Here is a 55316-nt window from a genome sequence, read left to right on the forward strand (position 1 = left end):
ACCCGGCGGCCGGGGAACCGGCCGTGGCGGAATGGGCACCGGCGGATGGTCGGCGTAGTCGGCGAGCTCGGGTTCCCGGCGGCGCCAGGCGCGCTCGGCGGCACGTTCTTCGCCGGCACGCATCGCCTCCATCGACAGGTCCACCGCCAGCGCGGTGGGTGCCTGGTTGAGCGTGTGCACGCCCGCGCCGGCCATCGACAACAAGGCGTCGGTCGCCTGCTTGCCGATGTTGTCCTCGAGCAGTCGCCGCAGCCGCGGCTGGTAATCGACGACGACGACGCCGGCCTCCAAGCCCAGCGGCAGCACCGGCAACCGCAACAGCCGGCCGACCGTCGCCATGCCCAGGCCGGCGACGTGGGCGCCGAGGCTGAGAGCGCGCAGCGCCTGCGTCATGCCATCGCCGGGCAGGGTGGCCGGTGGGCGCCCGCGGTGGGCCGGCCGCCGGTGCTGGGCCTCGGTGTCGCTGACCACGCGGCACAGCTCACGCAACGAGACGACGTCGCCGCCGGCGTCGGAGTCGAGTCCGACCACCAGCCGGGACAGCGGGTGATTCAGGCGGACCGAGGTGACCCCGGGCAACGCTCGGGCCGTGGCCTGCACGGCAGTAGCCAGCTCGTCCCCGGCCGGCCCATCGAGCCCGCGCACCTCGACCCAGGCCCGGCCCTCGCCGCGGAAACACCGCCGGGACAACACCCAGCCGTCATCGCTACTCGGAAGGACAGCGCCCGCGATGCCGGTCGCGGTCTGTACAGATGCGTCGACCAATGCGGAGGTGAGCTGGACACCGAAGTTTGCTGCGCGCAGCGGAAGAGAGTGCCTGACGGCACGGCCTAAATCCACGCGGGCCCGTTCAGTGGCGCGCGCGAGCGCTGCTGCTGCCGCTACGGGCCGATCGCGCTGCCGACTTCTTCGGCTGCGAGCTGCGCCGCGTGGTCGACGAACCCGACGGCTTCGTCGACTTGGCCGATTTCACCGACTTCAACGGCCGGGCCGTCGCGGTCGAAGCGGCCGGCGCCTTCGCCGACGACTTCGCCGAAGGCTGCGCCGGCGGCGCGCCGTTATCGGAGCGGTTCAGCTGCTTGAGCACCAGGGCGGTGCCGCCCACCGCCACCAGCAGTGGCCACTCGACCAATCCGGTGACGCCGAGGGCGCCCAGGGTCAGCGCGGCCGCGGGGGTCGAGTGGCTGCCGGTGCTCAGGCCGCGCTGGGCACCGCTCGCCGCCCCCTTCAAGCCACCGATTACCCCGTTGAGTGCGGCCCCGCCGACTGCGCCGGCCGCCTCAGTTGTCATGGTCGCCGCGCGAGTCGCCGCTCCGGCTACCTTCCGTACCGTCCCTGCGACGGCGTTCATGGGTATTCCCTGCCCTTCAAACGAGGCAATTTGGTTAACCCGGTCCATCCTATGCGAATTTCGGGTGAACCCGCGGAATCCACAACGAATTCATATAACCCGAGCTTTCGGAGCCGGCTGGATATCCACCAGCACCGGCGCGTGATCGCTGGGCGACTTGCCCTTGCGTTCCTCCCGGACGATCTCGGCGTGCGAGACGCGGGTGGCCAGCGCGGGCGAGCCCAGGATGAAGTCGATTCGCATGCCCTGCTTCTTGGGGAACCGTAGTTGGGTGTAGTCCCAATAGGTGTAGACACCGGGGCCCGGCGTGAACGGTCGCACCACGTCGAGGTACTGCGCCTCGGTCAGCGCGTGAAACGCCCGGCGCTCGGGCTCCGAGACGTGGGTCGCGCCGTCGAAGAACTCCATGCTCCACACGTCGTCGTCCTGCGGGGCGATATTCCAGTCGCCCGTCAACGCGATCGGTGCCGAGGGATCGTCACGCAGCCAGCCTTCGGCGGTATCGCGCAACGCGGCAAGCCATTCCAGCTTGTAGGTGTAGTGCGGGTCATCCAGGGCGCGTCCGTTGGGCACATACAGACTCCACACCCGGACCCCGCCACAGCTGGCGCCCAGCGCGCGAGCCTCGACCGTCGGGTCGGCGTCCGCCTTGGCCCAGGTGGGTTGCCCGGGAAAGCCGATCTCGACGGCGTCCAGACCGACCCGGGAGGCGATCGCCACCCCGTTCCACTGGTTGTGGCCGACATGTGCCACCTCGTAGCCGAGTTCGTGAAACGGCAGGGTGGGGAACTGCGCGTCGGTGCACTTGGTCTCCTGCATCGCCAGCACGTCGACGTCGGCGCGGGCCAGCCAGTCGGTAACCCGGCCCACCCGAGTGCGGATGGAGTTGACGTTCCAGGTGGCCAGTCGCAGCGCAGTCACGCAGTCACCTTAGTTGGGCAGCAACAGCCGGGCGTCCAGGTAGCGGGTGCGGTGCTGACCGGCGAATCCGAGCGCCTCGCAGAACTCGAACGCGCCCGCGTCATCGCTGCGTACCTGCGCGTAACCGCGGGCGGCCCCCCGCTCGGCGCCCCAGGCATGCAGTGCGGTGCAGATCGCCCGCCCGTGGCCCTGCCGGCGGCGGTCCCCGGCCACCCACAGGGCGGTCACCCCCAGCCAGCGGGCGCCGTCCGGGGCCTGGGTCACCGCGCCGCGCCCGATCGCCACCCCGGCTATCGAGGCGAACACCAACTCACCGTCGACCACCGCGGTCAGCGGCCCCACCGGGTCGTCGGCGGGCCAGTCCGGGCCGGGCCGGTCGGTCAGCGTCACCTGCTCGGGCGTTGACCCGGCGGTCAACTCGGCCACCAGGGTGCGCGTCTCCAACCGTGCGGGGATGTCTTCCGGCAGTCGCAGCAGCCGCTCCGGGACCGCCAGGGTCGGGGCCAGATCCCGTCGGGCGTACCAGTCGATGATCGTCGGGATGGTGCTGGTGTGCGCGAACATGTCTAGGGGCACAGCCGAACTCGTCGCCAACTCAGTACCGGGCCCGGCCCGCAACAGCCACCCGTCGAGCCACTGGTGTTCGCTGCCAGGCCAGGCCAGCGCGGCAGCGTGCTCCACGGCGCGGATCGCTGAGTTCTTCACCGGCCGGTCGGTGAGCCGGCGCACGTACAGCACATCGGCGTGCCGGCAATCGTGGACCGCCCCGTCCGACGAGCGGACCCGCACCACCGTCCCGGCCGCCTCCAGGTGCCCCACCACGTCGCCCATCGGCGGCTCCGAACCGGGCGGCCGCAGGTAGCGCAGGCTCACCCGGGTGCCGACGGGGGGCAGCTCGACAGGTGGCCGGTTCATCACCGGACCCTCAGTGACCGAACGGATCGGGCACGTCGCCCGGCATCCAGGACAGGCCCGGCACGCCCCAGCCGTTGGACTTCACCGTCCGCTTCGCCGCTCGGGCGTGACGGCCCACCAGCATGTCCAGATACAGCAGGCCGTCCAGATGCCCGGTCTCGTGCTGCAGCATCCTCGCGAACAACCCGGTGCCCTCCAACGTGACCGGGTTGCCGTCGGCGTCCAGGCCGGTGACGCGGGCCCATTCCGCGCGGCCGGTCGGGAACGACTCACCGGGCACCGACAGGCAGCCCTCGTCGTCGTTATCGGGGTCGGGCATGGTCTCTGGCCGTTCGGAGGTCTCCAGCACCGGGTTGACCACCACGCCGCGGCGCCGCGTGGTCGAGCGGCGGTCGTCGGCGCAGTCATAGACGAAGACACGCAGGCCCAAACCGATCTGATTGGCGGCCAAGCCGACCCCGTTGGCGGCGTCCATCGTGTCGTACATCGTGGTGATCAACTCGGGCAGGTCGGCCGGCAGCGAGCCGTCATCGGCGACGGGCACCGGGCTGGTCGGGGTGTGCAGGACGGGATCGCCGACAATGCGGATGGGTACGACGGCCATGACCGAAAATCTTATGTGCCCGCCGCCGGCACAGTGCAGCGGCCACGGCGACTCGCGGGGCCGGCTCCCGGTTCAACACCGCGTGCCGTGATTGAATATTCGCTCAGGACAGGACGCCGAAAAACGCAACGAACGTTCGACCAAAGAACTTTCCGGAAGGGTCCAGGAAACGATATGGACGGCGCCATGGCGCAAGCGAATCGATCAGGGGACGATTCGGAACCCACTGACGGCCTGAGCCGTCGCGAACACGACATCCTGTCCTTTGAGCGGGACTGGTGGAAGTACGCCGGCGCCAAGGAAGAGGCCATCAAGGAGCGGTTCTCGCTGTCGGCAACCCGTTACTACCAGGTGCTCAACGCTCTCGTCGACCGGCCCGAAGCGCTGGCCGCCGACCCGATGCTGGTCAAACGGCTGCGCAGACTGCGATCCAGTCGGCAGAAGGCGCGCGCCGCGCGGCGTCTCGGGTTCGATATCACTTGAGCCACCCGGAACCCCTGATTGATGGGGGTTTAGAGGTGATGGCCTGCTCGTCGATACAGTGGGCGCAATGAGCGACCACGTTCCCGACTCCTCCAGACTCCCGCTGCGGGCCATGGTGATGGTGCTGCTGTTTTTGGGCACCATCTTCTTGCTGGTCGGGTTTCAGGCGCTCGGATCGTCCGGCGACGACGACGACACCGGCCGCTCGCCGGCGTCGAAACCCGTGACCACCACCTCCGCGGCGGCCACCACCGACCGCCCCGCTCACCGGTCCGAGGTGCGCGTCTACAACATCTCCGAGCAGGCGGGCCTGGCCGGGCACACCGCGGAAGTGCTGCGGGAAGCCGGTTGGAATGTGACCGACGTCGGCAACCTCGAGCTGCCCGAGGTCACCGAGACCACCGTCTACTTCGGTGACGGCCCGGGTGAGCACGACTCGGCCAATGCCGTGGCCGAGGTGCTGCACGCTGCCGCACAGCCACGCATCCCCGACGTGGCCGAGCAGCCACCGGGCGTCATCGTGGTGGTCGCGGGTTAAGCTCCTCGCATGGTCAAAGGTCACCGCAGAGTTGTTGCCGCCGCTGTCTTCGCCGCCCCGGTTGTGCTGTTGGCGGCGTGCAGCCCCAACGAGCCGCCCTCCGACGTGCCGGGCACCACGCCGGCCATCTGGACCGGGTCCCCGGCGCCGTCCGGCGCGGCGAGCGAGCCGGGCGAGTCGGGCGGCTCCGACAGCCTGGTGGCGCGCCTGACGACCGTCGACGGCGGCCAGGTCGCCACCGCGAAGTTCGAGTTCAGCAAGGCCGGCGGGAAAGAATTCGCCACGATCACCGTGGAGACCACCAGCACCGGCGTGCTGACGCCGGGCTTCCACGGCATGCACATCCACAGCGTAGGTAAGTGCGAAGCCGACTCGGTCGCTCCCGGCGGCGGCGCGCCCGGCGCCTTCCTGTCGGCCGGTGGACACTTCCAGGCGCCCGGCCACAACGAGCACCCGCAGAGTGGCGACCTGACCTCGCTGGAGGTCCGTGCCGACGGCAGCGCGCTGCTGGTCACCACCACCGACGCGTTCACCCGGCAGGAATTGCTGGACGGCGAGGGGACGGCGTTGATCATCCACGCCGACGCGGACAATTTCGCCAACATCCCGGCGGACCGCTACACCCAGGTCAACGGCACGCCAGGCCCGGACCAGATCACACTGACCACCGGAGACGCCGGCAAACGAGTTGCGTGTGGTGTCATCGGCGCCGGATAGCCTGCCGAACAACAGGGCTTCATCCAACGCCCGAATCGAGTTCGCCCACTGTGCCCGACCCACCCTCGGTGTGGAGTGGGAGTTCGCACTGGTCGACGCGGCGACCCGCGACCTGAGCAACGAAGCCAGCGCGGTGCTGGCAGAACTCGGCGAAAACCCGCGCGTGCACAACGAATTGCTGCGCAACACCGTCGAACTCGTCACCGGCATCTGTGACAGCACCGGCGAGGCGATCGAAGATCTGCGCCAAACGCTGGCGGCTACCCGGCCCATCGTGCACGAGCGGGGCATGGAACTGTTCGGCGCCGGCACTCATCCGTTCGCGCAGTGGTCGGCGCAGAAACTGACCGACGCGCCGCGCTACGCCGAGCTGATCAAGCGCACCCAGTGGTGGGGCCGGCAGATGATGATCTGGGGAGTGCACGTCCACGTCGGAATCTCCTCGGCCTACAAGGTCATGCCAATCATCTCGTCGCTGCTGCTGTATTACCCGCACCTGCTGGCGTTGTCGGCGTCGTCGCCGTGGTGGGCCGGCGAGGACACCGGCTACGCCAGCAACCGGGCGATGATGTTTCAGCAGCTGCCCACCGCCGGATTGCCGTTCCAGTTCCAGACCTGGTCGGAGTTCGAGGGCTTCGTCTACGACCAGAAGAAGACCGGGATCATCGACCACATCAACGAGATACGCTGGGACATCAGGCCATCCCCGCACCTGGGCACCATCGAGGTACGAGTCTGCGACGGGGTGTCCAACCTGCGCGAGCTGGGCTCGCTGGTCGCGCTGACCCACTGCCTGATCGTCGACCTGGACCGGCGGCTGGACGCCGACCAATCGCTGCCCACCATGCCGCCGTGGCACGTGCAGGAGAACAAGTGGCGCGCGGCGCGCTACGGGCTGGACGCCGAGATCATCCTCGACGCCGACAGCAACGAGCGCCTGGTCACCGAGGACCTCGACGAGCTGCTCAACCGGCTGGAGCCGATCGCGGCGCGACTGCACTGTGCCGACGAACTGGCGGGCGTCGCCGACATTTATCGAACCGGCGCCTCCTACCAGCGCCAGCGCCGCGTCGCCGAGGAGCACGACGGCGATCTGCGCGCTGTCGTCGACGCGCTGGTCGCCGAACTGGACATCGAGTGATGGAACTGCCGATGTTCCCGCTGGAATGGGTGCTGCTGCCCGGCGAGGAACTGTCGCTGCGGATCTTCGAGAGGCGCTACACCGTGCTGGTCGGGGACCTGATGCACAGCGGCGATCCGCGGTTCGGGGTGGTGCTCATCGCCCGCGGCCGCGAAGTGGGCGGTGGCGAGCAGCGCAACGACATCGGCGCAATGGCGGCCATCACCGACTGCACCGAACTCGGCGGCGGCCGCTATGCGCTGCGATGCCTGACCGGCGAGCGGATCCGGGTCAGCCAGTGGCTCCCCGACGACCCCTATCCGCGGGCAGACATCGAGGTATGGCCCGACGAGCCGGGGGAACCGGTGAGCGACAAGCAGTTCGGGGAATTGGAAGAACGCATCGTCGCGCTGCACAAGCGGATGGCGGTGGCCCGCCGGCGGTGGGTGACGGCCGGGCGCGACACGATGCTGGGTGGCCGCCGGTTGCGCTCGCTGGACCCGGTGCAACGGCTGTACTCACTGGCCTGCCGGGTCCCGATGGGCGAGGCCGACCGCTACGCGGTGCTGGCGGCGCCGTCGTTGTCCGACCGGTTGGCGGCGCTGTACGAGGCGATCGAGACCGTGTTGGCGCGAGTCGAATTCGATATTCCACGTTGATCCTCCCCGCTCGCGGGCGAGCGTGTTTGCACACGACACGCCGCTTCCTGACGTGCAACTGCGCACGCTCGCGACCAGAGGGCCGGCGCTATTTCAGGCAGCTGCCCGCATCGACGGTGAGCGGAAGCCCGGTGACATAACGGGATTCGTCTGAGGCCAGGAACAACACCGCGTTGCTGATATCGACCGGGTCCACCCAGCCGATCGGCAGCACGTGCATGAGCTGCGCCACCACGGCCATGTCGTCGGGGCCGGGGCTCTGCAGGTCGGGGCGGAACAGCTTCATGGTGCCCTCGTTCATGAACAGCGGGGTGTTCACATTGGTGGGGTGCACCGAGTTGACCCGGATGAAGTGCTGGCCGAGTTCGACGGCGAAGGTGCGCATCAAGCCGACCACGCCGTGCTTGGCCGCGATGTAATGACCGGTGTGCGGGTAGGCCTTGAGGCCGCCCACCGAGCTGGTCAAGATGATGGACCCGCCGTTTCCATCGGCGATCAGATGCGGCACACCGGCTTTGACGGTCTTCCAGACACCGGACAGGTTGACGTCGATCATGTCCTGCCAGTCAGCCTCGCTGGTCTTGTCCAAGGTGTCGCCGCCGTTGCCGATTCCGGCGTTGGCCGCGATGATGTCCAGTCGGCCCAACTGCTCGACACCACTGTCGACCGCGGCCTTGAGCGCGTCGAAGTCCCGCACATCGACCTGTGCCGTCACGATACGGCGGTCCAGTCCCTTGACCAGGTCGGCGGTCTCGGCGAGGTCGTCGGGTGTGGCTGCGGGGATCTCCTTGCTGCTGCTGATCCGGGCGCACACGTCGACGGCGATGATGTCGGCACCTTCCTGCGCGAGTCGCACCGCGTGACTGCGGCCCTGGCCGCGGGCTGCGCCGGTGATGAGCGCGACCTTTCCTTCGACTCGTCCACCCATGTCTGCACCTCCGTCTGTTATTAGTCGATCGATCAGCAAGGCTGGCACCAAGCCGCGACGTTGTCAACAGTGGGTTCAGTCGGTGGGCGCCGGTGGCTCGGTGGACAGAGCCAGCCGGCTCAGCTGTCGCTCGACGAGGGCGCGCAGCTCGTCGTGGCCGTAGGTGACGTCGACGGCCTCCTCGTTGCACAGGCTGCGTGCGGTCTGCGCGATCAGCATGGCGATCGCCACCGGCGGAAACTCGTCGAGGTCGACACCGTTGGCGCGCAGTGCCACCGTGACCGCGGCGGTCTCGATATCGCGGACCCGCTCGGCGTAGGCCTTGAGTTCGGTCCGGATCGCCTTGCGATGGTTGGCCAACGCCATGAACTCGGTATTCAGGCTGGTCACGCGGGCATCGCTATTGATGGCCCACAGCGTCTGGAGCGGATCGTCGTCGGTGAGCGCGGCGCGCATCCGATCGAGTGCGACGTCGGCGCCGGCGCGCAGCACCTCGACGAAAAGGTCATCCATGGTGGGGAAGTAGTAGTAGACCAGGGCCTGCTTCACCCCGGCCTCGGCGGCCACCCGCCGGGACGTCGCAGCGGCATAACCTTCGTTTCGCATGATGCGGGCGGTCGCTTCGATCAGCCGTCGCCGGGTGGCGCCATCGGTGGATTTCGCCTTGCGGGGGGCCGCCATTCACCGCGTCCCGAAGTGGCGATCGCTTGACCGCCCGTCGTCGTACATGGTAGGCATGAGGCATTCTAGCAATTTGGTCGATCGATCAGTGCGACGAGGTCGTGATACGAGCGAAAGGGCGCATCGCGTGATGACGGATCTCGCGGCGGTGGACTACTTCTCCGACGAAGGCGTGACTCAAGATCCCTATCCCTATTACGAATACCTCCGATCGAACGGGCCCGTCTTCGCCGAGCCGCACCACGGCGTCGTCGCCGTCACCGGCTACGAGGAGGTCCACGCCGCATTCAAGGACCACGACTCCTTCTCGGCCGTCAACGCGATCGGCGGGCCGTTCCCGCCGCTGCCGTTCGAACCCGAGGGCGATGACATCACCGAGCAGATCGAGGCGCACCGGCATCTGTTCCCGATCTTCGAGCACGTCGTCGTCCAGGATCCGCCGGCGCACGAGCGGACCCGCGCGCTGTTGGGCCGGATCCTGACCCCGGTCCGGCTCAAAGAGAACGAGGACTTCATCTGGCGGCTGGCCGACCTGCAGCTCGATGAGTTCATCGACACCGGCCGCTGTGAGTTCCTGATGGACTACGCCAAACCCTTTGCGACGCTGGCGATCGCCGACCTACTCGGGGTCCCCGATGACGACCGCGCCGAGTTCCGCCGGGCTCTCGGAGCCGGTGAGCGGCCGGGTGCCCGAGTCGGCGCCCTGGATGGCGAGCCGGTCGGCCTGAACCCGTTGGACTACCTCGACGAGAAATTCAACGGCTACATCTCCGATCGGCGGCGCAATCCGCGGGCCGACGTGCTGACGATGCTCGCCGAGGCCACCTACCCCGACGGTGCGATACCGGAGGTGATGGAGGTGGTGCGTCCGGCGACCTTCCTGTTCGGCGCCGGGCAGGAGACCGTCACCAAACTGCTCGGGACGATGGTGCAGGTGCTCGGCGAGCAGCCCGAGCTGCAGCAGCGGCTGCGCGAGAACCGGGATCTGATCCCGCGGTTCATCGAGGAATCACTGCGCATCCAGAGCCCGACCAAGATCGACTTCCGGCTGGCGCGCAAGACCACGACGCTGGCCGGCGTGCCCATCAAGGCGGGCACCGTGCTGATGCTGTGCCTGGGTGCGGCCAACCGGGACCCGCGCAAGTTCGAGAACCCGGACGAATTCAACTTGGACCGCAAGAACGTTCGCGAGCACATCGCCTTCGGACGCGGCATTCACACCTGTCCCGGCGCGCCACTGGTCCGGGTCGAGGGGCGGATCACCGCCAACCGGATGCTGGACCGGATGCGCGACATCAGGATCAGCGAGGAGCACCACGGCCCGGCCGGCGACCGGCACTACCGCTACGAGCCCACGTTCCTGCTGCGCGGCCTGGCGGCGCTGCACATCGAGTTCGACCCCGTCGGGTGACCCGCTAAGCACCTTCCGCGGCCCACTCGGCGGTGACGCGCTGCTTCTGCTCCTCGATCACGTCGATCAGTCGCGACGCCTTGGGCCAGCCGTAGTAGGCACCGAACTGCAAGGCGGCCTCATCGATTTCGTCGAAGGACACGTCGCGGCTCTTCAGGGCGGCGTAGACGTGACTGAGGATAGGGTAGGGGGCATCCTGAAACGCCACGCAAGCCACGGTCACCAGCCGCCGCTGCTTCATGCCCAGCCCGGGCCGCAGCCACATCTCGCCGAAGACAAAGTTCAAGATCCCCGCGCCCGAGTACGGGTCGTCGCGGGCCGGCACGTAGGGCAGGCAGTTGACGTCCCGGAAGGCCTGCTCGCCGACGAGCAGGCGAGCTTCGGGGTCGCTCGGGGTGGACAGCGGCAGCAGTGGTGTCGGCGGCGGTACCGGTTCACCGCGCTCGGTGTGGATGCGCGCCCATTGTTCGTCGACGGTCATGTTGAACAGGGACGCCTTCGGCCAGCCGGCGTACACCGCGAAATGCAATACCGCTTCCCGCATTTCGTCGATGGTGACGTCGCCGCTGTGCAATGCCGCGTAGATGTGTTCGCGTAGCGGCTGCTCGGTGTCGGCTGCGGCCAGGCAGGGCAGCGCGATGAACCATCGGTCGCGGCGACTCAATCCCGGACGCTGCCAGATCTCGCCGAACACGAAGTCGAGCAGGGTTGCGGCGGGGGCGGCGGTGTCTGGGATCGGGAGGGCCATCAACTCGGCGAATGCGCGCGCTCCGCGCCCCGCCTCACCGGAGGGTGGCACCGGCATCCACCTTGAACTCCAGCCCGGTCACATGCCGGGACTCGTCGGAGACCAGGAACAGCACCGCGTTGCTGACGTCGCGGGCCTCGGTCATGATGATCGGCAACGCGTTCTGGAAGATCGGGCCGAGGTCGGCGCGCTCGCCGTGCAGCAGCGCGTGCAGCGCATCCGGCCGCATCCCGGTCTCCACCCCGGTGGGATGCACCGTGTTGACCCGGACATTCACCGCCGCAAGCTCATTGGCCAATGCACGGCTCATGCCCACCACCCCGTGTTTGGACGCGGTGTAGGGCGTGTGCAGCGGGCTGCCCTTCAGCCCGGCCACCGAACTGACGTTGATCAGGCTGCCGCCGTGGGAGACCAGGTGCGGCAGCGCTGCCGCGCAGGTGTTCCACGCACCGATCAGATTGACGTCGACCACGGTGCGCCACTGCTCGGAGGTGGTGGTGTCCCAGGTCCCACCGGTGATCACCCCGGCGTTGGCCACCGAGGCGTCCAGGCCGCCCAACTCCGCCACCCCGTCGTCGACCGCGGCGGTCAGCGCGGCGGCGTCGCGCACGTCGACGACGCGGGTCACCGCTCGGCGACCGAGTTCTTCGACCAGCCGGGCGGTCTCCTCGAGGTCTTCGGCCGCGGCCAGCGGATAGTCGATCTCCGGCAGCGACGCGCAGATGTCCACCAGGATGAGGTCAGCACCCTCCTCGGCCAGCCGCACGGCGTGGCTGCGACCCATGCCCCGGGCGGCGCCGGTGACCAGCACCCGCTTGCCCGCCACCCGCTGACTCATAGCTTGTTGCAGAAGCCGGCGTCGACGGGGAAGGTCACCCCGGTGACGTAGCGGGCAGCGTCGGAGACCAGGTAGGCGATCGCGGCGCTGATGTCTTCGGGTTCGAGCATGCCGACCGGCATCGGATTCTGCAGATGCGGGCCGCCGTCGGGGTAGTGCTCCAGGAACGACGTCATGGCCGGGTTCACCGCCATCATGGTGTTGACCGCGGTCGGGTGCACGGTGTTGACCCGGATGCTCTGCGGGGCAAGGGCGTTGGCCAGTGTTCGCATCAAACCGACGATGCCGTGCTTGGACGCCGCGTAGCCCAGGCCGCCGCCCTGCAGCCCGCCGAAACCCTTGAGCCCGGCTGTCGAGCTGGTGAACACGATCGACCCGCCCCGGCCACCGGCGATCAAGTGCGGAATGGCGGCTTTGGCGGTGTGAAACGAGCCGACCAGGTTGACGTCGAGCACCTCGGTCCACATCTGCAGGTCTTCCTCGTCGGTCAGCTCGCGAAACGCCATGGCGGCGATGCCCGCGTTGGCGCAGACGATGTCGAGTCGGCCGAAGTGCTCGACACCGGCGTCCAGTGCAGCCTTCAGCGCTGCAAAGTCGCGGACGTCGGCGACCGAGCCGATCATCTTGCCGCCCTGGGCCTCCACCAAGGCGACCGTCTCGTCGAGCTCGTCGCGGGAGCCCATCGGGTAGCCGTTGGAGGCGATGTCGGCGCAGATGTCCACGCCGATGATGTCGGCGCCGTCGGCGGCCAGGCGCACCGCGTGGCTGCGCCCCTGCCCGCGCGCCGCCCCGGTGATGAATGCGACTTTTCCGTCCAGAGAACCCATGCCGGTACGGTAACCTGGTTACTCAACGACGGCAAGGGGGTGAATCGATGTCCGGTCCGGAGGACCGGATCCTCGGCATCGTGGTCGAGATCCTCGAAACACAGGGCTACGACGCGGTTCAACTCCGCGAGGTCGCCCGGCGCGCCCGGGTGTCGCTGGCCACCATCTACAAGCGGTATGTCACCCGCGACCAGCTCATCCTCGCCGCGCTGGACAGCTGGATGGCAAAGAACCGTTACTCCGGCGTCGACGCGTATGCGCCAGAGCCCGCCGAGCCGTTGTACCCGGCGCTGATGCGGTTGTACCGCACCATCTTCGAGCCGTGGGAACGCCACCCGGCGATGCTGACGGCCTATGTGCGGGCCCGCTCCGCGCCCGGCGGTGACACGTTGGTCCGCCGCGGACTCGACGTCGTGGGACCCGCGATGCGGGCGGCGCTCTCCGACGTCGACGAAGCCTTCATCGCCGACCTGGATGTCATCATCTCCAACCTGGTGTACGGCCTGTCCGCGCGTTTCGCCGCCGGCGAGCTTGCCATCACCGAAATCCTGCCCACCCTGGACCGGGCGGTCTACCGGCTCACCAGCGGATACCAGAGGGCCGCGGGCCGTTAGCGTCGGGTGAGTGCAAAGCTTTTGATCTCGCACACCCGGGTCACCCACACCAATGACTGGTCGCAGCTGACCGATCCGAAGCGCCTCTCGCGGGCGCGCTGGACCACCGCGGACCGGCTGGCGGAGTCGCTGGCTCGGCTTGGCGCCTTAGCTGAGGGCTGCTGACGCCTGGAGCTAACGCGCCCCGGCGAAGGATCGCAGCGCGTCGATCTGGGAGGGATCCAGTGAGGGCCGGACGGTTTCGCGCGCAGCGTTGATATCGGACATCGTCACATCGGCGGCGTCGATAGAGCGCCGCATCGCGGTCAGGGCCGCTTCGCGCAGCAGCGCCACGCAGTCCGCGGCGCTGTAGCCGTCGAGGTCGGCGGCCAGCGCGTCGAGGTCGACGTCGTCATGCAGCGGCACGGACTTTCCTGCCACCCGCAGAATCTGGCGGCGGGCGTCGGCGTCAGGTGGCTCGACGAACACCAGCTTCTCCAACCGGCCCGGCCGGGTCAGGGCCGGGTCGATCAGCTCCGGCCGGTTGGTGGCGCCGACCACGACCACATCACGCAGCGGGTTGACGCCGTCGAGCTCGGTCAGCAGCGCGGCCACCACCCGGTCGGTCACCCCGGAGTCGAAGCTCTGCCCCCGCCGCGGCGCCAGCGCGTCGATCTCATCGAGGAACACCAGCGACGGCGCGGAATCACGGGCCCGCTGAAACAGATCCCGCACCGCCCGCTCGCTGCTGCCCACCCACTTGTCCATCAGCTCGGCGCCCTTGACCGCGTGCACGCTGACTCGCCCGGAACCGGCCAGGGCGCGCACCACGAACGTCTTGCCGCACCCCGGCGGACCGTAGAGCAGCACGCCGTGCGGGGGATCGACGCCCAGGCGGGTGAAGGTGTCCGGGTGCTGCAGCGGCCACAGGATCGCCTCGGTCAGCGCCTGTTTGGTGGCTTCCATATCCCCGACGTCATCGAGGGTGACCGAACCGACCGAGACCTCCGCGGCCGCCGAACGCGACAGCGGACGGATCACACTGAGCGCCCCGATCAGGTCCTCCTGGGTGAGCGTGGGTGCCTCGTTGCTGTCACTGGCCCGCGACGCCGCCCGCAGCGCCGCCTCGCGCACCAGTGCGGCAAGGTCAGCGGCCACGAAACCCGGTGTGCGGTCGGCGATCTCACTCAGCGTCAGGTCTGCGGTGGGAACCGAGATGAGTAGGGTGGCCAGCAGTGCGGCCCGGGTCGCGCCGTCGGGAAGGCTCAGCCGGATCTCCCGGTCGCACAACTCCGGCGCCCGCAGCCGCGGATCGACCCGGTCGGGCAGCGCCGAGGTGGCGATGAACGCCACCCCCTCGGTGGCCACCGCGGTGCGCAGTTCGGCCAGGATCAACGTCGCGACCGGCTCCGGCGGCTCGGGCAGCAGGGTGTCCACGTCGGCGATCAGCAGCACGCCGCCACCGTCGCGGACCTTCGCCACCGCCGAGCGCACCGCCGCCAGCCGGTCATCGGCGGCCAGCGCCCCGATCTCCGGCCCGTCGAGTTCGAGCAGCCGCCGACCCTCGCACACCGCCCGCACCAGCGTCGTCTTGCCGACCCCGGCCGGCCCCGACACCAGCACCCCGAGATTGGTTCCGGCGTTGAGCGTCTTGAGCAGCTGCGGCTCGTCGAGGGCCAGCTTGAGCCATTCGGCGAGTTTGGCGGCCTGGGCCTCGCAGCCCTTGAGCTCGTCGATGGCGATCCGGGCCGGACGTACCTGCGCCGCGGCCGACGGTTTCACCGTGACCGCGGTGCCGTTGCCCCAGGTCACCAGTGAATTCGGTTGTACGCTCACCGGTCCGGCGGGATCCACCCCGGTCACCGTCAGCAGCTCCGAGGTCCAGCTGATCCCTACCGCGGACGCGAGTGCGGTGGTGGCCGCCGAGGTCGAGGTGCCCGGACCCAGATCGCGCGGCAGCAGCGACACCGCGTCACCGACGGTGAGCACCTTGCCCAGCAGCGCTTGACGCAAAGTGGCCGGCGAGACCGACTGCGAGGCCAGCTTCGACCCGCTCAGCGTCACCGAGCGGGCGCCGTAGACGGTGGCTGCGGCTACCACCACCTCGGTGCCGTCACGCAGACCGGCGTTGGACAGCGTGACGTCGTCGAGCAGCACCACGCCGGCCGGCGAGCCTGTCGCAGCCAATCCGGCCACTGCTGCCGTGGTGCGCGAACCGGTCAGCGACACCGCATCCCATTCCCGAATACCCAGGGCGGCAACCGCTTCAGGGTGCAACCGGACCACACCGCGGCGGGAATCGACAGCCGAGGTGTTCAGCCGGGCGATCAGCGTGAGGTGGCGGGTGGAGGTCCGGGAGGCATCGCCGTCCCGATGCTCTTCAATAGAACCCATGCGGCCATTATCGGCATACCACCGCTCGTTGCTGCCGGCGATCGGCGCGGTCACGCTGCTGGCGATAGCGGTGCCGTCTCACGCCGACCCGGCGAACCCACTGGCCGAACTGGTTGACGCCGCCGCCGGTCGGCTCCAGGTCGCCGATGACGTGGCGGCGGCCAAATGGCGGACCGGCGGAGCCATCGAGGACCCGGCCCGGGTGCAGCAGCAACTGGCGAAACTGGCCGACGATGCCGCCCGCGACGACCTCGACCCCGACTACGTGCAGCGGATCTTCGGCGACCAGATCGCTGCCACCGAAGCCGTCGAGCACCACCGGTTCGCGCAGTGGAAACTGGACCCGGCCACCGCGCCGGCGAGCGCCCCCGAGCTGGCGGAATCACGTGCCCGCATCGACGGATTCAACCGCGAGATGCTCACCCAGATCGGGCTGCGATGGCAGCAGCTGCATTCGCCGGGGTGCGCCGCCCGGCTCGACGAGGCGGTGCGGGAGGTCAGCGCCGCGCGCCGACTCGGCGAGTTCGAACACCGCGCACTGACGTCGGCGACCCGCGAGTACTGCTCCGGATAGCTCAGCGGCCGGGCTTGCGCAACCGCAGCCGGGCCATCGATTGCCCGCTGGGCCGGCGCATACCCAACGGGCGGCGTCCCGGCTGCGACCGGCGGATCTCCCGGCGCGCGGCCCGGCGTTCCCGGGGAGCGTGCTCCCACGCCTCCGGGTGCGCGGCCACCCAGCGTTGGCTGCGGACCGAGAACGGAATGGTGCACAGGTAGGCCGCGATCAGCACCAGCACCAGCACATAGGGGAACAGGAACGCCGCGGCGGCCACCAGCGCCAGCACCGCCAGCAGCACCGCCGCCAGATGCGGCGGCACCGAGACGGCATGCATCTTGCGCATCGGGATCCGGCTGACCAGCAGCATCGACGTGCCCACCACCCAGGCGCAGGTGAACCACTGCGACGTCCACCAGCCGTCGCCGAACTGCAGTTTCGCGGCCAGCAGGCCCATCAGCGTGATTGCTCCGGCCGGGGCGGGCATGCCGACGAAGAACTCGCGGGTGTAGGCCGGCAAGGTGGCGTCGTCGAGCAACGCGTTGAACCGGGCGAGCCGCAGCACCACGCACACCGCATACAGCAGCACCACGATCCAGCCCGCCGGCTGCGTCGACAGCAGCGACACGTAGATCACCACCGCCGGCGCCACCCCGAAGTTGACGGCGTCGGCCAGCGAATCGATCTCGGCGCCCATCCGGGACTGGGCGTCGAGAATGCGGGCCACCCGGCCGTCCAGACCGTCGAGGATGGCGGCCGCCGCGATGAGTGCCATCGCCACGTGCGGCTGGCCGTCCAGCGCGTACTTGATCGACGTCAGGCCGGCACAGATGGCCAGCACCGTCATCGAGCTGGGCAGGATGTGCAGGCCGACCGGGCCCCGGGTGCGGGTCGTCGGGTGGACCTGGTGGGCGGAACTGGTCATGACAGCTGGGCCAGCACCGTCTCACCGGCGACCATGCGCTGCCCCACGCCGACCAGCGGCTGCGTCCCGGCCGGCAGATAGACGTCGAGTCGCGAACCGAAGCGGATCAGGCCGTAGGTATCGCCGATCGCGACATGGTCACCGGGCCGGATTTCGCAGACGATGCGCCTTGCAACCAGCCCGGCGACCTGAACGGCGATCACCTCGGCGCCCTCAGCGGTGCGGATCCGCACGCTGTTGCGCTCGTTGTCCTCGCTGGCCTCGGTGCGGTCCGCCGACCCGAACCGGCCGGCCCGGTGCAGCACGTCGAGCACCTCACCGCCGACCGGAGCCCGCTGCACGTGCGCGTCGAACACCGACATGAAGATGCTGACCCGCGGCAGCAAAGTGTCGGGCAGATCCAGTTCCGGCGGCGGGGTCGCGGTGTCGACCAGGCAGACCATGCCGTCAGCGGGGGCCACCACCGCACCGGGGCGCGTCGGCGGTACCCGGCGGGGATGCCGGAAGAATCCGGCGCTGGCGCCCGCGGCCAGTAGCCCGGCTCCGCGCACCCAGCGCTGCTTGCGGCCCAACGCCGCCACACCCAGGCCGCCGGCGACGAACGGCAAGCCGGCGGGGTGCATCGGCGGCACCGTCGAGCGCACGAGATCGATCAGGTGTCGCAGACCGCCGGGATCATCTGCTGCGCGGGGTCGTCTGGCCATCCGGCCATCTTAGAAGCTGCCGTCTTCATGCGGCGGTCCCAGCGTCGGCTCTCCTGCGTCGAGCCTCGCTGAACCGCCGTCTTCATGCGGCGGTCCCAGCGTCGGCTCACCCGGTCAGATCCCAGACCTCCACCGGGGTTCCCACCGCCAGTTCGGTCACCTCGTCGGCGATGTCGAGCAGGCAGTTCGCCGAGGCCAGATAACGCAGATGATGGGAGGCCGGCGGGCCGTAGTTGGTGACCGTCCCGGTTTCGTGGTCGAGCAGGCCGCGCCGGAACTGCCGCCGGCCCGCCGGTGAGGTCAGCTTCTCGCTGAGCACGGCGGTGCGGCGCGGCCGCTCCGGGGCGGGCAGATCCATCGCGCGGCGCAACACCGGGCGGACGAACACCTCGAAGGACACCTGCGCGCTGACCGGGTTGCCGGGCAGCGTGATGATGGCAGCCTCGCCGACTCGGCCGATCCCCTGCGGCATGCCCGGCTGCATCGCGACCTTGACGAAATCCACGCCCTGGTCGCCGTCGCGGCCGAAGACGTCCTTGACCACCTCGTAGGCGCCCGCGCTGACCCCGCCGCTGGTGATGATCAGATCCACCGCGCCATCCCGCACGCCGTAACGGTCGAGCACCGCGGTGAAGTCGGCGGTGTTGTCGGCGACGGTGACCGCGGCCACCACCTCGGCCCCGGCCTCGCGCACCGCGGCGGCCAGCATCACTCCGTTGGACTCGTAGATCTGTCCGGGTTCCAGCGGGCTGCCCGGTGTGATCAGTTCACTACCGGTGGAGATCACCAGCACGCGTTGGCGGGGCCGCACCGTCAACTCGGCCAAGCCCAGTGCCGCGGCCAAACCCACCGCCGGTGGAGTGACGACCTGCCCGGCCCACAGCACGGTCGCGCCCTGCGCGACGTCCCCGCCGGCGCGGCGGATGTGACGTCCTCGGGCGGTCGCGGCACTGATCGCCACCACATCGACGCCGCCGTCGGTGGCCTCGACGGGAACCACCGCGTCGGCGCCGAACGGAACGGGCGCACCGGTCATGATGCGGTGGGCGGTACCGGGTTCCAGCGTGGGCACGTCGGTGCGGCCGGCCGGAATGTCTTCGGCCACCGGCAACCGCACCGGGCTGTCCGGTGTTGCCGCGGCCACGTCGTCGGCAAGTACGGCGTAGCCGTCCATGCCGGAGTTGTCGAAAACCGGCAACGAGATCGGCGCGGTCACCTCGGCGGCCAGCACCAGCCCCTCGGCGTCGGCGAGCGCAACGGCGCCCGGCGGGCGGGCCCGGATCAGCTCGGCGACGGCCCGCTGGTGCTCCTCGACAGATCGCATGACGACAGTCTGACTCAGGCCGCGACGGTGATTCCTGTCAGTTCCTCGGAGACCGCCCACAGCCGCTGCTGCAGTTCGGGGCGTCGGACAGCTCCCGTGCCGGCGTCGGCAGCGCGGAGCGGTTCTGCCCGCGGAGGTGACAGCGCCGCGGCGCTGGGTCATTCTCTGTTGCATGGCGCCCAACGCAGACCGTCCCGCGGAGATCACCATGGTCGACCCCGCCAACCCGCCCAGCGCCCGCGCGCCGTTGGTGTGGGCGCTGGTCGGCGCGGTTCCCTGGCTGGTGCTGGCAGTGCTGCAACTGGGGTGGGCGGTCGCCGACGAGCGGCTGGCCTGGTTGCACGCCGCCGCCTTGGCGGTCACCGTGCTGGGGCTGCTGGTGTCGGCGGGCGTGGCACCGCTGTGGCGCTATCGCGTACATCGGTGGGACATCAGCGATCAGGCGGTCTACACCCGCACCGGCTGGCTGGTGCAGGAGCGCCGGATCGCGCCGATCTCCCGGATCCAGACCGTCGACACCTACCGCGGGCCGCTGGACCGGCTGCTCGGACTGGCCAATGTCCGGGTCACCACCGCCTCGTCGGCCGGGGCGGTGCACATTGTGGCGCTCGACGCTCCCGTCGCCGACCGCGTGGTGGCACAGCTGACCGATATCGCCGCGCTGGGTGCCGGGGACGCCACGTGAGTCGCGAGCCGGCCTGGCAGCGGCTGAGTCCGCGGATGCTGCTGGTGCATCCGCTGCACGAAGCGCTGCGCGAACTACCGCTGCTGATCGCGGTGGTGGTGTTCGGCTCGGCGACCGACAACTCCGGCTGGGTGCTCGCCGTGGTGGGAGTGATCGCGGTGGTCGGGGTGACGCGCTGGTTCACCACCACCTACCGCATCGAGCCCGACCCCGAAGCCGGCCGGGTCCAGCTGCGCTCCGGGTTGTTACGCCGGAAGGTACTTTCGGTGCCGCGCAACAGAATCCGCTCAGTGGAGACCGATGCTCGGCTGCTGCACCGGCTGCTCGGGTTGACGGTACTTCGGGTCAGCACCGGCCAACAGGCCGCCGGGGACACCATGTTCGAGCTGGACGCTGTCGAGAGCAAGCAGGTGCCGCAGCTGCGTCGAATCCTGCTGGCGCACACCGGTCAGCCGGTTCGAACCGCCGCCGGGCCGGTTGCCGCCCGCACCACGGTGTTGGCCCGGTGGAGCCCGTCGTGGCTGCGTTACAGCGCATTGAGTCTCTCCGGGCTGGTGACGATCGGCGCCGCGGTGGGCGCGCTGTATCAGAGCGGCGCCGGGGAGGCACTGCGCGATTCGGCGCTGCACCGGTCCTGGCTGGCGGCCGCCGAGCGGTTCGGGGCGCAACAGACGGCCGCGGCGATCGCCGCTCTGGTGCTGCTGGCGGCGATCCTGCTGGCGGTGCTGCGCTCGGCGCTGACCTACGGAAACCTGGTGTTGTCCCGCAGGTCCGGGGCGGCCGGAGATGTGCTGGAGCTGAGCCACGGATTGCTGCGGGTGCGGCAGCACAGCTACGACATGCGCCGGCTGCGCGGCGGCACGTTGCGGCGGCCCCTGCTGGTGCGACTGCTCGGGGGCGCCCGGCTGGACGCGGCGATGACCGGTGTCACCGGTGCCGGCGAATCCTCCGTCCTGCTGCCCCCCTGCCCTCGGGCGACCGCTGAGCAGGTGCTGACCGGGCTGGTCGGCGACCCGGTGGTGGTCACCGGGCCGCTCCGCAGGCACGGGCCGGCGGCTGTCCGCCGGCGCTGGACACGGGCGATGATGCTGCCGCTGGTTGCCGGCGCGGCGTTGGCCGCTGCGGCGGCGGTCGACGGTGTTCCGGTGTGGTACTGGACGGCGTGGGCGGCACTGACCCTGGGCGCGGCGCTGCTGGCCGCCGATCGGGCCCGCGCGCTGGGGCATCGCGTCGACCCGCAGTGGCTTTCGGCCCGCACCGGCAGCTGGGAGCAGCGCCGTTACTGCATCGCCACCGCCGGCATCATCGGCTGGACCGTGCATCAGAGCTGGTTTCAGCGTCGCGCCGGGGTGGCCACCCTGATCGCGGCCACCGCCGCCGGCGTCAAGGCCTATCGGGTGATCGACGTGCCGGAGGCGTTGGCGTGGTCGGTGGCTGCGCAGGCCTCGCCCTGGGTGGCACACAGCAAGTGGGCGCGCTGACCCAACTCGTTCACCTCGGATTGGGAGGTGCCGGGGTCGGGTGATGCCGCTGACCTGGCGCAGCTGTGGGACACCTACTTCTACATGCCGTTGCACGACAGTTTGCCGGCCTGGATCAACTCGGATTTCGGTGTGACGTTCGCCGAGCGTGTAACTGCTGCGAAATTTCGCCGGATTTCTCGCAGTCAGTACACGCTCGGCGAAGCGGTGTCAGCGGTGTCAGAGCTACAACTGCCGGATGGCTTCGATCCGCGCGCGCAGCTGATCCGACGTCGCCGCCGCCACCGGCGGGCCGCCGCAGATCCGGCGCAGCTCGTTGTGAATCCAGCCGTGCGGCTTGCCGAGCCGGTGATGCGCCGCCGACACCAGCGCGTTGAGCTCATGGCGCAGCGCCCGTAGCTGACCGTGCGTGGTCACCGGCACCGGAGCAACCCCGCCGGCCACCTTGCTGCGCCGGTCCAGCTGCTCTTCTTGCCTGCGCCGTAACAGGTCTCGCATCTGGTCGGCATCCAGCAGCCCGGGGATGCCCAGATAGTCGGCCTCTTCCTCGCTGCCGGCCGGAGTGGCAGTGCCGAACGAGGCACCGTCGAAGATCACCTGATCCAGTTCGGCGTCGGCCCCCAGCGACTCGAAGCCGTTCTCCAGCTCGGACGGTTCGTCGCGCCGGCGCTCGGCCTCGGCGAACTCGTCGCGCTCGGACTCCCGGTGCGGTTTGCCCAGCACATGGTTGCGCTGTGCCTCCAGCTCACTGGCCAGCTGCAGCAGCGACGGCACCGACGGCAAGAAGATGCTGGCGGTCTCACCCGGGCGCCGCGAGCGCACGAACCGGCCGATCGCCTGCGCGAAGAACAGCGGGGTGGACGCGCTGGTGGCGTACACCCCGACCGCCAGCCGCGGCACGTCGACACCTTCGGAGACCATCCGCACCGCCACCAGCCAGCGACTGGTGTCCGCCGCGAACCGGGCGATCTTGTCCGACGCACCCGCGTCGTCGGAGAGCACCACCGTGGGAGCCTCACCGGTCAGCGTCGTCAACAGCGCGGCGTAGGCGCGCGCTGTCTTCTGATCCGAGGCGATCACCATGCCACCGGCGTCGGCCATACCGCCGTCGCGCAGCTGGCGCAGCCGCTTGTCGGCGGCGGTGATGACCGCCGGCATCCACTCCCCGGCCGGGTCCAGCGCGGTGCGCCAGGCCCGCGCGGTGTGTTCGGTGGTCAGCGGTTCACCGAGCCTGGCCGAGTACTCCTCACCGGCGCTGTCTCGCCAGCGGGCCTCGCCGGAGTAGGCCATGAACACCACCGGGCGCACCACGCCGTCGGCGAGTGCCTCGGGGTAGCCGTAGCTGTCGTCGGCTACCGAGCGCAGGTGGCCGGCGCCATCGGGCTCGTAGGTGACGAATGGGATGGGGCTGTCGTCGCTGCGGAACGGGGTGCCGGTCAGCGCCAGCCGGCGGGTGGCGTCGGAGAACGCCTCGCGGATGCCGTCGCCCCAGCTTTTGGCGTCGCCGCCGTGGTGGATCTCATCGAAGATCACCAGGGTTTTCGCGGCCTCGGTGCGAACCCGGTGCCGGGTGGGGTGGCTGGCGACCTGGGCGTAGGTGACGACGACGCCGTGATACTCCGAGCTGGTCTGCGCATCGGAGTTGCTGAATCGCGGATCCAGCGCGATGCCGTGTTCGGCGGCGGCGGTCGCCCACTGCACCTTGAGGTGATCGGTGGGCACCACGATCGTGATGCGCTCGACGGTGCGGTCGGCCAGCAGCTCGGCGACGATCCGCAGCGCGAACGTCGTCTTACCGGCGCCGGGGGTGGCCACCATCAGAAAATCGCGCGGCTTGGCGGTCAGGTAGCGCACCAGAGCCCGCCGTTGCCAGCCCCGCAAAGCCCGGGTGCTGGGCGCTGCGTCAGCCCGCACCCGGTCTCCTATCTGATCGAGATGCAGTCTAGGGCGATCGCAAGCGCGGCGCTTGCGCCGGGTGCAGCGGGTCGCCCTTGGATCTGAGGGCGATCGCAAGCGCGGCGCTTGCGCCGGGTGCAGTGGGTCGCCCTTGGATCTGAGCCAAGCCGATAGCATCGCTGACGTGTCCAGCCCGGGCGAGCCGGAATCCGTCCGCGTCGAGCGGTTACTCGACGCGCAGACCAAAGCCGCCGCGCTGTTCGACGAAATCGAGCGCCGCAATCTGGTCCGCCCGGGCGTCGGCGAGCGGCAACTCTCCGATGAGATCCGGGACCTGGCCGCTGACATGTTCGGGGTGACGCGGCACTGGCATAAGCGGGTGGTGCGCGCCGGGGAGAACACCCTGCAACCGTTCCACGCCGACCCGCCGGATCGGCTGCTGGCCGACGACGACATCGTCTACCTCGATCTGGGGCCGATCTTCGAAGCGTGGGAGGCCGACTTCGGTCGCACCTTCGTGCTCGGCGCTGATCCGGACAAGCTGGCGTTGCGCGACGCGCTGCCCGGGGTGTGGCAGGCCGGACGGGCGTTCTTCGAGGCTCATCCCGACATCACCGGCGCCCAACTCTACGACCATGTCGTCGCAGTGGCCGCCGAGCGCGGCTTCGAGTTCGGCGCCCCGATCGCCGGGCATCTGGTGGGAGAGTTCCCGCACAAGAAAATCTCCGGTGACGACACCCGGTTCTACATCACGCACGGATCCGATGAGCCGATGCGCCGTACCGACCGCACCGGTCGGGTCTGCCACTGGATCCTCGAGGTACACCTGGTGAACCGGGCCCGCGGGTTCGGCGGTTTCTACGAGGAACTGCTGGACGTGCGGTGAGGTCCGGGTCAGACCGGATAGACCACCCCGGTCAGTTCCTCGGAAACGGCCCACAGCCGGCGCTGGAGCTCGACATCGTGAGACTTGCGGCTCGACGCCACCACCTTGGGGTGACCGCGGCCCTGGGTGAGGCCGTCCGGACCGAAGTACTGCCCACCGAGCGCCTGCGGGTCGGTGGCCGCGCGCAGCGTCGGCAGCGCGCCCATGTCTGCGCCCTGAAACATCGGCTTGATCAGTGGGTAGGCGACCCCGGCCCAGCGCGGCAGGTGCCGCATCAGCTCGGTGTTGGAGCCGCCCGGGTGCGCGGCCAGCGCGATCGTCGTCGCATGCGGGGCGAGCCGTCGCTGCAGTTCATAGGTGAACAGCAGGTTGGCGAGCTTGGACTGCCCGTAGGCCTCGACCCGGTTGTAACGGCGTTCCCACTGCAGGTCATCGAAGTGGATGTCGGCGCGCAACCGGTGCCCGATGCTGCTGACGGTCACCACCCGGGAGCCGGCGACCGGCAACAGCCGGTCCAGCAGTAAGCCGGTGAAGGCGAAGTGGCCCAGGTGGTTGGTGCCGAACTGCAGCTCGAAGCCGTCCTTGGTCGTCGACTTGGGCGGGTACATCACCCCGGCGTTGTTGATCAGCAGATCGATGCGGTCGTGGTCGGACCGCAACTGCTCGGCGGCGGCGCGGATGGAGTCCAACGAGCCGAGGTCGAGCTCCTGCAACGTAACGCTGGCACCCGGGCTGCGCTGCCGGATGAGGGTCTCGGCGTCCCTGCCCTTGTCGAGGTTGCGCACCGCCAGAACCACTTGAGCACCCCGCGCTGCCAGGCCAGCGGCGGTCTCGAAGCCGAGACCGGTGTTGGCCCCGGTGACGACGGCGACGCGACCGGCCTGGTCAGGGATGTCGGCGGTTGTCCACTTGGCCACGAGGCCCTCCTGAGCTGCGGTAAAGTAAACGGGGCGGACGCTCCGGTTGGTTGCAACTATACGGAGCGGACGCCCCGCTTTGTCAACCGATGAGGATCTCAGGTGGCTCAACCCGCACGCCCGTTGCGAGCCGACGCGGCCCGCAACCGCGCTCGCGTGCTGGAGGTCGCCTATGAGACCTTTGCGGCTGAAGGGCTGTCGGTGCCGGTCGATGAGATCGCCCGCCGCGCCGGAGTCGGGCCCGGGACCGTCTACCGGCATTTCCCGACCAAAGAGGAGCTGTTTCGGGCGGTCGTCAACGACCGGATGCAGCACGTCGTCGAGGAAGGGCGGGCCCTGCTGGAATCCGATGATCCCGGCATGGCGATCTTCACGTTCCTGCGCTCGATCGTGCTGCAGTGGGGCGCGACGGATCGTGGACTGGCCGAGGCGCTGGCCGGCGTGGGCATCGAGATCGGACAGGCTGCGCCCGAGTCGGAGGAGGCCTTCCTGGCGGTGCTCGGGGCGTTGTTGCGCGCAGGACAGCTGGCGGGCACGGTGCGACACGACCTCGGGGTGCGCGAGGTGAAGGCGATCCTGGTCGGATGCCAGGCCATGCAGTCCTACAGCTCCGCAATGGCCGAGCGCGTCACCGACGTTGTCATGGACGGTCTACGGGCGCCGCGATAGTCGGCCGCCGCGCCTGATTGCCGGGCCCCTCGGCTCCTTGCACTCTCAAGGGGCGAGTGCTAAGAATGACGTTGGCACTCGCGACCGGCGAGTGCTAGGTCGGGACGGTGAGGTACGGGGCCGCACCTGCGGAGCACACCCAACGCCGTCCGTCGCGGGCACTGACCCGACCGACAAGACGTGCACCCCCTAACCGGAGGAATCACTTCGCAATGGCTAAGCAAATTGCGTATGACGAAGAGGCCCGTCGCGGCCTCGAGCGGGGCCTGAACGCCCTCGCTGACGCGGTCAAGGTGACGCTGGGTCCCAAGGGCCGCAACGTTGTCCTGGAGAAGAAGTGGGGCGCCCCCACGATCACCAACGATGGTGTGTCCATCGCGAAGGAGATCGAACTGGAGGACCCCTACGAGAAGATCGGCGCCGAGCTGGTCAAAGAGGTCGCCAAGAAGACCGACGATGTCGCCGGTGACGGCACCACCACCGCCACCGTGCTGGCCCAGGCGCTGGTCAAGGAAGGCCTGCGCAACGTGGCCGCCGGCGCCAACCCGCTGGCCCTCAAGCGCGGCATCGAGAAGGCCGTCGAGAAGGTCTCCGAGACCCTGCTGAAGGACGCCAAGGAGGTCGAGACCAAGGAGCAGATCGCGGCGACCGCCGGGATCTCCGCGGGTGACCAGTCCATCGGTGACCTGATCGCCGAGGCGATGGACAAGGTCGGCAACGAGGGTGTCATCACCGTCGAGGAGGCGCAGACCTTCGGCCTGAGCCTGGAGCTGACCGAGGGCATGCGCTTCGACAAGGGCTACATCTCGGGCTACTTCGTCACCGATGCCGACCGTCAGGAAGCGGTCCTGGAGGACCCCTACATCCTGCTGGTCAGCTCCAAGGTGTCGACCGTCAAGGACCTGCTGCCCCTGCTGGAGAAGGTCATCCAGGGCGGCAAGCCGCTGCTGATCATCGCCGAGGACGTTGAGGGTGAGGCGCTTTCCACCCTTGTCGTCAACAAGATCCGCGGCACCTTCAAGTCGGTGGCCGTCAAGGCCCCGGGCTTCGGTGACCGCCGCAAGGCGATGCTGCAGGACATGGCGATCCTCACCGGTGGCCAGGTCATCAGCGAGGAGGTCGGTCTGTCGCTGGAGACCGCCGACATCTCGCTGCTGGGCAAGGCCCGCAAGGTCGTGGTGACCAAGGACGAGACCACCATCGTCGAGGGCGCCGGTGACTCCGACGCCATCGCCGGTCGGGTCTCGCAGATCCGCTCCGAGATCGAGAACAGCGACTCCGACTACGACCGGGAGAAGCTGCAGGAGCGGCTGGCCAAGCTGGCCGGCGGTGTCGCGGTCATCAAGGCCGGGGCTGCCACCGAGGTGGAGCTCAAGGAGCGCAAGCACCGCATCGAGGACGCGGTGCGCAACGCCAAGGCCGCCGTGGAGGAGGGCATCGTCGCCGGTGGCGGCGTGACCCTGCTGCAGGTGGCACCGTCGCTGGACGAGCTCAAGCTCGAGGGTGACGAGGCGACCGGCGCCAACATCGTCAAGGTGGCGCTGGAGGCTCCGCTCAAGCAGATCGCCTTCAACGCCGGCCTGGAGCCGGGCGTGGTGGCCGAGAAGGTGCGCAACTCGCCCGCCGGTACCGGTCTCAACGCCGCCACCGGCGAGTACGAGGACCTGCTGAAGGCCGGCGTTGCCGACCCGGTGAAGGTGACCCGTTCGGCGCTGCAGAACGCAGCCTCGATCGCGGCGCTGTTCCTGACCACCGAGGCCGTCGTCGCCGACAAGCCGGAGAAGGCGGCCGCACCCGCGGGCGACCCGACCGGTGGCATGGGCGGCATGGACTTCTAAGTCTGGTTGCACGGCGAGGCCCGGTCCCCTTCGGGGGGGCCGGGCCTTCGTCGTTCACGTTGACGCTGCGCTCATGGCGCAAAAGTGCGAGTGAGGTGTGCCCTGAGCTCAGCGTCAGCGAGGATGGGCGTATGGAAATCCTGCTGCTGGGCACCGGCAGCGCCGACGGCTGGCCGAATCCATTCTGCCGCTGCGCCTCCTGCCGATCGGCGACTCAGGTTCGCGGGCAGACCGCCGCGCTGGTCGACGACGTTTTGCTGCTGGACTGCGGGCCGGAGGCGCCGCGGGCCGCCGCACGCTTCGGGCGATCGCTGGCTTCGGTGCGCCACATCCTGTTCACCCACGGCCACTGGGACCACGTCGGGCCGATGGCGCTGTTGATGCGGCACTGGACCGGGACGGATGCGCCCCTGGAGGTGGTCGGCCCGGCCAGTGCCCTCGACCAGTGCCGGGACTGGGTGGGCCCCGACGACCCGGTCCGCTTCGTCGAGGTGACACCGGGTGACGAAGTGGATCTCGGGGACTATCGGGTTCGGGTGCTGGCCGCCGCGCACGGGACTGACCTCGGCGGTGACGCGGTGCTCTACGACCTGGAAACCGTTGGTGGCCGGATCTTCTGGGGAACCGATACCGGACCGCTGCCCGCCGAGACGCAGGCGGCGGTCGCCGGCGCCGCCTTTGATGTGGTCTTCCTGGAGGAGACGTTCGGCAACCACACCACGCACGGGACGCAACATCTCGACCTGCCCGCGTTCGCCGTCACCCTGGCCGCGTTGCGAAGCTCGGGCGCCGTGGTCGACACCACCGACGTGGTCGCTGTACACCTGAGCCACCACAATCCGATCGAGCCGGAACTGACCTGGGTACTGTCGAATTCGGGCGCTCGACCGGGACGCGATGGTGAGGTGGTGCGAGTGGGTGCAGCTGGGACCTCGTCGCGCACCCTGGTGTTGGGCGGGGCGCGGTCTGGTAAGTCCGCGCACGCCGAGGCGCTGCTGGTCTCCGAGCCGTCGGTGACCTATCTGGCCACCGGTGGAGTGCGGGAGGGCGATCCTGAATGGGCGGAGCGGGTTCGGCTGCACCGATCCCGGCGCCCGGCTTCGTGGCGCACCATCGAGTGCAGTGACGTCACCGAGCAGCTGCGCACGGCCGAAACCCCGTTGTTATTGGACTGTTTGGGCACCTGGCTGACCGCCCGGATGGACCTGCACCGGGTCTGGGACACCGGCGTGCTCGATGCTGTCCATGCTGACATCGACGAGCTGGTTTCGGCCTGGCGGGCCTGCCCGGTGCGGGCGGTGGCGGTCAGCAACGAGGTCGGCAGCGGGGTGGTGCCCGCCACCGCCTCGGGGCGTCTGTTCCGTGACCTGCTGGGGGTGCTCAATGCGCGGATCGCCGCCGAATCCGACGACGTGGTGCTGATGGTGGCCGGCCGGCCGCTCAGGCTCCCTGCGCAGTGAGCTTCAAGTCGACACAGTCGCTGTAGCAAGGGGTTTCGCCGGGGGACTCCGGAGTCGCGACCCGAATCAGCACCGCCCGGCTGGGGGTGATCGCCACACTGGCCAGCTCGCCGGTATCGGAGACGTCGGCGGCGCCGTCGACGATCACGGTGTAGCCGCCCGGGGCCGGCGGTGGCCACAGCACCGTCACGTCGCTGCTGCGCGCCAGGTTCGCCCGGCTGCGCCGTCCGCCGAGGGCGCCGATGCGCACGGTCTCGCCGTCAAGCGTCGGCATCACCGGTACCGGGTGCGGGCGGTTCTCGGTGTCGACGGTGATCAGATAGGCGTAGTCGTAGCCCACCAGTTTCTCGGCGAGCCGGTCGAAATCCACGTTGGAGGTCATAAATTCGAGACTAGTCCGCTTTGAGCTGAACGCAGTCGTGGACGGTGCCGACCGCTCGGCCGTTCTCGAACACCGGCCGGTGCAGCAGGGCTTTGGTCGGTGTCACCAGCACCGGGCCGGCCGGATCGTCGGGAACCTCGGCCGTGCCGTCGACGAATAGTGAGTAGTCGCCGACATCGCGGGCCGGCCAGACCAGGGTGACCGTGTTTCGGGCCGCCATGTTCTCCCGGCCATGGCTACCAACCGGGCCGACATCCACTCGGGCGCCGTCGAAGGTCGGGGTGATCGCGGTGGTGCGCACCCGGTAGTCGTCGCCAACGGTCACCAGGAACGCGAAGCGGTAGCCGGGCAGCAAGTCGCCGAGGCGGGTGAGGTCGACGGGCTTGGGCATGGTGTCGAGCATACGGCGCGGCGCGGATCCGGCGGCTCCCGAAAGCGGTGGGAGTCCGCGGCATCGCTCTCTCCCCTTAGCCGTCCCCGCTGACGCCGTGACCAGCCGGGAGCACCCATTGGCCGACACCGCTGCCGCCGCTACCGGCGCCCCCTCCGCCTCCACCGTCGCCGTGGGCGACTCGGGTGACACCGTCGCTGAAGCCGGCAAGAAACACGTGCTCCGCAGCCTGCGCTCAGCACGCCGTATCCCTGCCCGTAGCGCACTACCTGTCCTTGCGCCCGCCGCAGCGACCACTAACTCACCCGGGGTTCGGTAGTCGCCACCCGGCCCGGGTAGTCGGAACCCTCAAGCCGCCCCGGAATCGGTAGTCGTCCACGGATGCCGCGTGTCACCCGGCCGGACACCGTGGACGGCACCGAACCGGGATCGGATGAAGCGAGGGCAGACATGGCCGCTCCTGACAGCGCCGCGCAGCGGTATGAGGCCGCTCTGCGCCGGCTTCCCGATGCGCGTTCCCTCGCGCTGCGACTGCGCGACGCCGGTGTCGCCGAGGTGCCGTGAGGTGTTCGAAAGTGTCTACGATCGACGGGTGGGTGGCCGCTGGCCCCCTGATGGGTCGGGGTGAAGAGCGACCGTCAAGGCGGGCGTTGTCACCCGAGACGAATTGTCCGTGATGGTCAAGCGATTCGCCCAGGCGTCGGTGCCATCCGGCTAATTTTCGATCCGGCGGCAGACAACCAGCGTCATCTCGGTCAAGATAGCCCTATGGAATTCCGCTACCTGGGTAACTCCGGCCTCCAGATCTCCGAGATCACCTACGGCAACTGGCTCACCCACGGCTCACAGGTCGAGAACGATGTCGCCACCGCGTGTGTGCACGCCGCGCTGGATGCCGGCATCACCACCTTCGACACCGCCGACGTCTACGCCAACGGCCGTGCCGAAGAAGTACTCGGCGCGGCACTGAAAGGCCGTCGGCGTGAATCGCTGGAAATCTTCACCAAGGTCTACTGGCCGGTCGGCCAAGCGCCACTGGGCAAGAACGACACCGGGCTGTCCCGTAAACACATGATGGAGGCCATCGACGGATCGCTGCGCCGGCTGGGCACCGACTACGTCGACCTATACCAGGCGCACCGCTATGACTCCTTCACACCGCTGGAGGAGACCATGCAGGCGTTCGCCGACATCGTGCGGGCGGGCAAGGCGCTCTACGTCGGGGTCAGTGAGTGGACACCCGACCAGATCCGCCAGGCCCACGGGCTGGCCCGCCAGCTCGGGATCTCGCTGGTCTCCAGCCAGCCGCAATACTCCATGCTGTGGCGGATCATTGAGCCCGAGGTGGTCCCGGTCTGCCGTGAGCTGGGCCTGAGCCAGATCGTCTGGTCGCCGATGGCCCAGGGCGTGTTGTCGGGCAAGTACCTGCCCGGTCAGCCCCCGCCGGCCGGTTCACGCGCCACCGACGAGAAGGGTGGGGCGGACTTCGTCAAACGCTTCATGACCGACGACGTGCTGACCCGGGTACAGCAGTTGCGTCCGATCGCCGAGGAACTGAACCTGACGACGGCGCAGTTGGCGATCGCCTGGGTGCTGCAGAACGACAACGTCGCCGCGGCACTGGTCGGGGCCTCGCGCCCGGAGCAGGTGACCGAGAACGTCAAGGCGTCGGGGGTGCGGATTCCCGCCGAGCTGCTGTCCCGCGTCGACGAGGTGCTGGGCGACGCGGTGACCAGCGACCCGGCGCTGGTGGCCAAGTCCACCCCGACGCAACGGCTGCTCTGAGTCGTCACACCCGGCACAGGATCTGGCTGTGCGGGATCGTCAGCCAGCCGTCCGGGTGGTCGGCCCAGTCTCGCCACGCTCGCGAAATCGCCTGCAGCTTGGCCTGATCCGCGGCACCACTGTTAAGTAGTTGCGCGGCGATGGCGGAGTGCAGGATCCGATCGGCCCACATGCCGCCCCAATGCCCCCGCTCGGCCGGGGTGGCATAACAGGTGGCGCTGGCCGACGGGGTGACGTCGCTGAATCCGGCAGCGTGCGCCCAGGCCAGCAGGCGCCTGCCGGCGTCGGGCTCGCCGCCGTTGGCCCGCGCGGCATCACGGTAGAGTCGCAGCCAGTCGTCCAACTCCGCCGACGCCGGATACCAGGTGAACGCCGCGTAGTCGCTGTCGCGCACGGCTACCATCCCGCCGGGCTTGCAGACCCGGCGCATCTGGGCCAGCGCGGTCACCGGGTCGGCGACGTGCTGCAGCACCTGATGGGCATGCACCACATCAAAACTGCTGTCGCCGAACTGCAACGCGTGCACGTCGGCGACCACGAAGTCGATATTGTGCAGCCCCCGCTCCCGAGCGCAAGTGCGGGCCAGCTCCAGCGCCTCGGGCACCGGCTCGATGGCCGTCACCCGGCCCGGCGACACGATGCCGGCCAGATCCGCCGTGATGGTGCCCGGACCGCAGCCCACATCCAGCAACCGCAGGCCCGGCATCAGCGAACCCAACAGATAGGCCGCGGAGTTCTGCGCCGTGCGGGCACGGTGGGCGCGCAGCACCGACTCATGGTGGCCGTGAGTGTATTTGGGCTCTGGGCGCTCCGTCACATCCGACAACGCTACGCCGGCGCCGGCCGACGGCCGCGCACCAGCCTGCCGGGCCGGGCAGCGGTGGGTTTGCCGTTCTCGGCGATGATCTCGCCAGCGACGATCGTCGCCACGTAGCCATCGGCGGTCTGGTCGAGCCGACGCCCGCCGGCCGGCAGATCGTAGGTGATCACCGGCTTGTGCAGGCGCAGGTTCTGGTGATCGATGACGTTGAGATCCGCCTTGTAGCCGACCGCGATCCGTCCCCGGTCATCGAGCCCGGCGACCCGGGCGGGCACCGATGTCAGCTCGCGGACCGCCGCTGCAACGCTGAACCGACCGGACGCGCGATCACGGGCCCAATGGGTCAACACATAGGTGGGAAAGCTTGAGTCACAGATCATTCCGTAGTGCGCACCGCCATCGCCCAACCCCAGCACCACGTCATCGCGACGCAGCAGGTCACCGACCGTGTCCAGTGAGTTGTCCCGGAAGTTCGCCAGCGCATCCAGCAGGATCGCGTGCCCGTCGTCGTCAAGCAGGCGGTCATAGGCCTCCTCGACCGCAGAGACGCCACGGGCGCGGGCCCGCGCAGCGATGCTCTCCGATGGATCGGGTTCGTAATCGGCGTCGTCGCCGAGCGGGTAGGTCCACTCCCAGGACTGGGAGAGGTAGGCAATCGGGTTGGTCGGGACGATACTGGGTTGGTCGGCCAGAATTCGTTGTCGGACATCGGGTTTGCGCATCTCGGCCACCCGCTCCGCCAAGGGGAGCCCGGCGATCTCCCGGTAGCTGGGGTACAGCACGAACGGGTTGATGCTCAGGTCGAGTCCGACCATGAGTCCGATCGGTCGCGGGAAGACCTGCGCGGTGATCTCAGCGCCGGAATCGTTGGCCTTCTCCACCATGGTGAGGGCGTCCTGCCAGACCGGTTCACCGGCGTTGCCGATCAACAGTGTGAAGGTGACCGGTAGACCCGCATCCGTCGCGGCGTCGAAAATCTGCTGCAGCACGGGCTGATACGCGCCATCGGGCAGGTCGGGGACGAACTGGATCAGGCCGCCACCGCCATCGGCGATGCCGCGGCCGATCTCCAAGATCTCGTCGTAAGCGGCGTCGTAGCTGGGGATCTGGGAGCCGGTCCGGGTGCGATGGGTGACCAGCCGCGACGACGAGAATCCCAGCGCCCCCGCCTCGGCGGCCTCTTGCGCGAGTACGCGCATCCGCGCCAGATCCGCCGGTGTGGCGGGTTCGCGGTCGACGCCGCGCTGTCCCATCACGTAGACCCGCAGCGGCGAATGTGGCAGAAACGCCGCCACATCGATGTCGCGGCGCCGCGCATCGACGGCATCCATGAACTGCGGGAAGGTCTCCCACGTCCACGGCAGACCGTCGGTCATCACCACGCCGGGGATGTCCTCCACACCGGCCATCACGTCGACCAGCACCTCGTGGTCGGCGATCCGGCACGGCGCGAAACCCACCCCGCAGTTACCCATCAGCGCCGTCGTCACGCCGTGTGACGACGAGGGATTGAGCCGATCCGACCAGATCGACTGCCCGTCGTAGTGGGTGTGCAGGTCGACGAAACCCGGTGTCACCAGCAGCCCGGCCGCATCGATCACGTGCTCGGCGTCGCCGCTGACGGTGCCGACCTCGACGATGAGTCCATCGCGGACCGCAACGTCGCCGACGTACGTCCGGCCGCCCAGCCCGTCGACGATCGTGCCGTTGCGGATGACGAGCTCAGCGACGTGCGTCATCTACCCAATCTACGGCCGGATCGGTACCTCATGCCAGGGCATTTCCGTGATCGATCGCCAAAACAGCTCGGCCCTTCAGTCTCGAGTCGTGGCTATAGTGAGTGGTTGGAGCAACCCTGAGGCCTGCAAGGGATTGGAGGGGCAAACCGATGGTCGCCATGGAGCGTCTCGACGCGGATGGTATCCGGGAGCTGTCCCAACGGACCGACAAACTCGGCGTGCTGTCCGTGAACCTGAATGCCGATCCGAGCGGGGACCCGAACCTGGAAGCCGCCACTATCGACCTGAAGAACCGTTTCCGGGAATTGCAACGCCGGATTGCCGCGGAGGCCGATGACAGCGGCGAGACCGGCGCGGCGCTGGAACGAATCTGGCCGAGAGTAGCCGAACTGGCCGACCCCGCGGGCGCCGGCCGAAGCCGAATCCTGTTCGCCGGACTGGAAGATGACTGGGTTCTGCAACTGCAAAGCGCGTTGCCGATCGCCAGTCGAGTGGTGTTGGACGATCGCCCGTTCATCCACCCGTTGCTCGAGATGATCGATGAGGGCCGGCCGGCGGGTGTGGTCCTGGTTTCACCCGAGGAGGCTCGCCTGCTCGAGTGGCGCCTCGGGTCGCTTCAGCCGCTGAGCCGAATCGAGCAGCAGTACATCCAAGCGCCCCACGAGCGTGCCGGGCACCTCGGTGGCGGCCCGCAGGGGCAGTTCAACACGCCGATGCGAGAACAGCGGCAGTCGCGCGAGCAGGATCGGGCACACCGTTTCCTGGATCAGGTGACGACGGTGGCGGCCGGACTGGCCGCTGAGCGCGGCTGGGAGCGAATCCTGGTCAGCGGTGGGGACCGCTGGAGTGAGCCGACCGTCGCGAAGTTTCCGCACGCGTTGCGCGACCGGATATTCGTCGATTCCCGAGTCCTCGGTGGGCTCGATGATGCGGCGCTGCAGGCTGCTGTGACCGACTGGGCCCACGAGCAGCACGCGGAGCGGGAACGCCAAATACTGGACAGTGTCGGCGAGGGCGCCGGGGCTGGACAGCCGGTGGCGCTGGGGCTCTCGGAGGTGGCCGCGGCACTGAACGCCGGTCGGGTCGCACATCTGATATATGACCCGGGTGTCCGTTACACCGGCATGGTGGGCGCCAACGGGTCCCTCTACGGCGGCGAGGAGGTCGGCCCGGCCGGGCGCCCGGCAGAACCGGAGGCCCGGTTGACCGAGCGGCTGGTGGAGCGGGCATTGCAGACCGGGGCCCGGGTCAGCCCCATCGAAGGGGCGGCCGACGGACGGCTGCGCGATGCGGCGGGTATTGCCGCACTGCTGCGCTGGTGATGCCCGGCAGGTCTGCAATGCCGGGAAGGAGTCGACGATGAGCCCGACGTCATCCCGGAGGTTCCCATGACCGATGCCGCGTTACAGGGTCTGCTCCGCGACGCGTTCACGCGGCTGGTCGAGCACGCCGATGAAGTCACCGAGGATCTCACCGATGCGGTGGCCACCTACCGGCCGACTCCGGAGGCCAACAGCATCGCCTGGCTGCTGTGGCACAGCGCCCGGGTGCAAGACATCCAGGTCGCTCAGGTCGCCGGCGTCGAACAGGCGTGGACCCGGGACGGTTGGGTGGACCGGTTCGGACTCGATCTGCCGCGCGACGACAGCGGGTACGGCCACAGCGCGGCCGACGTCGCCAAGGTCCGTGCCCCGGCGCAGCTGCTGGCGGGCTACTACCGCGCGGTGCACGAGCTGACCCTGCGCTACATCGACGGCATCACCGCCGACGAGCTGGCCCGGGTCGTCGATAGGCACTGGAACCCGCCGGTGACCGCCGGGGTGCGGCTGGTCAGCGTCATCGACGACTGCGCCCAGCACCTGGGGCAGGCGGCCTATCTGCGGGGCTTGAAAGGGTAGGCATCGGGCTGGACTTGACACCTGTCGAGGCGGGTGCGACCCGGATCACAACCGGGACTAGCATGGCGTCATGACCGCCACCACGCCCGCCCCCGCCCTGTCCGGCACCGACACCGTGCTCAACCCCGCCACCGGGGGGGCTGCCGGTGAGGTCCGCTGGACCGATCCGTCCGACGTCGAAGCGATCGCCGCCGGACTGCGTACCGCCCAGCGCGAATGGGAGGGACGCGGCGCCAAGGGCCGGGCCAAAGTGCTGGCCCGGTACGCGGTGTGGCTCGGCGAGCATCGGGACGAGATCGAGAAGATGCTGATCGCCGAGACCGGCAAGTCCAGCACCGACGCAGCACAAGAGGTGCCGCTGCTGATCATGATCCTGTCCTACGTCATCAAGGTCATGGACAAGGCGATGGCCCCGGAGTCCCGGCCGGCAGCGCTGCCGCTGATGGCGATCAAGAAGATCGCGGTGCACTACCGGCCGCGCCCGGTGGTCGGGGTGATTGCGCCGTGGAACTACCCGGTCGCCAACGCGTTGATGGATGCGATCGGTGCACTGGCGGCCGGTTGCGCGGTGCTGCTCAAGCCGTCCGAGCAGACCCCGCTCACCGCCGAGCTGCTGCGCGACGGCTGGCAGCAGGCCGGCGGACCCGACGTGTTCGCGGTGGTCCAGGGCGCGCGAGAAGTGGCCGAAGCGGTCATCGACAACTCCGACTACGTGCAGTTCACCGGTTCGACGGCCACCGGGCGCAAGGTGGCCGAGCGGGCGGCGCAGCGCCTGGTGCCGTTCAGCCTCGAGCTGGGTGGCAAAGACCCGATGATCGTGTGCGAGGACGCCGACATCGACCTGGCCGCACACGCCGCGGTGTGGGGCGCGATGTTCAACGCGGGACAGACCTGCGTCTCGGTCGAGCGGGTGTACGTGCTCGAACCCGTCTACGACAAGTTCGTCGCCGCGGTCGTCCGCGACGTGCAGGCGCTGCAGCTGGGCGCCGGCGAGGGCACCCACTTCGGGGCTTTGATCAACGATCAGCAATTGGCAGTCACCGAACGCCACGTCACAGAGGCACTCGCCGCGGGAGCGCGCGCACTGACCGGCGGTGAACGCGCAGCCGGCGCGGGCAGTTTCTACCCGCCCACCGTGTTGGTCGACGTCGACCACTCGATGGCCTGCATGACCGAGGAGACCTTCGGGCCGACGCTGCCGATCATGAAGGTCGGCAGCGTCGAGGAGGCCATCCGGCTTGCCAACGACAGCCCCTACGGGCTGAGCGCATCGGTGTTCTCCGGTGATGTGTCACGGGCCAAAGACATTGCCCTCCAGTTAGATTGCGGGGCGGTGAACATCAACGACGTGATCGCCAACCTGATGTGCACCACGGCGCCGATGGGCGGCTGGAAGACCTCAGGTATCGGTGCGCGGTTCGGCGGCCTCGACGGGATCCGCAAGTTCTGCCGGCAGGAGGCGGTCGTGTCGCCGCGCACCAGCGTCGGTGCGGGCGGGAACTACTACCACAATTCGCTCAAGGCGCTGGCCCGGATGAACGCGCTGATGACCCGGATGGCGCTGGCGCGCCCGCGCCGCACGGCCAAATAGTGCGCTTCCTGACGGCCGCCCTGTTCTGGTTGCTGACCACGGTGACATTGGCGGTGACGCTGCCGACGGCCTGGGCGCAGTGCAACCTCGTCGACGCCGACGGCTACGCCCGGCTGGCGCAGCGGGCCGCGGCCCAACCGGCCCTGCAAGATGCGGTCGCCGCCGAACTCAGCTCCCAGGCGGTTCGACTGATCCGTGCGCAAGGCTTCCCCATCAACCCCGCCCCGGTGCGAGAGGCCGCCGCCGAATACACCGCCGGCCGGTCGTTCCCGGCACAGTTCGTGAAGCTCAACCGCGACGGGCACGATTGGCTGCTCAGCGGCGACGACACCCGCCCGTGGGAGATCGACGTGGTGCCGATGTTGCGGGACAAGGCGTTTGCGCAGCTGTTGGACGACTACAACGTCGCACTGCCGGCGTCGATGACCGTGCCGCTGACGCCGACGTCCACCGAGGTGACGCGGCCCGGCGGATTACACCGGTTTGCGGTGTGGGGGCCGTCGCTGAGTTTGGTGCTGGTGGCGCTGACCGGGTTGTGTGCGGCCTTGACGATCGCCGCGGCGCGGCATCGCGGCAGGGCGGTGGCGAGCCTGGGCGTTTCGGGGCTGCTGGTGGGCGCGGCGGGCTGGTCGGGGCTCGAGGTGGCGCGGCGCTACCTGAACCAGGTGCTCAACCAGGCGACCGGCGACATCCGCCGCATCGCCGACGCGGTGGCCGATGTGGCCGAAGCCAGCCTGCACCAGTGGCTCAATCTGACCCTGGGGGCCGGCGCGGTCATGGTGCTGGTCGGGGTGGGCGTCGCGCTGCTGGGGGCGCTGCGCCGATAGTGCGCGGCCGTTTGGGCTCGCTACACCGCGGGTACGCCGCCAGGCATGACTTCGGCCGCACCGCCGCCGCTGAGCGCAATTGCGTTGGTCTGCACGCTCAAGGGCGGCGACGCCCCGTCAAGCAGCGACCTGATCGCAGACCAGTTGCTGGGGCAGCTGCGTTCCGGGGGCGTCGCATGCGACAAGGTTCGCTGTGTCGACCTGTCGCTGCTTCCCGGCGTGGAAGCCGACATGGGGGAGGGCGACGACTGGCCGGCGCTGCTGGCGAAAATCAAGTCGGCGAACATTCTCGTCATGTCGACGCCGACCTGGGTCGGCCACATGTCCAGCGTCGCGCAACGCGTCCTGGAGCGACTCGATGCCGAGCTCTCCGATCAGGACGACGCCGGCCGGCCCAGGATGGTCGGCAAGGTGGCACTGGCCGCCGTCGTCGGCAACGAGGACGGCGCACACAAGATCGTCGCCGATCTGTTCCAGGCGCTCAACGACATCGGATTCTCGATACCCGCCCAGGGCTGCACGTACTGGAACGGTGAAGCCATGCAGGGCGTGGACTACCTGGACTTGGACCAGGCCCCGGAGGCGGTGGCCACCACGACCGCGGCGGCGGCGCGCAACGCGGTGCACCTTGCCGAAGTGCTGCGGCAAAACGCGTACCCGCCGTATGCCGGGCCGGACTGAGGTTTGAGGCGGTCGCACCGGAGAGCAGGACACCACCGTGGCAGAGGCGGCCGCCGCGGCGCTGTGAATCGCTGCGGGCGTCTCGGGGGCGTCAGTTTCGTCCGTCCAGCATCCGCCACAGGAACGAGAAGCTCAGCGCCGATTTGAACGCCGCCTGCGCGTTGTCGGCCGCCCCGCCGTGACCGCCCTCGATGTTCTCGTAGTACCAGACCTTTTTGCCGAGCTTCTCCAGCGCCGCGGTCATCTTGCGGGCATGACCGGGATGCACCCGATCATCGCGGGTGGAGGTGGTGATCAGCACCGGGGGATAGCTCGGTTCTGCCGAAATGTTCTGGTACGGCGAGTATTCGCCGATGAACGCCCAGTCGTCCGGGTTGTCCGGGTCGCCGTACTCGGCCATCCAGGAGGCGCCGGCCAGCAGCAGGTGGTAGCGGCGCATATCCAGCAGCGGCACCTGGCAGACCAGCGCCCCGAACTGCTGCGGGTAGGCGGTGAGCATGATGCCCATCAGTAGTCCGCCGTTGCTGCCGCCGATCGCGCCGAGCTGCGCCACCGTGGTGATGCCGCGGTCCACCAGATCGGCTGCCACCGCGGCGAAGTCCTCGGCCACCAGGTGCCGGCCCTCCCGCATCGCCTGGGTGTGCCAGCTCGGCCCGTATTCGCCGCCGCCGCGGATGTTGGCCAGCACGTAGGTGCCGCCGCGGGCCAGCCACAGCCGGCCCAGCACCCCGTCGTAGCCGGGGGTGCGGGCCACCTCGAAACCGCCGTAGCCGGCCAGCAGTGTCGGGCCGGTCGCGTCCTGCGGGCGGACCACGAAATACGGGATCGCGGTGCCGTCCTTCGACGTGGCGAAGTGCTGACTGACCTCCAGTCCCCCGGCATCGAAAAAGGCCGGAGCGGACTTGATCTCGGTCAGCGGCCCGTCCACCGGGCCGTGCAGCAACCGCGACGGGTGAACGAATCCGCTGGAGTCCAAGAAGATCTCGTCACCGGTGTCGTCGGCGGCCGCGATCACCGTGTTGGTGTTGGCCGGTACCTCGGCAACCGGGCGGCGCTGCCAATCAACCGGGCTGACCACCTCCACCCGGCTGGCCACATCGTGCAGCGTGACCAGCACGAGTCGGTCACGGGTCCAGGCGTAGTGGTGCAGCGCGGTGTGCGCGTCGGGCTCGAAGACCACACTCAACTGTGCTGTGCCCGCCAAGAATTCGTCGTAGTCGGCCGCCAGCAATGAGCCCGCGGCATACGAGGCGATGCCGGTATCCCAGTCGGTGCGCAGCTCGATGAGGATCCACTGTCGATGCACCGATACCGACGCGTCGGTGGGCGCGTCGATGCGGATCAGCTCTTGACCGCCGGGGACGCCGCGTAGCTCGTAGACCTCGTCGTTGAAGAAGTCGATGGCCCGCGAGACCAGGGTCCGCTCGAAGCCCGGTGTGCGATCGCGTCCGGCTCCCACCACCACATCGGTCGCCTCGCCGGCGAACAGCGTCTCGGCGTCGGCGAGCGGCTGGCCGCGACGCCACCGCTTGACGATCCGCGGATACCCGGAGTCGGTGAGCGAATCCGCACCGAAGTCGGTGCCCACCAGCACGGTGTCCTCGTCCTCCCAGCCGATTCGCGACTTGGCCTCGGGCAGCTGAAATCCGCCAGCAGCAGGGGGAACGAATTCCCTGGCGGCCATGTCGAATTCCCGCACTACCGCCGCATCCGAACCGCCCGGGGACAGCGAGACCAGCGCCCGGGTGAGTTCGGGTTCGATGACGTTGGCGCCGCCCCACACCCAGTTCCGGCCGTCGACTCGACTCAACTCGTCGACGTCGATGATGACCTCCCACTCCGGCGCGCTGCTGCGGTAGCTGTCGAGCGTGGTGCGCCGCCACAATCCGCGCGGATTGGCGGCATCACGCCAGAAGTTGTAGAGGTGATCGCCGCGCCGCCGCACGTACGGGATGCGGGCATCGGTGTCGAGCACCTCCAGCGCCGCCGTGCGCATCGCCTCGAAATCGTCCCCCGCGAACTCTTCGACTGTCGGGGCGTTGTGGGCGCGCACCCAGTCCAGCGCATCGTCACCGGTGACGTCTTCGAGCCACAGGTACGGGTCGGTCGTCGCGTCGTCAGCCATGACCGCCATTGTGACCGCGGCGGTAATGTGAGGTGCACAACACCGTCAAGGCAGAGGGAAGTACTGATGACCGTCTATGCACGTCCGGGCAGCGCGGCGGCGCTGATGAGCTTTGAGTCCCGCTACGGCAACTTCATCGGCGGGCAGTGGGTGGCGCCGGTCGGTGGTGAGTATTTCGAGAACATCACCCCGGTCACCGGTCAGGTGTTCTGCGAGGTCCCGCGCTCGACTGCGGCCGACATCGAGCTGGCCCTGGATGCGGCGCATGCGGCGGCGCCGGCGTGGGGCAAGACGTCCCCGGCCGAGCGGGCCGCGGTGCTCAACGCGATTGCCGACCGCATCGACGCGCACCGCGAACAGCTCGCGGTCGCCGAGGTGTGGGACAACGGCAAGCCGATCCGGGAGGCGCTGGCCGCCGACATCCCGCTGGCCGCCGATCATTTCCGCTACTTCGCGTCGGCGATCCGCACCCAGGAGGGCGCGCTGAGCCAGCTCGACGACGACACCGTGGCCTATCACTTCCGCGAGCCGCTGGGGGTGGTGGGCCAGATCATCCCGTGGAACTTCCCGCTGTTGATGGCCGCCTGGAAACTGGCCCCGGCACTGGCGGCCGGAAACGCCGTGGTGCTCAAACCGGCCGAGCAGACCCCGGCGTCGATCCTGTACCTGCTGAGTCTGATCGGTGAGCTGCTGCCGGCCGGGGTGCTCAACGTGGTCAACGGTTTCGGGGTCGAAGCCGGCAAGCCGCTGGCATCGAGCAACCGGATCGCCAAGATCGGCTTCACCGGCGAGACCACCACCGGGCGGCTGATCATGCAGTACGCCAGCCACAACATCATCCCGGTCACCCTGGAGCTGGGCGGCAAGAGTCCCAACATCTTCTTCGCCGACGTGCTGGCCGCCGCCGACGACTTCCAGGACAAGGCGCTGGAGGGATTCGCCGGGTTCGCCCTCAACCAGGGCGAGGTGTGCACCTGCCCGTCGCGGTCGCTGATTCAGGCCGAGATCTACGACGAGTTCCTGGAGTTGGCCGCGATACGCACCAAGGCGATCCGGCAGGGTGACCCGCTGGATCCGGCCACCATGGTCGGTGCGCAGGCCTCCAACGACCAGCTGGAGAAGATCCTGGCCTACATCGAGATCGGCAAGGGCGAGGGCGCCAAGGTCATCACCGGCGGGGAACGCGCCGAGCTGGGCGGGGAACTGTCCGGCGGCTACTACGTGCAGCCCACGATCTTCGCCGGCCACAACAAGATGCGGATCTTCCAGGAGGAGATCTTCGGCCCGGTGGTCTCGGTGGGCTCGTTCGGCGACTACGACGACGCCATCGCCCAGGCCAACGACACCCTCTACGGGCTGGCGGCCGGGGTGTGGAGCCGCGACGGCAACACCGCCTACCGGGCCGGCCGTGACATTCAGGCCGGCCGGGTCTGGGTCAACTGCTACCACGCCTACCCCGCGCACGCCGCCTTCGGCGGCTACAAGCAGTCCGGGATCGGCCGGGAGAACCACAAGATGGTGCTCGATCACTACCAGCAGACCAAGAACCTGCTGGTGTCCTACTCGGAAAAGGCGCAGGGTCTTTTTTGATGGGCCCGTACTGATGGAGGCACCGGCCTGATGGGCGCACCGGAGCGGGTGCGGATCACCGAGGCGGCAGCCGAACTGCTGGCACGGCTGGTGGCCCGGCACGGTCCGGTGATGTTCCATCAGTCCGGCGGCTGCTGCGACGGCTCAGCGCCGATGTGTTACCCCGACGGTGACTTCATCGTCGGTGACCATGACGTGCTGCTCGGTGTGCTCAGCATCGACCGAGCCGCCGGTGGCGAGGTGCCGGTGTGGATCTCCGGGCCGCAATTCGGGGCCTGGAAGCACACCCAGCTGATCATCGACGTGGTGCCCGGCCGCGGCGCCGGCTTCAGCCTGGAGGCGCCGGAGGGGCTGCGGTTCCTGTCCCGGGCGCGCGCCTTCACTGACGACGAGAACGCCGCACTGGAGGAAGTCCCGGTGATCACCGGGTCGCTACCGCGCTGAGCGGGGTTGCGGTCGTAGAATCTGCTGGTGTGATTCCGCTGCCGCGCCCCTGGTTGTTGAGCAGCATCATGCTGGTCGGAGCCACCGCCGGTGTACTGGCCGGGATCGGGGCGACATTGCTGGTCACCGCGCCGCTGCGCCCGGATGTCGTGATCGCGCTGGTGCTCATCGCGCCCACCGTCGCGGGGCTGGTCCTGGTGTTCGCCTCGTCGCGCCGCTGGGTAACCGGACTGGGTGCGTTTCTCCTCGCGCTGGGCCTCGGCTGGTTTGGGGCGCTGGCGGCGATTCAGGCGGTCTCGGGTGTCTGAGACCACCGACACCGGGGCGCTGCCGATGACCGAGCCGCACATGGCGCCGATCTTCGACACCGGCCCGCATCCGGCGCCGCTGCCCGGGGCGTCCGGCGAGCTCCAACCGCAACCGGGGCTCGAAGCTCCGCCGGAACCGGAGCCGAACGAGCCCGAGTCGAAGGCCGGCCCGGCCAAACCGCCAAAGCCGGTCGTGGTCGAGGGGCAGTACCGCTTTCTCAAGTGGTGGCAGTTCGCGCTGGTGCTGGTGGGCGTCTGGATCCCGGCGGCCGGCATCGGGCTGGGGCTGTTCTCGTGGTGGTATGCGCTGGCCGACAAGACCCCCGCGGTGTTCGTCGTGGTGGTCTATGCGGCCGGGTGCGTGGTGGCGGGGCTGATCGTGGCGATGGTGGGGGAGAAGCCGCTGTTGTCGGCGGTCGCGCTCGCGATCATGACGGCGGTGTTCGCCTCGGCCGTCGCCGCGGCCCCGCTGTACGGCCATCACTTCTGCCAGCACGTGGAGCGTTGCGTCGGCGGAATCATCCCGTACTGAACGGATTGGCCGGCCGACGATAGGGTGAGCGGGTGACCCACTATGACGTCGTAGTCCTCGGAGCCGGCCCCGGTGGTTATGTCGCGGCCATTCGCGCCGCCCAGCTCGGTTTGAACACCGCCATCGTCGAACCCAAATACTGGGGCGGGGTCTGTCTGAACGTCGGTTGCATCCCGTCGAAAGCGCTGCTGCGCAACGCCGAACTGGCGCACATCTTCAACCGCGAGGCCAAGACCTTCGGGATCAGCGGCGAGGCCACCTTCGACTACGGCGCGGCGTTCGACCGCAGCCGCAAGGTCGCCGACGGCCGGGTCGCCGGGGTGCACTTCTTGATGAAGAAGAACAAGATTACCGAGATCCACGGCTACGGCCGGTTCACCGACGCCAACACCCTGGCCGTCGAGCTCAACGAGGGCGGAACCGAGAACGTCACCTTCGACAACGCGATCATCGCCACCGGGTCCAGCACGCGACTGGTGCCGGGCACCTCGCTGTCGGCCAACGTGGTCACCTACGAGGAGTTGATCCTGAGCCGGGAGCTGCCGGGCTCGATCATCATCGCCGGGTGCGGGGCTATCGGCATGGAGTTCTCCTACATCCTGGCCAACTACGGCGTGGACGTCACCGTGGTGGAGTTCCTGGCCCGAGCGCTGCCCAACGAGGACGCCGACGTCTCCAAAGAGATCGAGAAGCAGTTCAAGAAGCTGGGTGTGAAGATCCGCACCGGCACCAAGGTCGAGTCCATCAACGATGACGGTTCCGCCGTCACCGTCACCGTCAGCAAGGACGGCCAGCGCGAGGAGCTCAGGGCCGACAAGGTGTTGCAGGCCATCGGTTTTGCGCCCAACGTCGACGGCTACGGACTGGAGGCCGCCGGGGTGGCGCTGACGGAGCGGCGCGCCATCGGGGTCGGGGAGTACATGCAGACCTCGGTGCCGCACATCTACGCCATCGGCGACGTCACCGGCCTGCTGCAGCTCGCTCACGTCGCCGAGGCACAGGGCGTGGTGGCCGCCGAAACCATCGGCGGCGCCGAGACGATGTCGCTGGGTGACTACCGGATGATGCCGCGCGCCACCTTCTGCCAGCCGCAGGTGGCCAGCTTCGGCCTTACCGAGGAGCAGGCTCGCGCCGAGGGCTACGACGTGAAGGTGGCCAAGTTCCCCTTCACCGCCAACGGCAAGGCGCACGGGGCGGGTGACCCGAGCGGGTTCGTGAAGCTGATCGCCGACGCCCGCTACGGTGAACTGCTCGGCGGGCATCTGGTCGGCCACGACGTCTCCGAGCTGCTGCCGGAGCTCACGCTGGCGCAGAAGTGGGACCTGACCGCCGCCGAGCTGGCGCGCAACGTGCACACCCACCCCACCATGTCCGAGGCGCTGCAGGAGTGCTTCCATGGCCTGACCGGCCACATGATCAACTTCTGAGGTCTTGGTTCCACGCGCCCGTCACCTCGAGGCTGTAATTGGCGCGGAGTTATCTCGTACTTTTGCGCGCTAACAACAGTCTCGGCGTTTTGAGGTCAGGCCATCAGCGCGAAAACCCCGCACCCGACCAGCATTCCGGTCAGGTTCGCACCGGCGTTGACGACGTCGTTGCCCACCCACCGCCACCCCGCGGACGGCTCGGTGGGGCGCCCGCAGTGCAGCGCGTCCTCCACCGTGGCCCCGCAGGATTCGCAGCGGAAGCGGGTCTGCACGGTGGCGCCGATCATGGTGTCCACCAGTGAGCCGGCGATACCGGCCGCCAACCCGACCGGCACCATCACCGGCCCGGCGAACAGGGCGCCGAACGCGCCCACCAGTAGCGCGCCCAGCACCGTTGCGGCCGAACCCAGCGGTGACACCGCGCCGGAGGTGCCCTTGGGAACCCGGCCGCGCGTCCGCAGCGACAGCGGCTCGCGGCCGGAGAACCGCCCGATCTCCGATGCCCACGAGTCGGCGATCCCGGCGGCGATACCGCCGATGGACACCGCGTACCACAGCGGGTCGCGGGTGAACGCGAACCCGATCACCGGTACCAGCACCGGAAGACCCGCATTGACCGTCACCTGACCGATGCCGCGCACGCCCGAGGCACGGCCGGGCCTGCGATAGGCGGTGAGGACGCTGGTCAGCGAGAAGAACACCGCGGCCGGGATGATCCAGGCCCAGTCGCCCAGCCCGACGGCGACGCCGGCGATCAGGCCGCCGCACAGCGCCCCGGGCAGATCCAGCCAGCGCATCCGGATCATGAACGGCACGATGGCGCAGCCGAATACCACCGCGGCCAGCCAGCGCAGCGCATCATCGGTCGACAGGTCACGCGCGACGTGCAACAGCAGCGCCACCCACGGCGTGATCAGCAGGTTGTCCGCCGCCGGCACCACCAGCAGTTCCACGGCCGCCGTCGACACCGCGACGAACAGCGAAACCGTCACCGCCATAAACGTATTCAGTTCAAGACCCACCCGGCAGAACACCCACGACACGGCGAACGCGATGGCCACGAACGCCACCGAGCCCTCCAGGGAGCGCACCCCGCCGCCGGCCGCCACCCGGTGTCTGCCGAACCGGTCCCCGACCAGGGCGGCACCGGCATCGGCCAGCCCCAGCACCACCACCCCGGTCGCGATCGCGACCCGATCCGGCCAGAACGCCAGCACCGCGATCAAGGCCCCGCCGGCGAACCCGACCAGCCCGTAGTCGCGGGAGCGGGTGCCGTCGAACACGCCCGGCACCGGAACCAGGCCACGCTCCACGATGAACGCCAATGCCACCGTCGCGGCGGCCAGCACACCCGCCACCACCGCTCCGTTGGTCAGCTCGAACGCGGCCGCGGCGGCGAACAGCCCGCACAACGCGTGCGGGATCTTCCGGGTGACCAGCGGCCCGGCGCCCCGCCGCAGCAGCATCCGCCCGACCACGATCAGCACGGCGGCGATCGCCAGCGTTCCGCCCCCGGCGACGGCCAGATCGTGCCAAACGGTATCCGCCACGCAGGGCTACTCGTCGAAGTCCAGCGGCACCCGCAGTGCGCTCAAGGTGGCGGCCAGTGCGTCGTATTGGGATGTCAGCATCACGAATTCGATCAGCCGCGGACGATCCAGATGCTTCGACAACTCCGCCCAGGTGGCATCGGAGAGGGTGCGGGTGCCGACGAGTTCGTCGATCGCGGTCAGCATGGCGCGCTGGCGGGCGGTGAGCTCGTCGACACGGGGGCCGTCGGGGCCTTCGAAGATGCGCGCCTGGGTGTCGTCGTCGAGGCCGGCCGCGCGGCCCATTCGGCGATGGTGCTGCAGTTCGTACTGGCTGTCACGCAGGTGGCCGACCCGCAGGATCACGAACTCGGTGTCGCGGGTGGACAGCTTGCCGCCGCGCATCAGCATTCCGCCGAACGGCAGCCAGGACCACATCAATCGGCGGTGCTGGCCCAGCGTGGTGAACAGGTGCGCCCGGGGCACTTGCTGACGACGGGCGATGACTTTGCAGACCAGCCAGTTGGCGAGACCGAGGTCGCGCAGGCCGGGGGCTTCGGGGATGCGAGAGTTCACCGCTGTTGCTTTACCAGATACGGCGACACCGTGCTGCGGTGTTCGTTGAGATCAAGGTCACGGCCCAGCGCCGGGAACGCCCGTTGCGGGCAGTTGTCGCGTTCGCAGACCCGGCAGCCAGCCCCGATCGGGGTGGCGTTATCACCGTTGAGATCCAGCCCCTCGGAGTAGACCAGCCGGTGGGCCTGGCGCAGTTCGCAGCCCAGCCCGATAGCGAAGGTCTTGCCCGGTTGGCCCCAGCGCGACGCTCGGCGCTCGACGGTGCGCGCCACCCACAGGTACTTGCGGCCGTCGGGCATCTCCGCGATCTGCACGCCGATCTTGCCCGGGTTGCCGAACGTCTCGTAGACGTTCCACAGCGGGCAGGTCCCGCCGCTGGAAGAGAAGTGAAAACCCGTGGCCGACTGACGTTTCGACATGTTTCCCGCCCGGTCGACCCGGACGAACGAGAATGGGACGCCCCGCATCGACGGTCGCTGCAGGGTGGACAGCCGGTGCGCGATCGTCTCATAGCTGACCCGGTAGAACGCCGAGAGCCGCTCGATGTCGTAGCGGACGGTCTCGGCGCTGTCGTGGAACTGCCCGTAGGGCAATACGATCGCCGCCGCGAAGTAGTTGGCCAGCCCCAGCCTGGCCAGGGTGCGGGAGTCCTTCGAGGTGAACTTGCCCTCTTCGACCATGGCGGAGATCAGGTCGTCGAACTCCAGGTACGCCAGCTCGGCGGCCATCTTGAACACCCGCTGCCCCCATGACAGGTGGTGGCCCATGTCCAGTGTCTTGGTCTGCGCGTCGTAGCGGTGCAGCACCGTCTCGCCCAGGTCGATCCGGCGGTTGATGTGCACGCCGTGTACCTCGGTGAGCCGATTGGCCAGTTCGACGGCCAATTCGCCTTGGTGCCTTCGCATCCGGGTGGTCAATTCCTCGGCGGCGGTGTCGAGTTCGTGCAGGTAGTTCTGCCGCTGGTAGAAGTAGTCGCGGACCTCTTCGTGCGGCATGGTGATCGCGCCGGTGCCGCTGCCGTCGGTGTAGCGCTCCTCGGTGGCCGCGGCCAGCTGTGCCGTGGTGAGCCGGTAGCGGCGGTGCAGATTGACCATGGCCCGGGCCAGTTTCGGATGGGCGCTGACCAGTTCGGCCACCTCGGTCAGGTCGACGTCGATGTCCAGGTCGCGGTCCATGGTGACCTCGCGCAACTCGGCGACCAACCGGGTGTCGTCCTGGGAGGCGAAGAAGGTGGCGTCCACGCCGAAGACCTCGGTGATGCGCAGCAGTACCGCCACCGTCAGCGGCCGGACGTCGCGCTCGATCTGGTTGAGGTAACTCGGTGAGATCTCCAGCAGCTGCGCCAGGGCGGCCTGGCTGAACCCGCGCTCGCTGCGCAGCTGGCGCACCCTGGCGCCGACGTAGGTCTTGGCCACGCCGCCGAGGCTACCCGTTGCGAAGGCCGCGTTCGCATTATTGGCATGGCATGATCGCTCAGGGAAATCTACGGGGAGCATCGCGATGCAGCAGACAGATGAGCCGACCGGTTTGGCCAAGGTTTTGATGCCGGTGCCCGACCCGCATCCCGATGTGTTCGACCGGCAGTGGCCGCTGCGGGTAGCCGACATCGACCGGGCCGGCCGACTCCGGATGGACGCGGCCGCCCGGCATATCCAGGACATCGGCCAGGACCAGTTGCGCGAGGGCGGCTACCAGGAGACCCACCCGCTGTGGATCGTGCGCCGCACCATGATGGACGTGATCCGCCCGATCGAGTTCCAGGACATGCTGCGGGTGCGGCGCTGGTGTTCGGGCACCTCGAACCGCTGGTGCGAGATGCGGGTCCGCATCGACGGGAAACGCAGCGGCGGGCTGATCGAATCCGAGGCGTTCTGGATCAACATCAACCGCGAGACGCAGGGCCCATCGCGCATCTCCGACGACTTTCTGGCCGGACTGAAACGCACCACCAGCGTCGACCGGTTGCGCTGGAAGGCCTACCTGAAGGCCGGTGACCGCGAGGACGCGGCCGAGATCCACGAGTACCCGATCCGGTTCACCGACATCGACCTGTTCGACCATGTGAACAACTCGGTGTACTGGAGCGTGGTCGAGGACTACCTGTCGAGCTACCCCGAGCTGCTCGCGGCGCCGTTGCGGGTGACGCTGGAACACGACGCTGCGGTGGCGCTGGGCGACAAACTAGAGATCGTCTCCCACGTTCATCCGGCCGGATCGACCGATCGCTTCGGGTCCGCACTGGCCGATCGTGCTGTTAGAACGCTCACATACGTCGTCGGCGAAGAGGTCAAAGCGCTCGCCGCGATCTTTCCGCTGTAACACGTTCTAGTCAGTACGGGCGTACTGCTAATACCCCCGTTGACCTGTGCGGATATGTTACCCACCGGTAGCTTATTCGACGACGACCACGACGGGGCGTCCCAGAGATTCTTCGCAAACTTCGCATAACGCCCGTACTGTTTTGCCAAACTTGGCAACGAAAACCGGTGGACCTGGGCTGATGTGCTGTGTCAAGGTCGCATTAACACATCAGTGAATCCGTCGGGGTGTTTGGCAAATCCGAGAAGCGCCCGACGATCGCGACACGAAGGAGCAGCCATGTCGACCGTTGGCACGCCGAAGAGCCCCGAGCAGATCCAGCACGACTGGGACAACAACCCGCGCTGGAAGGGTGTCACCCGCACCTACACCGCGGCGGACGTCGTCGCGCTGCAGGGCCACGTCGTCGAGGAGCACACCCTGGCCCGCCGCGGCGCAGAGGTGCTCTGGGAGCAGCTGCACGACCTGGACTACATCAACGCCCTCGGCGCACTGACCGGCAACATGGCCGTCCAGCAGGTCCGGGCCGGCCTGAAGGCCATCTACCTGTCCGGCTGGCAGGTCGCCGGTGACGCCAACCTGAGCGGCCACACCTACCCCGACCAGAGCCTCTACCCGGCCAACTCGGTGCCGCAGGTGGTTCGCCGGATCAACAACGCGCTGCTGCGCGCCGACGAGATCGCCAAGGTCGAGGGCGACACCTCGGTCGAGAACTGGCTGGCCCCGATCGTGGCCGACGGTGAGGCCGGCTTCGGTGGCGCGCTCAACGTCTACGAGCTGCAGAAGGCGATGATCGCCGCCGGTGTCGCGGGCTCGCACTGGGAGGACCAGCTGGCCTCGGAGAAGAAGTGTGGCCACCTGGGCGGCAAGGTGCTGATCCCGACCCAGCAGCACATCCGCACGCTGACCTCGGCCCGGCTGGCCGCCGACGTGGCCGGCGTGCCCACCGTGGTGATCGCGCGCACCGACGCCGAGGCCGCCACCCTGATCACCTCCGACGTCGACGAGCGCGACCAGCCGTTCATCACCGGTGACCGCACCGCCGAGGGCTTCTACCGGGTCCGCAACGGTCTGGAGCCGTGCATCGCCCGCGCCAAGGCCTACGCTCCCTACGCCGACCTGATCTGGATGGAGACCGGCACGCCGGACCTGGAGCTGGCGCGTAAGTTCGCCGAGGGCGTCAAGGCCGAGTTCCCCGACCAGATGCTGGCCTACAACTGCTCGCCGTCGTTCAACTGGAAGCAGCACCTCGACGACGCCACCATCGCCAAGTTCCAGAACGAGCTGGGTGCGATGGGCTTCAAGTTCCAGTTCATCACGCTGGCCGGCTTCCACGCGCTGAACTACTCGATGTTCGACCTGGCCCACGGCTACGCCCGCAACCAGATGAGCGCCTACGTCGAGCTGCAGGAGCGCGAGTTCGCCGCCGAGGAGCGGGGCTACACCGCCACCAAGCACCAGCGCGAGGTCGGTGCCGGCTACTTCGACCGGATCGCCACCACCGTCGACCCGACGTCGTCGACCACGGCGCTGGCCGGCTCCACCGAAGAGGGCCAGTTCCACTAATCTGCCGAGCAGACACGAAAGCCCCTTGGCACCGACGTGTCGAGGGGCTTTTGTGTCTGTTCGCCGTACCAACGCAAGGAGTGCTGTGTCGATCCAACGAGTAGGTGTCATCGGGGCCGGGCAGATGGGTGCCGGCATCGCCGAGGTGTCGGCGCGCGCCGGCGTCGGCGTCAAGATCTTCGAGACCACCGACGCACTGGTCACCGCCGGCCGCAACCGGATCGTAAAGTCGCTGGAGCGCGGGGTGAGCGCGGGCAAGATCACCGAACGCGAGCGCGACGACGCCGTCGGCAACCTGACCTTCACCACCGACCTGGGCGAGTTCGCCGATCGGCAGCTGGTCATCGAGGCCGTCATCGAAGACGACACCGTGAAGTCCAAGATCTTCGCCGAACTGGACCGGGTGATCACCGACCCGGACGCGGTGCTGGCGTCGAACACCTCCTCCATTCCGATCATGAAGATCGCCGCGGCCACGGCGAACCCGCAGCGGGTGCTGGGACTGCACTTCTTCAACCCGGTGCCGGTGCTGCCGCTGGTCGAACTGGTCAGCACGCTGGTCACCGACGAGGCCGCCGCCGCCCGCACCGAGCAGTTCGCCAGCGCGGTGCTGGGCAAGCAGGTGGTGCGCTGCTCGGACCGCTCCGGTTTCGTGGTGAACGCCCTGCTGGTGCCCTATCTGCTGTCGGCGGTGCGCATGCTCGAGTCCGGCTTCGCCACCGTCGAGGACATCGACAAGGCCATCGTCGCCGGGCTTTCGCACCCGATGGGCCCGCTGCGGCTGTCCGACCTGGTCGGCCTGGACACCCTCAAGCTGATCGCAGACAAGATGTATGAGGAGTTCAAAGAGCCGCTCTACGCCGCGCCGCCGCTGCTGCTGCGCATGGTCGAGGCCGGCCAGCTCGGCAAGAAATCCGGACGGGGCTTCTACACCTACTGACCCACCGCGGAGCCGCCTTGCCGGGGTCAGCCGTGGGTCGCGGTCACCCCGTAGACGTACCAGCAGGGTTTTCCCTCATCGGGATGGACGAACGGACCGCGCGAGTCATACCCGACGCCCACCTCGCCGAGTGTGGGAACTCCGTTATGCATGAAGCATCGGGCGTTGGTGATCAGATCCTCTGGTGGCCGGTCGCCGGCCGGTGCATTCTGGTTTGCCTCATTGGCGGCACGATTAGCCTGCTCGGCGGCTTTCTTGGCCTCATTGGCGGCGCGGTTGGCGATTCCCGCGCCGCAGGCCAGTTGCTGCTGTTGTTGCTGTTCAGGTGTTTGGTCCTGTCCGCCGCCCGCGCATGCCTCCTGACCTTGCCCGCCCGGCTGTTCCGGCTCGTCGGCGCCGGCCAGCGGAGCAAGCGACAGAATGGCTCCGGCGGCGATCAAGGTCGACAAGACCGTCTTGGCGGTCAGTTTGTAGCCCGTTGTGGCCATGGTGTGGCACCTGCCTTCCGTCGAAAGGTCTGGGCTCTTCCGGCGGCGTGGCGAGCTGATGGATTCTCGCAACTGGCCGGCTTTGTTTACCCGTCTGCGACGGTAGGAGATAGAGCCGTCGAGAGATATAGGGATTTCCCTGGCAATCGGCAGTCGCGCTGCGTCCGTGGGGGGTGTTCGGCCGAGCTACCCACGCGTCTCGGGGCGCGCCCCGGTCAGCGGGCAGCTTGCGCCTGGGCGTCGGTGGTGCCTGCCTGCGGGCCCGTCGCTCGGCGCCAGGGCAATATCGGCGACGGGTGCGGCCCGGCCCTGAACTTCTCCAGCGACCCGCCCACTTCGACGATGCCGCACAACGCATTCCAGCTCAGCATCGTCAGGTAGTCGATCAGGTCATCGGCGCTCATCCGCGGGTCCAGCAGCCACGAGTGGGTAGCCAGCTGCACCCCGCCGACGATCATGTACGCCCACGGCTCGACCCCCTGAGTGGCCATGCCGACCATCTTCATCCGGCGGCGCAGCATCACCGCGAGCATCCGGGCGATGATGCGCTCGGAGTCGGCGATCACCTTGCTCTTGGACGCCGAGCTGTTGGCCATCACGAACCGGTACGGCTCGGGCTCGTTGGCCACCGTCTGCACGTACACCCGGATGATCTCGCGGACCAGGTCGAAGCCATCCAGATTCGCCGACAGCGCCGCCGCCATATTGGGGATCAGGGTGGTCTGCGCGAAGCGCATCATCACCGCGGTGGTCAGGTCGTTCTTGTCGACGAAATAGCGGTAGAGCACCGTCTTGGACACCCCGATCTCGGCGGCGATCTCGTCCATGCTCACATACCGGCCCCGGCGCCGGATCGCTTCGATCGTGCCGTCGATCAGGTCGTTTCGGCGGTCGACTTTGTGCTGGTGCCAACGCCGCTTTCGACCATCAGTCTTGGCGGTGCCGGCCCTAGGCTGCTCTGCCACTATCGCGGATTCCCATTCACTAGACGTATTGGATAATACGGCGCGGTCCAGCAAACTTCGTGAGCCGGTAACAGTTACCGGCGGTTTAGCGAGGCTCGACGGAGGAGAGGCGAAGCTGGAATCGCCGTATGTGCCCGAGTGGTTTGGCGAGGCTCGACGGAGGAGAGGCGAAGCTGGAACCGCCGTATATGCCGAGTGGCAAAGATGGCGGATGATGGTGGCGTGGTGCATCGAGACAACCGCCCGACGTGGCCGGGTGCTGCACGGACGGTGCAGTCGCTGGCAGAGTCCTTCGCAGACGCCGATCCGGCCGCCGACGCGGTACGGCTGCGCGATCTGCGCCGGATGAAGGTGGTCGCGCTGAGCTTTCTGCTCGGCGCGACCGTCGTCTTCCTGCTGTGCCGGTGGGCGCAGGCAGACGGCACCGCGTCGACCTGGGTGGGTTATGTCGGCGCCGCCGCCGAGGCCGGCATGGTGGGCGCCCTGGCGGACTGGTTCGCGGTCACCGCGCTGTTCAAGCACCCGCTGGGAATTCCGATCCCGCACACCGCGATCATCAAACGCAAGAAGGACCAACTCGGTGAGGGCCTGGGCACGTTCGTGAGGGAGAACTTCCTGTCGCCGCCGGTGGTGGAGACCAAGCTGCGCGACGCGCAGGTCGCCGGGCGGCTGGGCAAGTGGCTCTCGGAGCAGGCGCACGCCGAGCGGGTGGCCGCCGAGACCGCCACCGTATTGCGGGTGCTCGTCGAACTGCTGCGAGACGAAGAGGTCGCGTACGTCATCGACCGGATGATCGTGCGGCGCATCGCCGAGCCGCAGTGGGGTCCGCCGGTCGGCCGGATGCTGGGCACCCTGCTCGCCGAGCATCGCCAGGAGGCGTTGATCCAGTTGCTGGCCGACCGGGCCTTCCAGTGGTCGCTCAACGCCGGCGAAGTCATCCAGCGGGTGGTGGAGCGCGACTCGCCCACCTGGTCGCCGCGGTTCATCGACCATCTGGTCGGCGACCGGATCCACCGCGAGTTGATGGACTTCACCGACAAGGTGCGCCGCAACCCCGACCACGAACTGCGCCGCAACGCGACCCGGTTCCTGTTCGAGTTCGCCAACGACCTGCAGTACGACGCGGCCACCATCGCCAAAGCGGACTCGGTCAAGGACCAGGTGATGGCGCGCGAAGAGATCGCCAAAGCGGCGGCCACGGCGTGGGCGACCCTCAAGCGGTACGTGCTCGAGGGGGTCGACGACCCGACGGGCGCGCTGCGCACCCGCGTCGCCGCCGCGGTGGTGCAGATCGGTGAGTCGCTGCGGGACGACGTCGAGTTGC

56 protein-coding genes and 1 pseudogene (1 of these 57 running past the window's edge) are annotated in these 55316 nt (G+C 68.7%); 31 read left to right on the top strand and 26 right to left on the bottom strand.

What is annotated here, in order from left to right:
* From DQP56_RS25000 to DQP56_RS06270, 5 genes and pseudogenes are all read right to left on the bottom strand, one after another.
* Window positions 1–693 (bottom strand): annotated as a pseudogene (locus tag DQP56_RS25000) (cation-translocating P-type ATPase); the annotation flags it as partial.
* A 157-nt stretch (window positions 694–850) separates the two neighbouring features.
* Window positions 851–1351 (bottom strand): hypothetical protein, encoded by a 501-nt coding sequence (locus DQP56_RS06255; protein ID WP_112684099.1) that lies wholly within the window; start codon window positions 1349–1351, stop codon window positions 851–853.
* A 90-nt stretch (window positions 1352–1441) separates the two neighbouring features.
* Window positions 1442–2263, bottom strand: coding sequence for an exodeoxyribonuclease III (locus DQP56_RS06260; RefSeq protein ID WP_165824920.1), 822 nt, complete (start codon window positions 2261–2263; stop codon window positions 1442–1444).
* 18 nt (window positions 2264–2281) lie between these two features.
* Window positions 2282–3187 (bottom strand): N-acetylglutamate synthase, CG3035 family, encoded by a 906-nt coding sequence (locus DQP56_RS06265; RefSeq protein WP_112684101.1) that lies wholly within the window; start codon window positions 3185–3187, stop codon window positions 2282–2284.
* A gap of 10 nt (window positions 3188–3197) precedes the next feature.
* Window positions 3198–3791: a peptide deformylase gene (locus DQP56_RS06270; RefSeq protein ID WP_112684102.1), complete on the bottom strand. Its 594-nt coding sequence runs from the start codon at window positions 3789–3791 to the stop codon at window positions 3198–3200.
* 174 nt (window positions 3792–3965) lie between these two features.
* On the opposite strand from DQP56_RS06270, the gene napA reads away from it, so the two are divergent.
* The 5 genes from napA to DQP56_RS06295 all read left to right on the top strand — a co-directional run bounded on the left by napA (window position 3966) and on the right by DQP56_RS06295 (window position 7308).
* Window positions 3966–4274 (top strand): nucleoid-associated protein NapA, encoded by a 309-nt coding sequence (gene napA, locus DQP56_RS06275; protein ID WP_013827346.1) that lies wholly within the window; start codon window positions 3966–3968, stop codon window positions 4272–4274.
* Between the two features lie 67 nt (window positions 4275–4341).
* The gene (locus tag DQP56_RS06280) at window positions 4342–4812 is read left to right on the top strand and encodes a LytR C-terminal domain-containing protein (protein WP_165824918.1); all 471 of its coding nucleotides are present in this window, start codon (window positions 4342–4344) and stop codon (window positions 4810–4812) included.
* A 9-nt stretch (window positions 4813–4821) separates the two neighbouring features.
* Window positions 4822–5529, top strand: coding sequence for a superoxide dismutase[Cu-Zn] (sodC, locus tag DQP56_RS06285; protein WP_165824919.1), 708 nt, complete (start codon window positions 4822–4824; stop codon window positions 5527–5529).
* Window position 5530: 1 nt separating this feature from the next.
* On the top strand, window positions 5531–6670 hold the full coding sequence (locus tag DQP56_RS06290; RefSeq protein ID WP_165824921.1) for a glutamate--cysteine ligase: 1140 nt from the start codon (window positions 5531–5533) through the stop codon (window positions 6668–6670).
* Window positions 6670–7308 carry an LON peptidase substrate-binding domain-containing protein gene (locus tag DQP56_RS06295; RefSeq protein WP_112684104.1) on the top strand — a complete coding sequence of 213 codons (639 nt, stop codon included), beginning with the start codon at window positions 6670–6672 and terminating at the stop codon, window positions 7306–7308. Before DQP56_RS06290 ends, DQP56_RS06295 begins: the two co-directional genes overlap by 1 nt.
* A gap of 88 nt (window positions 7309–7396) precedes the next feature.
* Here DQP56_RS06295 and DQP56_RS06300 read toward each other — a convergent pair whose 3' ends face one another.
* Both DQP56_RS06300 and DQP56_RS06305 read right to left on the bottom strand, forming a co-directional pair.
* Window positions 7397–8236, bottom strand: coding sequence for a mycofactocin-coupled SDR family oxidoreductase (locus DQP56_RS06300; RefSeq protein ID WP_112684105.1), 840 nt, complete (start codon window positions 8234–8236; stop codon window positions 7397–7399).
* Between the two features lie 75 nt (window positions 8237–8311).
* Window positions 8312–8917: a TetR/AcrR family transcriptional regulator gene (locus DQP56_RS06305; protein WP_112684106.1), complete on the bottom strand. Its 606-nt coding sequence runs from the start codon at window positions 8915–8917 to the stop codon at window positions 8312–8314.
* A gap of 130 nt (window positions 8918–9047) precedes the next feature.
* Here DQP56_RS06305 and DQP56_RS06310 point away from each other — a divergent pair, with 130 nt between their 5' ends.
* Window positions 9048–10328, top strand: coding sequence for a cytochrome P450 (locus tag DQP56_RS06310; protein WP_112684107.1), 1281 nt, complete (start codon window positions 9048–9050; stop codon window positions 10326–10328).
* 4 nt (window positions 10329–10332) lie between these two features.
* Here DQP56_RS06310 and DQP56_RS06315 read toward each other — a convergent pair whose 3' ends face one another.
* From DQP56_RS06315 to DQP56_RS06325, 3 genes are read right to left on the bottom strand one after another with little or no spacing between them, the layout of a single operon-like run.
* Window positions 10333–11133, bottom strand: coding sequence for a carboxymuconolactone decarboxylase family protein (locus DQP56_RS06315; RefSeq protein WP_112684108.1), 801 nt, complete (start codon window positions 11131–11133; stop codon window positions 10333–10335).
* Window positions 11111–11914, bottom strand: coding sequence for a mycofactocin-coupled SDR family oxidoreductase (locus tag DQP56_RS06320; RefSeq protein ID WP_112684109.1), 804 nt, complete (start codon window positions 11912–11914; stop codon window positions 11111–11113). Before DQP56_RS06320 ends, DQP56_RS06315 begins: the two co-directional genes overlap by 23 nt.
* Complete coding sequence (locus DQP56_RS06325) at window positions 11911–12741, bottom strand: mycofactocin-coupled SDR family oxidoreductase (protein WP_112684110.1); 831 nt, start codon at window positions 12739–12741, stop codon at window positions 11911–11913. The genes DQP56_RS06320 and DQP56_RS06325 overlap by 4 nt, the downstream gene beginning before the upstream one ends.
* A 47-nt stretch (window positions 12742–12788) precedes the next feature.
* On the opposite strand from DQP56_RS06325, the gene DQP56_RS06330 reads away from it, so the two are divergent.
* Together DQP56_RS06330 and DQP56_RS06335 are read left to right on the top strand one after the other, a co-directional pair.
* Entirely contained in the window at window positions 12789–13355 is a 567-nt protein-coding gene (locus tag DQP56_RS06330) for a TetR/AcrR family transcriptional regulator (protein WP_112684111.1), read from the top strand.
* Window positions 13356–13361: 6 nt separating this feature from the next.
* Window positions 13362–13520 (top strand): SRPBCC family protein, encoded by a 159-nt coding sequence (locus DQP56_RS06335; protein ID WP_205868807.1) that lies wholly within the window; start codon window positions 13362–13364, stop codon window positions 13518–13520.
* Between the two features lie 9 nt (window positions 13521–13529).
* On the opposite strand, the gene DQP56_RS06340 is transcribed toward DQP56_RS06335, so the two are convergent.
* Window positions 13530–15728: an AAA family ATPase gene (locus tag DQP56_RS06340; RefSeq protein ID WP_112684112.1), complete on the bottom strand. Its 2199-nt coding sequence runs from the start codon at window positions 15726–15728 to the stop codon at window positions 13530–13532.
* On the opposite strand from DQP56_RS06340, the gene DQP56_RS06345 reads away from it, so the two are divergent.
* Entirely contained in the window at window positions 15727–16302 is a 576-nt protein-coding gene (locus DQP56_RS06345) for a chorismate mutase (protein WP_112684113.1), read from the top strand. The genes DQP56_RS06340 and DQP56_RS06345 overlap by 2 nt on opposite strands.
* A gap of 1 nt (window position 16303) precedes the next feature.
* Here the strand turns inward: DQP56_RS06345 and pssA are convergent, their stop codons facing one another.
* The 3 genes from pssA to moeA form a co-directional block, all read right to left on the bottom strand.
* On the bottom strand, window positions 16304–17209 hold the full coding sequence (gene pssA / locus DQP56_RS06350) for a CDP-diacylglycerol--serine O-phosphatidyltransferase (protein ID WP_112684114.1): 906 nt from the start codon (window positions 17207–17209) through the stop codon (window positions 16304–16306).
* On the bottom strand, window positions 17206–17913 hold the full coding sequence (locus DQP56_RS06355; protein ID WP_112684115.1) for a phosphatidylserine decarboxylase: 708 nt from the start codon (window positions 17911–17913) through the stop codon (window positions 17206–17208). The genes pssA and DQP56_RS06355 overlap by 4 nt, the downstream gene beginning before the upstream one ends.
* A 106-nt stretch (window positions 17914–18019) precedes the next feature.
* Entirely contained in the window at window positions 18020–19237 is a 1218-nt protein-coding gene (gene moeA / locus DQP56_RS06360; RefSeq protein WP_112684116.1) for a molybdopterin molybdotransferase MoeA, read from the bottom strand.
* A gap of 172 nt (window positions 19238–19409) precedes the next feature.
* On the opposite strand from moeA, the gene DQP56_RS06365 reads away from it, so the two are divergent.
* Window positions 19410–19922, top strand: coding sequence for a PH domain-containing protein (locus DQP56_RS06365; RefSeq protein ID WP_234825528.1), 513 nt, complete (start codon window positions 19410–19412; stop codon window positions 19920–19922).
* 35 nt (window positions 19923–19957) lie between these two features.
* A complete protein-coding gene (locus DQP56_RS06370) occupies window positions 19958–21403 on the top strand; it encodes a PH domain-containing protein (RefSeq protein WP_165824922.1) in 1446 nt (481 codons plus the stop codon).
* 225 nt (window positions 21404–21628) lie between these two features.
* On the opposite strand, the gene DQP56_RS06375 is transcribed toward DQP56_RS06370, so the two are convergent.
* On the bottom strand, window positions 21629–23317 hold the full coding sequence (locus tag DQP56_RS06375; protein ID WP_112684118.1) for a DEAD/DEAH box helicase: 1689 nt from the start codon (window positions 23315–23317) through the stop codon (window positions 21629–21631).
* Between the two features lie 166 nt (window positions 23318–23483).
* Here DQP56_RS06375 and DQP56_RS06380 point away from each other — a divergent pair, with 166 nt between their 5' ends.
* Window positions 23484–24185 carry a M24 family metallopeptidase gene (locus tag DQP56_RS06380; protein WP_112684119.1) on the top strand — a complete coding sequence of 234 codons (702 nt, stop codon included), beginning with the start codon at window positions 23484–23486 and terminating at the stop codon, window positions 24183–24185.
* 8 nt (window positions 24186–24193) lie between these two features.
* Here the strand turns inward: DQP56_RS06380 and DQP56_RS06385 are convergent, their stop codons facing one another.
* Complete coding sequence (locus DQP56_RS06385; protein WP_112684120.1) at window positions 24194–25102, bottom strand: SDR family NAD(P)-dependent oxidoreductase; 909 nt, start codon at window positions 25100–25102, stop codon at window positions 24194–24196.
* A 102-nt stretch (window positions 25103–25204) separates the two neighbouring features.
* Between DQP56_RS06385 and DQP56_RS06390 the strand changes: the two genes are divergently transcribed.
* From DQP56_RS06390 to DQP56_RS06400, 3 genes are all read left to right on the top strand, one after another.
* Window positions 25205–25771, top strand: a complete 567-nt coding sequence (locus tag DQP56_RS06390) for a TetR/AcrR family transcriptional regulator (protein WP_112684121.1) — start codon at window positions 25205–25207, stop codon at window positions 25769–25771.
* A gap of 212 nt (window positions 25772–25983) precedes the next feature.
* Window positions 25984–27609 (top strand): chaperonin GroEL, encoded by a 1626-nt coding sequence (groL, locus tag DQP56_RS06395; protein WP_112684122.1) that lies wholly within the window; start codon window positions 25984–25986, stop codon window positions 27607–27609.
* Window positions 27610–27740: 131 nt separating this feature from the next.
* A complete protein-coding gene (locus DQP56_RS06400) occupies window positions 27741–29069 on the top strand; it encodes a bifunctional adenosylcobinamide kinase/adenosylcobinamide-phosphate guanylyltransferase (RefSeq protein ID WP_112684123.1) in 1329 nt (442 codons plus the stop codon).
* Here DQP56_RS06400 and DQP56_RS06405 read toward each other — a convergent pair.
* Window positions 29050–29451: a pyridoxamine 5'-phosphate oxidase family protein gene (locus tag DQP56_RS06405; RefSeq protein WP_112684124.1), complete on the bottom strand. Its 402-nt coding sequence runs from the start codon at window positions 29449–29451 to the stop codon at window positions 29050–29052. The two genes, DQP56_RS06400 and DQP56_RS06405, sit on opposite strands and share 20 nt — an antisense overlap.
* Before the next feature lie 10 nt (window positions 29452–29461).
* Complete coding sequence (locus DQP56_RS06410) at window positions 29462–29842, bottom strand: pyridoxamine 5'-phosphate oxidase family protein (protein ID WP_112684153.1); 381 nt, start codon at window positions 29840–29842, stop codon at window positions 29462–29464.
* Window positions 29843–30223: 381 nt separating this feature from the next.
* On the opposite strand from DQP56_RS06410, the gene DQP56_RS06415 reads away from it, so the two are divergent.
* Both DQP56_RS06415 and DQP56_RS06420 read left to right on the top strand, forming a co-directional pair.
* Window positions 30224–30406, top strand: coding sequence for a hypothetical protein (locus tag DQP56_RS06415; RefSeq protein WP_112684125.1), 183 nt, complete (start codon window positions 30224–30226; stop codon window positions 30404–30406).
* A 204-nt stretch (window positions 30407–30610) separates the two neighbouring features.
* Window positions 30611–31627 carry an aldo/keto reductase family protein gene (locus DQP56_RS06420; RefSeq protein ID WP_112684126.1) on the top strand — a complete coding sequence of 339 codons (1017 nt, stop codon included), beginning with the start codon at window positions 30611–30613 and terminating at the stop codon, window positions 31625–31627.
* Window positions 31628–31631: 4 nt separating this feature from the next.
* On the opposite strand, the gene DQP56_RS06425 is transcribed toward DQP56_RS06420, so the two are convergent.
* Window positions 31632–32444 (bottom strand): class I SAM-dependent methyltransferase, encoded by an 813-nt coding sequence (locus DQP56_RS06425; protein WP_112684154.1) that lies wholly within the window; start codon window positions 32442–32444, stop codon window positions 31632–31634.
* An 11-nt stretch (window positions 32445–32455) separates the two neighbouring features.
* Window positions 32456–34186, bottom strand: coding sequence for an N-acyl-D-amino-acid deacylase family protein (locus DQP56_RS06430; protein WP_112684127.1), 1731 nt, complete (start codon window positions 34184–34186; stop codon window positions 32456–32458).
* Window positions 34187–34335: 149 nt separating this feature from the next.
* Between DQP56_RS06430 and DQP56_RS06435 the strand changes: the two genes are divergently transcribed.
* From DQP56_RS06435 to DQP56_RS06455, 5 genes are all read left to right on the top strand, one after another.
* Window positions 34336–35508, top strand: a complete 1173-nt coding sequence (locus DQP56_RS06435) for an MSMEG_1130 family ribosome hibernation factor (protein ID WP_112684128.1) — start codon at window positions 34336–34338, stop codon at window positions 35506–35508.
* A gap of 66 nt (window positions 35509–35574) precedes the next feature.
* Complete coding sequence (locus DQP56_RS06440) at window positions 35575–36084, top strand: mycothiol transferase (protein ID WP_112684129.1); 510 nt, start codon at window positions 35575–35577, stop codon at window positions 36082–36084.
* Window positions 36085–36154: 70 nt separating this feature from the next.
* A complete protein-coding gene (locus tag DQP56_RS06445; RefSeq protein ID WP_112684130.1) occupies window positions 36155–37675 on the top strand; it encodes an aldehyde dehydrogenase family protein in 1521 nt (506 codons plus the stop codon).
* On the top strand, window positions 37675–38502 hold the full coding sequence (locus tag DQP56_RS06450) for a hypothetical protein (protein WP_112684131.1): 828 nt from the start codon (window positions 37675–37677) through the stop codon (window positions 38500–38502). Before DQP56_RS06445 ends, DQP56_RS06450 begins: the two co-directional genes overlap by 1 nt.
* Before the next feature lie 45 nt (window positions 38503–38547).
* A complete protein-coding gene (locus DQP56_RS06455) occupies window positions 38548–39183 on the top strand; it encodes a flavodoxin family protein (RefSeq protein WP_112684132.1) in 636 nt (211 codons plus the stop codon).
* 91 nt (window positions 39184–39274) lie between these two features.
* Here the strand turns inward: DQP56_RS06455 and DQP56_RS06460 are convergent, their stop codons facing one another.
* Window positions 39275–41317: a prolyl oligopeptidase family serine peptidase gene (locus DQP56_RS06460; RefSeq protein WP_112684133.1), complete on the bottom strand. Its 2043-nt coding sequence runs from the start codon at window positions 41315–41317 to the stop codon at window positions 39275–39277.
* A 57-nt stretch (window positions 41318–41374) separates the two neighbouring features.
* On the opposite strand from DQP56_RS06460, the gene exaC reads away from it, so the two are divergent.
* Genes exaC through lpdA form a run of 5 tightly spaced genes read left to right on the top strand, consistent with a single transcriptional unit; the run spans window position 41375 to window position 45609 of the window.
* Window positions 41375–42898, top strand: a complete 1524-nt coding sequence (gene exaC / locus DQP56_RS06465) for an acetaldehyde dehydrogenase ExaC (protein ID WP_112684134.1) — start codon at window positions 41375–41377, stop codon at window positions 42896–42898.
* A 30-nt stretch (window positions 42899–42928) separates the two neighbouring features.
* The gene (locus DQP56_RS06470) at window positions 42929–43342 is read left to right on the top strand and encodes a DUF779 domain-containing protein (protein WP_112684135.1); all 414 of its coding nucleotides are present in this window, start codon (window positions 42929–42931) and stop codon (window positions 43340–43342) included.
* A 29-nt stretch (window positions 43343–43371) separates the two neighbouring features.
* Window positions 43372–43650 (top strand): putative holin, encoded by a 279-nt coding sequence (locus DQP56_RS06475; RefSeq protein WP_112684136.1) that lies wholly within the window; start codon window positions 43372–43374, stop codon window positions 43648–43650.
* On the top strand, window positions 43643–44182 hold the full coding sequence (locus DQP56_RS06480; protein ID WP_112684137.1) for a hypothetical protein: 540 nt from the start codon (window positions 43643–43645) through the stop codon (window positions 44180–44182). Before DQP56_RS06475 ends, DQP56_RS06480 begins: the two co-directional genes overlap by 8 nt.
* A gap of 32 nt (window positions 44183–44214) precedes the next feature.
* Window positions 44215–45609: a dihydrolipoyl dehydrogenase gene (lpdA, locus tag DQP56_RS06485; RefSeq protein ID WP_112684138.1), complete on the top strand. Its 1395-nt coding sequence runs from the start codon at window positions 44215–44217 to the stop codon at window positions 45607–45609.
* Between the two features lie 95 nt (window positions 45610–45704).
* On the opposite strand, the gene DQP56_RS06490 is transcribed toward lpdA, so the two are convergent.
* Genes DQP56_RS06490 through ramB form a run of 3 tightly spaced genes read right to left on the bottom strand, consistent with a single transcriptional unit; the run spans window position 45705 to window position 49129 of the window.
* The gene (locus tag DQP56_RS06490; protein WP_112684139.1) at window positions 45705–47159 is read right to left on the bottom strand and encodes a DUF92 domain-containing protein; all 1455 of its coding nucleotides are present in this window, start codon (window positions 47157–47159) and stop codon (window positions 45705–45707) included.
* Window positions 47160–47165: 6 nt separating this feature from the next.
* Window positions 47166–47714, bottom strand: coding sequence for a carboxymuconolactone decarboxylase family protein (locus tag DQP56_RS06495; protein ID WP_112684140.1), 549 nt, complete (start codon window positions 47712–47714; stop codon window positions 47166–47168).
* Entirely contained in the window at window positions 47711–49129 is a 1419-nt protein-coding gene (gene ramB / locus DQP56_RS06500) for an acetate metabolism transcriptional regulator RamB (RefSeq protein ID WP_112684141.1), read from the bottom strand. The genes DQP56_RS06495 and ramB overlap by 4 nt, the downstream gene beginning before the upstream one ends.
* Window positions 49130–49214: 85 nt before the next feature.
* Here ramB and DQP56_RS06505 point away from each other — a divergent pair, with 85 nt between their 5' ends.
* The 3 genes from DQP56_RS06505 (at window position 49215) to DQP56_RS06515 (ending at window position 52539) form a co-directional block, all read left to right on the top strand.
* Entirely contained in the window at window positions 49215–50033 is an 819-nt protein-coding gene (locus DQP56_RS06505) for an acyl-[acyl-carrier-protein] thioesterase (RefSeq protein WP_112684142.1), read from the top strand.
* Window positions 50034–50312: 279 nt separating this feature from the next.
* Window positions 50313–51599, top strand: a complete 1287-nt coding sequence (aceA, locus tag DQP56_RS06510) for an isocitrate lyase (RefSeq protein WP_013827400.1) — start codon at window positions 50313–50315, stop codon at window positions 51597–51599.
* 85 nt (window positions 51600–51684) lie between these two features.
* Window positions 51685–52539 (top strand): 3-hydroxybutyryl-CoA dehydrogenase, encoded by an 855-nt coding sequence (locus tag DQP56_RS06515; protein WP_112684143.1) that lies wholly within the window; start codon window positions 51685–51687, stop codon window positions 52537–52539.
* A gap of 26 nt (window positions 52540–52565) precedes the next feature.
* On the opposite strand, the gene DQP56_RS06520 is transcribed toward DQP56_RS06515, so the two are convergent.
* Window positions 52566–53027 (bottom strand): hypothetical protein, encoded by a 462-nt coding sequence (locus DQP56_RS06520; protein ID WP_112684144.1) that lies wholly within the window; start codon window positions 53025–53027, stop codon window positions 52566–52568.
* A 215-nt stretch (window positions 53028–53242) separates the two neighbouring features.
* Window positions 53243–53992: a TetR/AcrR family transcriptional regulator gene (locus DQP56_RS06525; RefSeq protein WP_112684145.1), complete on the bottom strand. Its 750-nt coding sequence runs from the start codon at window positions 53990–53992 to the stop codon at window positions 53243–53245.
* A gap of 204 nt (window positions 53993–54196) precedes the next feature.
* Here DQP56_RS06525 and DQP56_RS06530 point away from each other — a divergent pair, with 204 nt between their 5' ends.
* Window positions 54197–55316 carry the 5' portion of a DUF445 domain-containing protein gene (locus DQP56_RS06530; protein WP_112684146.1) on the top strand. The gene runs 233 nt beyond the window's last position, so only the first 1120 of its 1353 coding nucleotides appear in the window; its start codon is at window positions 54197–54199; its stop codon lies off the right edge, out of view.

Source organism: Mycolicibacter senuensis (assembly GCF_003284925.1).
GTDB classification, from domain to species: domain Bacteria; phylum Actinomycetota; class Actinomycetes; order Mycobacteriales; family Mycobacteriaceae; genus Mycobacterium; species Mycobacterium algericum_A.

What these genes read in the sequence shown, in the direction of transcription:
- DQP56_RS06270 (WP_112684102.1), bottom strand. Translation starts at nt 3,791, where the DNA reads ATGGCCGTCGTACCCATCCGCATTGTCGGCGATCCCGTCCTGCACACC.
- DQP56_RS06410 (WP_112684153.1), bottom strand. Translation starts at nt 29,842, where the DNA reads ATGCCCAAGCCCGTCGACCTCACCCGCCTCGGCGACTTGCTGCCCGGC.
- pssA (WP_112684114.1), bottom strand. Translation starts at nt 17,209, where the DNA reads ATGACCAGTTCCGCCCACCAGGTCCACCCGACGACCCGCACCCGGGGC.
- DQP56_RS06365 (WP_234825528.1), top strand. Translation starts at nt 19,410, where the DNA reads ATGGCGCCCAACGCAGACCGTCCCGCGGAGATCACCATGGTCGACCCC.
- DQP56_RS06340 (WP_112684112.1), bottom strand. Translation starts at nt 15,728, where the DNA reads ATGGGTTCTATTGAAGAGCATCGGGACGGCGATGCCTCCCGGACCTCC.
- napA (WP_013827346.1), top strand. Translation starts at nt 3,966, where the DNA reads ATGGACGGCGCCATGGCGCAAGCGAATCGATCAGGGGACGATTCGGAA.
- DQP56_RS06400 (WP_112684123.1), top strand. Translation starts at nt 27,741, where the DNA reads ATGGAAATCCTGCTGCTGGGCACCGGCAGCGCCGACGGCTGGCCGAAT.
- DQP56_RS06435 (WP_112684128.1), top strand. Translation starts at nt 34,336, where the DNA reads ATGGTCGCCATGGAGCGTCTCGACGCGGATGGTATCCGGGAGCTGTCC.
- DQP56_RS06430 (WP_112684127.1), bottom strand. Translation starts at nt 34,186, where the DNA reads ATGACGCACGTCGCTGAGCTCGTCATCCGCAACGGCACGATCGTCGAC.
- groL (WP_112684122.1), top strand. Translation starts at nt 25,984, where the DNA reads ATGGCTAAGCAAATTGCGTATGACGAAGAGGCCCGTCGCGGCCTCGAG.
- DQP56_RS06280 (WP_165824918.1), top strand. Translation starts at nt 4,342, where the DNA reads ATGAGCGACCACGTTCCCGACTCCTCCAGACTCCCGCTGCGGGCCATG.
- DQP56_RS06325 (WP_112684110.1), bottom strand. Translation starts at nt 12,741, where the DNA reads ATGGGTTCTCTGGACGGAAAAGTCGCATTCATCACCGGGGCGGCGCGC.
- DQP56_RS06330 (WP_112684111.1), top strand. Translation starts at nt 12,789, where the DNA reads ATGTCCGGTCCGGAGGACCGGATCCTCGGCATCGTGGTCGAGATCCTC.
- DQP56_RS06320 (WP_112684109.1), bottom strand. Translation starts at nt 11,914, where the DNA reads ATGAGTCAGCGGGTGGCGGGCAAGCGGGTGCTGGTCACCGGCGCCGCC.
- DQP56_RS06455 (WP_112684132.1), top strand. Translation starts at nt 38,548, where the DNA reads ATGACTTCGGCCGCACCGCCGCCGCTGAGCGCAATTGCGTTGGTCTGC.
- moeA (WP_112684116.1), bottom strand. Translation starts at nt 19,237, where the DNA reads ATGCGATCTGTCGAGGAGCACCAGCGGGCCGTCGCCGAGCTGATCCGG.
- DQP56_RS06470 (WP_112684135.1), top strand. Translation starts at nt 42,929, where the DNA reads ATGGGCGCACCGGAGCGGGTGCGGATCACCGAGGCGGCAGCCGAACTG.
- DQP56_RS06295 (WP_112684104.1), top strand. Translation starts at nt 6,670, where the DNA reads ATGGAACTGCCGATGTTCCCGCTGGAATGGGTGCTGCTGCCCGGCGAG.
- exaC (WP_112684134.1), top strand. Translation starts at nt 41,375, where the DNA reads ATGACCGTCTATGCACGTCCGGGCAGCGCGGCGGCGCTGATGAGCTTT.
- aceA (WP_013827400.1), top strand. Translation starts at nt 50,313, where the DNA reads ATGTCGACCGTTGGCACGCCGAAGAGCCCCGAGCAGATCCAGCACGAC.
- DQP56_RS06265 (WP_112684101.1), bottom strand. Translation starts at nt 3,187, where the DNA reads ATGAACCGGCCACCTGTCGAGCTGCCCCCCGTCGGCACCCGGGTGAGC.
- DQP56_RS06415 (WP_112684125.1), top strand. Translation starts at nt 30,224, where the DNA reads ATGCCGCGTGTCACCCGGCCGGACACCGTGGACGGCACCGAACCGGGA.
- DQP56_RS06460 (WP_112684133.1), bottom strand. Translation starts at nt 41,317, where the DNA reads ATGGCGGTCATGGCTGACGACGCGACGACCGACCCGTACCTGTGGCTC.
- DQP56_RS06405 (WP_112684124.1), bottom strand. Translation starts at nt 29,451, where the DNA reads ATGACCTCCAACGTGGATTTCGACCGGCTCGCCGAGAAACTGGTGGGC.
- DQP56_RS06355 (WP_112684115.1), bottom strand. Translation starts at nt 17,913, where the DNA reads ATGGCCAGACGACCCCGCGCAGCAGATGATCCCGGCGGTCTGCGACAC.
- DQP56_RS06445 (WP_112684130.1), top strand. Translation starts at nt 36,155, where the DNA reads ATGACCGCCACCACGCCCGCCCCCGCCCTGTCCGGCACCGACACCGTG.
- DQP56_RS06315 (WP_112684108.1), bottom strand. Translation starts at nt 11,133, where the DNA reads ATGCCGGTGCCACCCTCCGGTGAGGCGGGGCGCGGAGCGCGCGCATTC.
- DQP56_RS06310 (WP_112684107.1), top strand. Translation starts at nt 9,048, where the DNA reads ATGACGGATCTCGCGGCGGTGGACTACTTCTCCGACGAAGGCGTGACT.
- DQP56_RS06370 (WP_165824922.1), top strand. Translation starts at nt 19,958, where the DNA reads ATGCTGCTGGTGCATCCGCTGCACGAAGCGCTGCGCGAACTACCGCTG.
- DQP56_RS06305 (WP_112684106.1), bottom strand. Translation starts at nt 8,917, where the DNA reads ATGGCGGCCCCCCGCAAGGCGAAATCCACCGATGGCGCCACCCGGCGA.
- DQP56_RS06345 (WP_112684113.1), top strand. Translation starts at nt 15,727, where the DNA reads ATGCGGCCATTATCGGCATACCACCGCTCGTTGCTGCCGGCGATCGGC.
- DQP56_RS06255 (WP_112684099.1), bottom strand. Translation starts at nt 1,351, where the DNA reads ATGAACGCCGTCGCAGGGACGGTACGGAAGGTAGCCGGAGCGGCGACT.
- sodC (WP_165824919.1), top strand. Translation starts at nt 4,822, where the DNA reads ATGGTCAAAGGTCACCGCAGAGTTGTTGCCGCCGCTGTCTTCGCCGCC.
- DQP56_RS06505 (WP_112684142.1), top strand. Translation starts at nt 49,215, where the DNA reads ATGCAGCAGACAGATGAGCCGACCGGTTTGGCCAAGGTTTTGATGCCG.
- DQP56_RS06440 (WP_112684129.1), top strand. Translation starts at nt 35,575, where the DNA reads ATGACCGATGCCGCGTTACAGGGTCTGCTCCGCGACGCGTTCACGCGG.
- DQP56_RS06520 (WP_112684144.1), bottom strand. Translation starts at nt 53,027, where the DNA reads ATGGCCACAACGGGCTACAAACTGACCGCCAAGACGGTCTTGTCGACC.
- DQP56_RS06300 (WP_112684105.1), bottom strand. Translation starts at nt 8,236, where the DNA reads ATGGGTGGACGAGTCGAAGGAAAGGTCGCGCTCATCACCGGCGCAGCC.
- DQP56_RS06420 (WP_112684126.1), top strand. Translation starts at nt 30,611, where the DNA reads ATGGAATTCCGCTACCTGGGTAACTCCGGCCTCCAGATCTCCGAGATC.